The organism is Leisingera methylohalidivorans DSM 14336, assembly GCF_000511355.1.
Lineage (GTDB): Bacteria > Pseudomonadota > Alphaproteobacteria > Rhodobacterales > Rhodobacteraceae > Leisingera > Leisingera methylohalidivorans.
This window is the reverse complement of sequence record NC_023135.1, coordinates 2,643,887-2,698,513: the sequence shown is the minus strand read 5'-3', so window position 1 is coordinate 2,698,513 and position 54,627 is coordinate 2,643,887. Positions and strand designations below refer to the sequence as shown.

60 protein-coding genes (2 of these 60 only partly in view) are annotated in these 54,627 nt (G+C 63.8%); 31 read left to right on the top strand and 29 right to left on the bottom strand.

All coding sequences use genetic code 11. The annotated features are described in order from the left end of the window. From METH_RS13400 to METH_RS13390, 3 genes are all read left to right on the top strand, one after another. Positions 1–686, top strand: partial view of a hypothetical protein gene (locus tag METH_RS13400; protein WP_024091017.1) — the 3' portion only. 79 nt of this gene lie to the left of the window's left edge; the window shows 686 of its 765 coding nt (coding positions 80–765); its start codon lies beyond the left edge, outside the window; the stop codon is at positions 684–686. 146 nt (positions 687–832) lie between these two features. After that, positions 833–1,912, top strand: coding sequence for a type 2 periplasmic-binding domain-containing protein (locus METH_RS13395; protein ID WP_024091016.1), 1,080 nt, complete (start codon positions 833–835; stop codon positions 1,910–1,912). 11 nt (positions 1,913–1,923) lie between these two features. Next, a complete protein-coding gene (locus METH_RS13390) occupies positions 1,924–2,961 on the top strand; it encodes a transporter substrate-binding domain-containing protein (RefSeq protein WP_044008428.1) in 1,038 nt (345 codons plus the stop codon). 22 nt (positions 2,962–2,983) lie between these two features. On the opposite strand, the gene METH_RS13385 is transcribed toward METH_RS13390, so the two are convergent. Then, on the bottom strand, positions 2,984–3,367 hold the full coding sequence (locus METH_RS13385) for a hypothetical protein (RefSeq protein ID WP_044008427.1): 384 nt from the start codon (positions 3,365–3,367) through the stop codon (positions 2,984–2,986). A gap of 200 nt (positions 3,368–3,567) precedes the next feature. Between METH_RS13385 and METH_RS13380 the strand changes: the two genes are divergently transcribed. Then, a complete protein-coding gene (locus METH_RS13380; protein WP_024091013.1) occupies positions 3,568–4,020 on the top strand; it encodes a methylated-DNA--[protein]-cysteine S-methyltransferase in 453 nt (150 codons plus the stop codon). A 111-nt stretch (positions 4,021–4,131) separates the two neighbouring features. Here the strand turns inward: METH_RS13380 and METH_RS13375 are convergent, their stop codons facing one another. The 6 genes from METH_RS13375 to fsa all read right to left on the bottom strand — a co-directional run bounded on the left by METH_RS13375 (position 4,132) and on the right by fsa (position 8,059). Continuing rightward, a complete protein-coding gene (locus tag METH_RS13375) occupies positions 4,132–4,842 on the bottom strand; it encodes a CDP-alcohol phosphatidyltransferase family protein (RefSeq protein WP_024091012.1) in 711 nt (236 codons plus the stop codon). Positions 4,843–4,881: 39 nt separating this feature from the next. Further along, positions 4,882–5,094 (bottom strand): hypothetical protein, encoded by a 213-nt coding sequence (locus METH_RS13370; RefSeq protein ID WP_024091011.1) that lies wholly within the window; start codon positions 5,092–5,094, stop codon positions 4,882–4,884. A gap of 113 nt (positions 5,095–5,207) precedes the next feature. Beyond that, on the bottom strand, positions 5,208–5,435 hold the full coding sequence (locus tag METH_RS24820) for a GDCCVxC domain-containing (seleno)protein (protein ID WP_084013792.1): 228 nt from the start codon (positions 5,433–5,435) through the stop codon (positions 5,208–5,210). 51 nt (positions 5,436–5,486) lie between these two features. Next, positions 5,487–6,407 carry a tyrosine recombinase XerC gene (locus METH_RS13365; protein WP_024091010.1) on the bottom strand — a complete coding sequence of 307 codons (921 nt, stop codon included), beginning with the start codon at positions 6,405–6,407 and terminating at the stop codon, positions 5,487–5,489. Further along, on the bottom strand, positions 6,404–7,111 hold the full coding sequence (locus METH_RS13360; protein WP_024091009.1) for a DUF484 family protein: 708 nt from the start codon (positions 7,109–7,111) through the stop codon (positions 6,404–6,406). Before METH_RS13360 ends, METH_RS13365 begins: the two co-directional genes overlap by 4 nt. 294 nt (positions 7,112–7,405) lie before the next feature. Beyond that, positions 7,406–8,059, bottom strand: coding sequence for a fructose-6-phosphate aldolase (fsa, locus tag METH_RS13355; RefSeq protein ID WP_024091008.1), 654 nt, complete (start codon positions 8,057–8,059; stop codon positions 7,406–7,408). Positions 8,060–8,140: 81 nt separating this feature from the next. On the opposite strand from fsa, the gene METH_RS13350 reads away from it, so the two are divergent. From METH_RS13350 to METH_RS13335, 4 genes are all read left to right on the top strand, one after another. Then, a complete protein-coding gene (locus METH_RS13350; protein WP_024091007.1) occupies positions 8,141–10,336 on the top strand; it encodes a primosomal protein N' in 2,196 nt (731 codons plus the stop codon). 239 nt (positions 10,337–10,575) lie between these two features. Next, entirely contained in the window at positions 10,576–11,811 is a 1,236-nt protein-coding gene (locus METH_RS13345; RefSeq protein ID WP_024091006.1) for an MFS transporter, read from the top strand. Between the two features lie 146 nt (positions 11,812–11,957). Beyond that, positions 11,958–12,830: a 50S ribosomal protein L11 methyltransferase gene (locus tag METH_RS13340; protein ID WP_024091005.1), complete on the top strand. Its 873-nt coding sequence runs from the start codon at positions 11,958–11,960 to the stop codon at positions 12,828–12,830. Between the two features lie 103 nt (positions 12,831–12,933). Next, entirely contained in the window at positions 12,934–13,278 is a 345-nt protein-coding gene (locus METH_RS13335) for a hypothetical protein (RefSeq protein WP_024091004.1), read from the top strand. 166 nt (positions 13,279–13,444) lie between these two features. On the opposite strand, the gene METH_RS13330 is transcribed toward METH_RS13335, so the two are convergent. Continuing rightward, positions 13,445–13,663, bottom strand: coding sequence for a DUF1127 domain-containing protein (locus METH_RS13330; RefSeq protein ID WP_024091003.1), 219 nt, complete (start codon positions 13,661–13,663; stop codon positions 13,445–13,447). Between the two features lie 326 nt (positions 13,664–13,989). On the opposite strand from METH_RS13330, the gene ruvC reads away from it, so the two are divergent. The 18 genes from ruvC (at position 13,990) to folD (ending at position 30,827) form a co-directional block, all read left to right on the top strand. After that, positions 13,990–14,487, top strand: coding sequence for a crossover junction endodeoxyribonuclease RuvC (gene ruvC, locus METH_RS13325; RefSeq protein ID WP_024091002.1), 498 nt, complete (start codon positions 13,990–13,992; stop codon positions 14,485–14,487). Between the two features lie 13 nt (positions 14,488–14,500). After that, the gene (ruvA, locus tag METH_RS13320) at positions 14,501–15,190 is read left to right on the top strand and encodes a Holliday junction branch migration protein RuvA (protein ID WP_024091001.1); all 690 of its coding nucleotides are present in this window, start codon (positions 14,501–14,503) and stop codon (positions 15,188–15,190) included. Positions 15,191–15,327: 137 nt separating this feature from the next. Then, positions 15,328–16,359: a Holliday junction branch migration DNA helicase RuvB gene (ruvB, locus tag METH_RS13315; RefSeq protein ID WP_024091000.1), complete on the top strand. Its 1,032-nt coding sequence runs from the start codon at positions 15,328–15,330 to the stop codon at positions 16,357–16,359. 351 nt (positions 16,360–16,710) lie between these two features. Continuing rightward, complete coding sequence (locus METH_RS13310) at positions 16,711–17,379, top strand: hypothetical protein (protein WP_044008668.1); 669 nt, start codon at positions 16,711–16,713, stop codon at positions 17,377–17,379. Beyond that, complete coding sequence (gene thpR, locus METH_RS13305; protein WP_024090998.1) at positions 17,379–17,921, top strand: RNA 2',3'-cyclic phosphodiesterase; 543 nt, start codon at positions 17,379–17,381, stop codon at positions 17,919–17,921. Before METH_RS13310 ends, thpR begins: the two co-directional genes overlap by 1 nt. A gap of 61 nt (positions 17,922–17,982) precedes the next feature. Continuing rightward, positions 17,983–18,366 carry a tol-pal system-associated acyl-CoA thioesterase gene (gene ybgC / locus METH_RS13300; RefSeq protein WP_024090997.1) on the top strand — a complete coding sequence of 128 codons (384 nt, stop codon included), beginning with the start codon at positions 17,983–17,985 and terminating at the stop codon, positions 18,364–18,366. Positions 18,367–18,471: 105 nt separating this feature from the next. After that, positions 18,472–19,167, top strand: coding sequence for a protein TolQ (gene tolQ / locus METH_RS13295; RefSeq protein ID WP_024090996.1), 696 nt, complete (start codon positions 18,472–18,474; stop codon positions 19,165–19,167). Between the two features lie 3 nt (positions 19,168–19,170). Then, a complete protein-coding gene (gene tolR / locus METH_RS13290) occupies positions 19,171–19,662 on the top strand; it encodes a protein TolR (protein WP_024090995.1) in 492 nt (163 codons plus the stop codon). 15 nt (positions 19,663–19,677) lie between these two features. Beyond that, entirely contained in the window at positions 19,678–20,829 is a 1,152-nt protein-coding gene (locus METH_RS13285) for a hypothetical protein (RefSeq protein WP_024090994.1), read from the top strand. Next, on the top strand, positions 20,826–22,151 hold the full coding sequence (tolB, locus tag METH_RS13280; protein WP_024090993.1) for a Tol-Pal system beta propeller repeat protein TolB: 1,326 nt from the start codon (positions 20,826–20,828) through the stop codon (positions 22,149–22,151). The genes METH_RS13285 and tolB overlap by 4 nt, the downstream gene beginning before the upstream one ends. 91 nt (positions 22,152–22,242) lie before the next feature. After that, the gene (gene pal / locus METH_RS13275; protein ID WP_024090992.1) at positions 22,243–22,749 is read left to right on the top strand and encodes a peptidoglycan-associated lipoprotein Pal; all 507 of its coding nucleotides are present in this window, start codon (positions 22,243–22,245) and stop codon (positions 22,747–22,749) included. A 4-nt stretch (positions 22,750–22,753) separates the two neighbouring features. Beyond that, positions 22,754–23,581 (top strand): tol-pal system protein YbgF, encoded by an 828-nt coding sequence (gene ybgF, locus METH_RS13270; RefSeq protein WP_024090991.1) that lies wholly within the window; start codon positions 22,754–22,756, stop codon positions 23,579–23,581. Then, entirely contained in the window at positions 23,578–24,831 is a 1,254-nt protein-coding gene (gene tilS / locus METH_RS13265) for a tRNA lysidine(34) synthetase TilS (protein WP_024090990.1), read from the top strand. Before ybgF ends, tilS begins: the two co-directional genes overlap by 4 nt. A 78-nt stretch (positions 24,832–24,909) precedes the next feature. Continuing rightward, on the top strand, positions 24,910–26,823 hold the full coding sequence (gene ftsH / locus METH_RS13260) for an ATP-dependent zinc metalloprotease FtsH (protein ID WP_024090989.1): 1,914 nt from the start codon (positions 24,910–24,912) through the stop codon (positions 26,821–26,823). A gap of 270 nt (positions 26,824–27,093) precedes the next feature. Continuing rightward, entirely contained in the window at positions 27,094–27,669 is a 576-nt protein-coding gene (locus METH_RS13255) for an MOSC domain-containing protein (protein ID WP_024090988.1), read from the top strand. A gap of 188 nt (positions 27,670–27,857) precedes the next feature. Then, a complete protein-coding gene (locus METH_RS13250) occupies positions 27,858–29,534 on the top strand; it encodes a formate--tetrahydrofolate ligase (RefSeq protein WP_024090987.1) in 1,677 nt (558 codons plus the stop codon). Between the two features lie 59 nt (positions 29,535–29,593). After that, entirely contained in the window at positions 29,594–29,899 is a 306-nt protein-coding gene (locus METH_RS13245; RefSeq protein ID WP_024090986.1) for a chorismate mutase, read from the top strand. Positions 29,900–29,936: 37 nt separating this feature from the next. Continuing rightward, positions 29,937–30,827 (top strand): bifunctional methylenetetrahydrofolate dehydrogenase/methenyltetrahydrofolate cyclohydrolase FolD, encoded by an 891-nt coding sequence (gene folD / locus METH_RS13240; RefSeq protein ID WP_024090985.1) that lies wholly within the window; start codon positions 29,937–29,939, stop codon positions 30,825–30,827. Between the two features lie 91 nt (positions 30,828–30,918). Here folD and METH_RS13235 read toward each other — a convergent pair whose 3' ends face one another. The 16 genes from METH_RS13235 to METH_RS13165 form a co-directional block, all read right to left on the bottom strand. Further along, entirely contained in the window at positions 30,919–31,326 is a 408-nt protein-coding gene (locus METH_RS13235) for a PaaI family thioesterase (protein ID WP_024090984.1), read from the bottom strand. 74 nt (positions 31,327–31,400) lie between these two features. Continuing rightward, complete coding sequence (gene pdeM, locus METH_RS13230; RefSeq protein ID WP_024090983.1) at positions 31,401–32,051, bottom strand: ligase-associated DNA damage response endonuclease PdeM; 651 nt, start codon at positions 32,049–32,051, stop codon at positions 31,401–31,403. Positions 32,052–32,088: 37 nt separating this feature from the next. Next, positions 32,089–34,506 carry a ligase-associated DNA damage response DEXH box helicase gene (locus METH_RS13225; RefSeq protein WP_024090982.1) on the bottom strand — a complete coding sequence of 806 codons (2,418 nt, stop codon included), beginning with the start codon at positions 34,504–34,506 and terminating at the stop codon, positions 32,089–32,091. A 90-nt stretch (positions 34,507–34,596) separates the two neighbouring features. Beyond that, the gene (locus METH_RS13220) at positions 34,597–35,904 is read right to left on the bottom strand and encodes an ATPase (protein ID WP_024090981.1); all 1,308 of its coding nucleotides are present in this window, start codon (positions 35,902–35,904) and stop codon (positions 34,597–34,599) included. Between the two features lie 152 nt (positions 35,905–36,056). Beyond that, entirely contained in the window at positions 36,057–36,554 is a 498-nt protein-coding gene (locus tag METH_RS13215; protein ID WP_024090980.1) for a prepilin peptidase, read from the bottom strand. A 3-nt stretch (positions 36,555–36,557) separates the two neighbouring features. After that, on the bottom strand, positions 36,558–37,406 hold the full coding sequence (locus tag METH_RS13210) for a tetratricopeptide repeat protein (protein WP_024090979.1): 849 nt from the start codon (positions 37,404–37,406) through the stop codon (positions 36,558–36,560). A gap of 30 nt (positions 37,407–37,436) precedes the next feature. Continuing rightward, positions 37,437–38,027, bottom strand: coding sequence for a tetratricopeptide repeat protein (locus METH_RS13205; protein ID WP_024090978.1), 591 nt, complete (start codon positions 38,025–38,027; stop codon positions 37,437–37,439). Between the two features lie 11 nt (positions 38,028–38,038). Beyond that, positions 38,039–39,010, bottom strand: coding sequence for a type II secretion system F family protein (locus METH_RS13200; RefSeq protein ID WP_024090977.1), 972 nt, complete (start codon positions 39,008–39,010; stop codon positions 38,039–38,041). Positions 39,011–39,020: 10 nt separating this feature from the next. Next, entirely contained in the window at positions 39,021–39,989 is a 969-nt protein-coding gene (locus METH_RS13195) for a type II secretion system F family protein (RefSeq protein WP_024090976.1), read from the bottom strand. After that, entirely contained in the window at positions 39,989–41,422 is a 1,434-nt protein-coding gene (locus METH_RS13190) for a TadA family conjugal transfer-associated ATPase (RefSeq protein WP_024090975.1), read from the bottom strand. The genes METH_RS13195 and METH_RS13190 overlap by 1 nt, the downstream gene beginning before the upstream one ends. Positions 41,423–41,445: 23 nt before the next feature. Beyond that, a complete protein-coding gene (locus tag METH_RS13185; RefSeq protein ID WP_024090974.1) occupies positions 41,446–42,675 on the bottom strand; it encodes a CpaE/TadZ family protein in 1,230 nt (409 codons plus the stop codon). A 154-nt stretch (positions 42,676–42,829) separates the two neighbouring features. After that, a complete protein-coding gene (locus METH_RS13180) occupies positions 42,830–43,459 on the bottom strand; it encodes an OmpA family protein (protein ID WP_024090973.1) in 630 nt (209 codons plus the stop codon). 15 nt (positions 43,460–43,474) lie between these two features. Next, a complete protein-coding gene (locus tag METH_RS13175) occupies positions 43,475–44,881 on the bottom strand; it encodes a type II and III secretion system protein family protein (protein WP_024090972.1) in 1,407 nt (468 codons plus the stop codon). A gap of 214 nt (positions 44,882–45,095) precedes the next feature. After that, positions 45,096–45,953, bottom strand: coding sequence for a Flp pilus assembly protein CpaB (cpaB, locus tag METH_RS13170; RefSeq protein ID WP_024090971.1), 858 nt, complete (start codon positions 45,951–45,953; stop codon positions 45,096–45,098). A 97-nt stretch (positions 45,954–46,050) separates the two neighbouring features. Beyond that, positions 46,051–46,227 carry a hypothetical protein gene (locus METH_RS24335; RefSeq protein ID WP_024090970.1) on the bottom strand — a complete coding sequence of 59 codons (177 nt, stop codon included), beginning with the start codon at positions 46,225–46,227 and terminating at the stop codon, positions 46,051–46,053. Positions 46,228–46,309: 82 nt separating this feature from the next. After that, on the bottom strand, positions 46,310–46,489 hold the full coding sequence (locus METH_RS13165; RefSeq protein ID WP_024090969.1) for a hypothetical protein: 180 nt from the start codon (positions 46,487–46,489) through the stop codon (positions 46,310–46,312). Positions 46,490–46,516: 27 nt separating this feature from the next. Between METH_RS13165 and METH_RS23955 the strand changes: the two genes are divergently transcribed. Further along, positions 46,517–46,687 carry a hypothetical protein gene (locus METH_RS23955; RefSeq protein ID WP_156927488.1) on the top strand — a complete coding sequence of 57 codons (171 nt, stop codon included), beginning with the start codon at positions 46,517–46,519 and terminating at the stop codon, positions 46,685–46,687. 198 nt (positions 46,688–46,885) lie between these two features. Here the strand turns inward: METH_RS23955 and METH_RS13160 are convergent, their stop codons facing one another. Then, entirely contained in the window at positions 46,886–47,065 is a 180-nt protein-coding gene (locus tag METH_RS13160; RefSeq protein WP_024090968.1) for a hypothetical protein, read from the bottom strand. A gap of 355 nt (positions 47,066–47,420) precedes the next feature. Here METH_RS13160 and METH_RS13155 point away from each other — a divergent pair, with 355 nt between their 5' ends. Next, positions 47,421–48,227 (top strand): lytic transglycosylase domain-containing protein, encoded by an 807-nt coding sequence (locus METH_RS13155; protein ID WP_024090967.1) that lies wholly within the window; start codon positions 47,421–47,423, stop codon positions 48,225–48,227. 7 nt (positions 48,228–48,234) lie between these two features. On the opposite strand, the gene METH_RS13150 is transcribed toward METH_RS13155, so the two are convergent. Beyond that, entirely contained in the window at positions 48,235–48,804 is a 570-nt protein-coding gene (locus tag METH_RS13150; protein ID WP_024090966.1) for a TetR/AcrR family transcriptional regulator, read from the bottom strand. 417 nt (positions 48,805–49,221) lie between these two features. Here METH_RS13150 and METH_RS25170 point away from each other — a divergent pair, with 417 nt between their 5' ends. From METH_RS25170 to METH_RS13140, 3 genes are all read left to right on the top strand, one after another. Beyond that, positions 49,222–49,350 carry a hypothetical protein gene (locus METH_RS25170; protein WP_024090965.1) on the top strand — a complete coding sequence of 43 codons (129 nt, stop codon included), beginning with the start codon at positions 49,222–49,224 and terminating at the stop codon, positions 49,348–49,350. A gap of 176 nt (positions 49,351–49,526) precedes the next feature. After that, positions 49,527–50,003 (top strand): hypothetical protein, encoded by a 477-nt coding sequence (locus METH_RS13145; RefSeq protein WP_024090964.1) that lies wholly within the window; start codon positions 49,527–49,529, stop codon positions 50,001–50,003. Between the two features lie 334 nt (positions 50,004–50,337). Then, on the top strand, positions 50,338–50,643 hold the full coding sequence (locus METH_RS13140; protein WP_024090963.1) for a hypothetical protein: 306 nt from the start codon (positions 50,338–50,340) through the stop codon (positions 50,641–50,643). 453 nt (positions 50,644–51,096) lie between these two features. Here METH_RS13140 and METH_RS13135 read toward each other — a convergent pair whose 3' ends face one another. From METH_RS13135 to topA, 3 genes are all read right to left on the bottom strand, one after another. Beyond that, positions 51,097–51,726, bottom strand: coding sequence for a 3-oxoacid CoA-transferase subunit B (locus METH_RS13135; protein WP_024090962.1), 630 nt, complete (start codon positions 51,724–51,726; stop codon positions 51,097–51,099). Continuing rightward, on the bottom strand, positions 51,726–52,448 hold the full coding sequence (locus tag METH_RS13130) for a CoA transferase subunit A (RefSeq protein ID WP_024090961.1): 723 nt from the start codon (positions 52,446–52,448) through the stop codon (positions 51,726–51,728). The genes METH_RS13135 and METH_RS13130 overlap by 1 nt, the downstream gene beginning before the upstream one ends. A 435-nt stretch (positions 52,449–52,883) precedes the next feature. Next, positions 52,884–54,627, bottom strand: partial view of a type I DNA topoisomerase gene (gene topA, locus METH_RS13120; protein ID WP_024090959.1) — the 3' portion only. The gene runs 884 nt beyond the window's last position; the window shows 1,744 of its 2,628 coding nt (coding positions 885–2,628); the start codon falls outside the window, past its right edge; it ends in the stop codon at positions 52,884–52,886.

Sequence of the window (54,627 nt, the reverse complement as noted above, 5' to 3'; positions counted from 1 at the left end):
TATCGGCACCAAAGAATATGAAAATCGGGCTGGTTGCAGGCGGCTCCAGGCCAGCGCCGCAGCCCGCTGTTGAGGCGGCAATGCCTGCCGCTGCGAATCCCGCAGCCGTGAAGGCGGCGAAACCCGCCGGTTCCGCGGCGGATGAACAAAACGCTGTACCGGAACCGCAGCCCTTTGCGCCGGTGCCGGCGGAGGGCGGCAGCGCGCTGCCTAAGCTGGGCCTGGCAGCAGCGGGCCTGGCGGTGGCCGCGGCGATGCTTTTGTATTTCCAGTTCAGCGGCGGACCCCCGGCTGCAACAGCTGAGCAGCCTGGCCTGCAAAGGCCGGCAGCGGCCGGCGCCGTGCAGCCTGCCGGTGCCGCTGCGGCGGCCGGCCTGCGCGAGGACGGCGCCGGCGGCGAAGACGCCATGGTCGCCCGCATCACTGCCGGAACCCTGGCCGCGCTGCGCAGCAAGCAGGCAAATCCTGAAAGCCTGACCCAGGCGGCAGCTGCCGCTCCGGCCGAAGGCACAGCGCTCTACAAGATGGTGCTGACCGCCGCGGCCCAGGGCCAGTCCGGCGCCTATATCGACCAGCTGGTGAACGGCGCTTATGAGCGCAAGGAAATCACCGTGCCCGCCAGCCTGATCGGGGCTGACGGGCGGGTTGATACGGCAACGCTGCTGGTCCTGTTCCTCGGCAGCTGATCTTTGCTCCGGCGGCTGCGCCGGGGCTGTTCCCGTTTGCCCTTCGGGCACGTGCCGGTGCAGGCCGGGGACCATTCGCAACAACCAGAACGACGGGTGCTGCAGACCGGAACCGGTTGCAGTGCAGACTATTTCCCGGGGGGATTATGAAGAAATACATTGCAGCCGCTGCCATGGGCCTGCTTGCCTTTGCAGCCACTTCCGCTGCGGCCGAGACCTGCGGCGGGGTCTATGCCGTGCAGCCGGGCGACAGCCTGTCGGTGATCGCGGACAAGCTGTACAAGGACGCGGGCAAATGGAGCGCGATCCACAGCCGCAACATTGATACCATCGGCCCCAAGCCAAGTGGCTTGCGTGCCGGCATGGCTCTGTCGCTGGCCTGTCTTGAGGGCCTGCCTCTGGGCCTGGACGGCGGCAAGGAAATCTCAGCCAGCGTGCCGGTCGAGGCCAAACCGGTGCAGATCGCCTTTGGCAGCGCCGAGGTGCGCCACCGCATCAACCTGCTGACCGCGGATGACTTTGCCCCCTTCACCGGCAAGGACCTGCACAACGGCGGCATGATGACCGACGTGCTGAATGCCGCAATGCGCCATGCCGATCCGGAGCAGGGCTACGCCGTGCATTGGGTCGACCTGTGGACGGCGCATGAAGAGCCGCTGCTGTCGAACGCGCTGCTGGACGCGGGCTTCCCCTGGTACAAGCCGGACTGCGAAAACAGCCCCGAAGAACCGCGCTGCGAGAATTTCCTGTTCTCGGATCCGATGTTCGAAGTGCTGGTGCTGATGTTCACCGACAAGGCGCGGCCCCTGGCCTTCACCAAGGACGAAGACCTGTTCGGCAAGACCTTCTGCCGTCCGCAGGGCTATGAGACGTATCTGTTCGAACAGCAGGGCCGCCACTGGCTGCGCGACGGCAAGGTCGAGGTGGTGCAGCCGCTGACCACCGCCGAATGCTACGCGATGGTGCTGGACGGCAAGGCGGATGCGGTTGTGATGAACGAATTCACCGGCCGTGCGCAGATCAAGGAGCTGGGCCTGTCGGACCGTTTTGATGCGGTGCCGGAGCCGATTTCGATCCAGGCGCTGCATGTGATTGTCCACAAGTCTCACCCCAAGGCCCAGCAGCTGATGGAGATGGTCAACGCGTCGCTGCGCGGCATCCGCCAGAACGGCACCTATCAGGCGATCATCGAAGATCACATGGCCAGGGTCTGGGCCGGATATTGAAAGGGAAAAGCATGCTGAACAGCTTCTGCCGCCGCGTGCCGGGCTATGTCTTGGGCCTCGGGCTGCTGCTGGGGCTGCTGCCCTCGGTAGCCCTGGCGATCTGCGATGTGGAATATGTCGCGCAGCCGGGGGACAACCTGTTTTCGATCGCAGAAACCCATTATGGCGACCGCGAGCGCTGGACCATGATTTACTACCGAAACCAGGATGTTCTGGCCGGTTCGTCGGTGGTGCCGGGCCGCAAGCTGCAGATCCCCTGCGTCAAGCAGGCGAGCGAACCGGACGCCACCCCGCTGCGCAGGCGGGGGGCGGAGATGACGCTGCTGACCGGCGGCGGCTATGCTCCCTTCACCGACCGCGGGCTGCCGGGCCAGGGCATGGTGACCGAGCTGGTCAATGCGGCGCTGGAACTGGCGCCTTCGCCGGTATCTTACGCGATCAACTGGGAGGATGATTGGTCCAAGCATCTGTTCCCGATGCTGGACCAAAAGGAATTCGATATGGGCTTTCCCTGGCTTAAACCGGATTGCGCGGCGGAGCCGGACAATGAGCGCTGCGCGAATTTCCACTTCTCGGACCCGGTGATGGCGCTGCCGATCATGCTGTTTGTGCGGCAGGACAATCAGTTCGCCTTTGCGGAAGACAGCGACATCGAGGGCAAAACCCTGTGCCGCCCCAAGGGCTATTTCACGCATGATTTGAACCGCGCCGGCCGCGGCTGGCTGGACGACGGCAAGATCACCCTGGTGCAGCCGCAATCACCGGCCGACTGTTTCCGCATGGTGTCCGAGCGCCAGGTGGATGCGGTGGCGGTGAACCTGTTTCTGGGCGCCAGCTCCATCGTCCGGGAAGGTCTGCGGGACACGGTGCTGCCGCTGGAAAAACCGCTCTCCGAGGAAGGTTTGCACGTGGTGATTTCCAAACGCCACTGGCGCGGCACCTCGCATCTTTACCGGATCAACGCGGGATTGAAAAAACTGCGCCACAGCGGCCGGTTTGAAGACATCATGTCGCGCCACCTGGAGCTGTTCTGGGCTCAGCTGCAGTGATGCAATTACCGGGCCTGCAGGATCAGAATGCCTTGCGGGCCTCCAGATACCGGGCCTCGGCCGCCATGGCGGAGGCCGTTTTCGGGCCTGCCTGAAAGCCGCTCGCCAGGTCCTGGTAATAGGCCGCCATGTCGAAGCCGTTCAATTGGTTCAGCCCCAGCGCCGCAGTCCGGGCGGCGGCACGGGCAGGGCCGATGTGCTGGGGGGTCAAGGCAGCCGGGCGTTCGCCGTTCAACACCTGTTCGCGGGTAATGCTGCGGGCCAGGCCCTGGGTGCTGCCATCGACCAGCGGTGCATCCACCTGCTGGCCGCCTGCTTCGGCGATTGCCGGCTGCCGCTGGTAGGCGGCCTGCATCTGTTTCATGGTGTTGTACAGGCTGGCGGTGCTGGAAACTGCAGTGATCATAAAACTCATCCTTGATACCGTTCTTGAAACTTACTTTATGATAATTTGAAATAATGTGGCAGGGATTCCTCAGCACTGGTTAACAAAGCGTTAACGCCTTCGGCCGGGCACCGGGCGGAAAACAGCAAGGCCCAAGGTCGTGCCGTCGGCACCTGTCCTGCCGGGGATGCAGGCGATCCAGGGGGCGAAAAAGGAAAATCATGGTTTCAGACAGTCTTGAAACACCCGTCGGGGCGCTCAGCGTGACGGAACGCGACGGCGCCATCGTGCGGCTCGCCTGGTCCGCGCAGTCAACCGGCCGATCGGCGCTGCTGGACAGCGCCCTGGCGCAGCTGCGCGCGTATTTTGCCGGCGAGCTGACAGAGTTCGACCTGCCATTGCTGGTGGAGGGATCGGACTTTCAGCGAATGGTTTGCGATGCGATGCTGGCAATCCCCCTGGGGGAAACCCGTACTTATGGCGATATTGCCCGGGAGCTGAGCGCGCCGCCGCAGCCGGTTGGCAATGCCTGCGGCAGCAACCCGATTCCGGTGATCATCCCCTGCCACCGGGTGCTGAGTGCAACGGGCCTGGGCGGATTTTCCGGGTCGGGCGGGGTCGAAACCAAAGTCGCGCTTCTGAAACACGAGGGCGCCGCCAGCCTGCTGATCTGACCGCCCAGATTATCCTCGCAGCCGCGCCCGGCTTCTTTCCGGTCTGAAATACTCCGGGGTGAATGCGCCTAGAAACGGCGCAGAGGGGCAGCGCCCCTCTGCGCTGCAGGCTCAAGGATGAGACGCCGAGCGGCGCTGTTCAGGAATGATTTGCTGGGCAATGCCGACAAACAGCAGGTAGACCGATGTCACCACCAGCCCCCAATGCGCCCAGCTGGCGGGGTGGAAATCAACCCAGGCGGCCCAGCCGGCAAAGAAGGTCCAGGCCAGCGCCATCGGCAATGACACCTTGCGCCAGCGCATGGTGCGCACCGGATGAATGAATTTCAGCGGCAGGAACATCGCCACGGACAGCAGCGTCACCAGGATCAGGCTGGTCCAATGGCTCGGCTCCAGGGCAAAGATCACCAGCACCAGCATATTCCAGCAGCCGGGAAAGCCGGCAAAGGAATTGTCCTTGGTCTTCATCCTGGTGTCGGCGAAATACATCGCGCTGCCAAAGGTGATCACGATGATGGCAAACCAGCCGGTCCAGCCCGCCATCAGCCCCGATTGGAACAGCGCAAAGGCGGGAATGAAGACATAGGTCAGGTAGTCGATGATCAGGTCCAGCAGCACCCCGTCGAATTCCGGCGAGTAGCGTTTGACGTGATAATGCCGCGCCAGCGGGCCATCCACGCCGTCAACGGCAAAGGCAACCACAAGCCAGACAAACATCAGGCTCCAGTTGCCATCCGCCGCCGCCAGCATCGCCAGCATGGCGAACACGGCACCGGTTGCAGTCAGCAGATGAACGGAAAGGGCGCGGATCTGAGGTGTCATGCGCCCGTGATGGCGAATTTGCCCCGATCCCGCAAGCGTTCAATGCAGCTTCGGGCGGATTTCCGTACCCTTGAAGAACTGGATACGGGCCATCCGCTGGCCAAAGGGAACGGGGTCGGTGATATCAGGCGGGGAGAAGGGTGCTTTGGAGGGCCGGTTGCGTGTCCGCTCCCGGGGTTGCGTCCCGGGCGGCGGGGCAGGGGCGGCAGGGGCGCCATCGGCAAACATGGCTGAATAGCCGGAACTGGTCATGGCAGAATCCTTTCTGGATCGATTTCTGCCATCAAGCCCGCAGCGCCTTAACAGCAGCTTTCCCGCCGCCATGAAAATAGAACGCATTTTAACAATACAGAGGCGCCGCAGCGCTAGCCGCAGCAGGTGCCGCCGGTCTGAACCGGCGGGCAGGGGACACTGCCGTATGAGCAGAAAACGCAGCAATCACCGGGTTTTGGTCGCAGCAAGGCGCGGCAGGCCGGGCATTCATGAAACCACTGACAGCTGTCCTGCGGCATTTCTTCAGCGGTCTCATGCCCGCAAGCTGGACAGCTGAGAACGCTGATCAGGACCGGGTAATCGGGTTCGGTTGCAGGCATGCGGCAGGCCTCCCTGATGTCAGCAAAGGCCAGTCAGCCGTTGGGGGCAAGTCATGCCTTGGGATGCGCCCGCATGTAGACCTCCATCAGATGGGTGGTGTCCACCGCCGTATAGGCCTGGGTGGTCGATAGCGAGGCGTGCCCCAGTAATTCCTGAATGGCCCTCAAATCGCCGCCGGCCTCCAGCAGATGGGTGGCAAAGCTGTGGCGCAGGGCGTGCGGCGTTGCGGTCGCGGGCAGGCCCAGCTGGGCGCGGGTGCGGGCCATCACCCCCTGGATCTGGCGCGGGTTCAGCGCGCCGCCCCGCACCCCGCGGAACAGCGGTGCGCCCGCCTCCTGCGGATGCGGGCACAGTGAAAGGTAGCGATCCACTGCATCGCGCGCGGCGGGCAGCACCGGCACCACGCGTTCTTTCCTGCCCTTGCCCAGGATGCGCAGCACCGGCGGCAGCGGCGCGTCGGCGCCAGTCAGTCCCAGCGCCTCGGAGATCCGCAGCCCGCAGCCGTAAAGCAGCGTCACCACCGCCGCATCCCGCGCCGCGACCCAGCCGGTTTGCGATTGCAGCTCTACCGTTTCCAGCACCGCCTTGGCGGCATCCGGCGCCAGCGGGCGGGGCAGTTTCCTCTGGAATTTCGGCGCCCGGGCGGACAGCACCGCCGCAGGCTCAAACCCTTCGCGCTCCGCCAGCCAGCGGTAAAAGGTCTTCACTGCGGACAGTTTGCGCGCCAGCGAGCGGGCCCCCGTGCCGGAGCCGCGCTCCGACGCCATCCAGGCGCGCATATCAGCAGTGGTGATCCGGGCCAGCGCACCCAGGCCCTGGGGGCCGCCGGAATGCGCTGTCATAAAGGCCAGAAAAGCGCTGACATCGCTGCGATAGGCGGTCAGCGTGTTGGCAGAGGCATCCTCCAGCCCGCCCAAACGCTCCAGCCAAAGCTGCAGGGCGTCGCGGCAAGCCGGGGAGATCAGTGTCATGACAGCCAGCAGCGCATCGCGCGTTCAAAGACGCCGGCGAAAAACGCCAGCAGATCGGTGCCCTGCATCGGCGAGAACTGATGCGGGTCTTCCGAGCCCATCACCAGCATGCCGGGCAGGCGGCCCTCGCCCAGGTCCAGCATCAGGCAGGCCTCGGAGCGGATCCACTCCGCTTTCTGGCCGTAGACACGCGGGCTGCCGCCCTGGGTCTGGCGCAGGGTCACAATGCGCTGGCTGCCGGGCTGGCCGGCATAGCTTTCGGTAAAGCCGGGGCCTGACAGCTTCAGGGCGCCGGACTTGCGTTCAATCTCGGCGCCGCCGGGCTGGGCGGTTTCCAGCACCAGCGCCAGCGACTGCACCCGCAGGATCTCCGGCATTTCCTGTTCCAGGCAGGCCAGAAAGGCGGCGAAGTCCTCCGGCTCCAGCAGCCGCAGCACGGCGCGGTGAATGAGGTTGGTGCCGGCCAGATTGTCATAGGCGGCGGCAATGACCGAGCGGTGGGTGTCTTCCAGCCGGGTGAGCCGCGCCGCCATCCGCTCCATCGCGATGCCGCGCAGGTCGACAACGTTGGAGCCCATCGCCCGCTCATTGGCGGCAACCAGGGCATTCATTAGATGCTGATCTTGCAGCACCGCATCGGGTTTGGCGAGAATCGCCTCGCGCAACTGGTCTTCCAGGCTGGCTGAATTGCTTGAACTGCTCATGATTGAAACTCTTGCGGCTCCGGACCTCTGACGGGTTTGGATCCGTATATAACATGGGAACCGGGCTTTGCTGCGGAAAAATGCAGGGGCAGCGGAATTTGCCCCGGCTGCGTGAAGCGCCGCTGCAGCATGCCGCAGGCGCCCAAGCCTTCGCACGGTGCGGTGTCAGCCGGGAAATGCGGGCGCGCGGGCGCGCTCAGCGGCTGACAGAAACATTTAGAACAGAAAGCGGCGAACAAAAAAGGCGCCCGGAAACCGGGGCGCCTTTGACTGTCCTGCGTCCACGAGGCAGAATCAGAGGATTTTGATCTCAGCCGCTTTGATGTCGGCCAGAAAGGCGTCCAGGCCTTTGTCGGTCAGCGGGTGGTTCACCATCGATTTAATCACGGCGGGCGGCGCGGTGATCACATCGGCGCCGATACGGGCCGAGTCCAGCACGTGGTTCACCGAGCGGATCGAGGCCGCCAGGATCTGGGTTTCAAACCCGTAGTTGTCATAGATGGTGCGGATGTCTTCGATCACCTCCATCCCGTCCAGGTTGATATCATCCAGACGTCCGATGAAGGGGGAGATGAAGGTCGCGCCCGCCTTGGCCGCCAGCAGCGCCTGGTTGGCGGAGAAGCACAGGGTGACATTCACCATGTGGCCATCATCGCTGAGGGTTTTGCAGGCTTTCAGACCGTCCCAGGTCAGCGGCACCTTGACGGCGATGTTCTCGGCGATCTCGACCAGCTTGCGGCCTTCGGCGATCATGGTTTCGGCGTCGGTTGCGGTCACCTCGGCAGAGACCGGCCCATCGACCAGATCGCAGATCTCTTTGGTCACTTCGATGATGTCGCGGCCGGATTTCTTGATCAGCGAGGGGTTGGTGGTGACACCGTCCACCATGCCCAGATCGTTCAGCTCGGCAATCGCGTCGATCTCGGCGGTATCTACGAAGAATTTCATGGGGCAGTCCTTTGGATGGGTTGGCCTCGGTCGCCACAGCCTTTACCTCATGGATATACGGGCGGCAACATGGGCGGCAGGATGAGCGGGCAGGAGTTCTTTCAGGCAGGCGAGCGGGTCGGGGTTCTGACCACGCAACCCCTTGACCGGCTTCTGGATTACCGTGCCCCGGAGGGCGGCTGTTTCTTAGGCGCCTATGTCGAGGTGCCGCTGGGGCCGCGCAAGGTTCTGGGTGTGGTCTGGGGGCCCGGGGCTGGCGATTTCGATTCGGCCAAGCTGCGCGCGGTGATCCGGGTTCTGGATGTGGCGCCGATGCGGGGTGAGATGCGTCAGTTCCTGGGCAAGGCGGCTGATTACACCCTGACCCCGATGCCCGCAATGCTGCGGCTGGCCACCCGTGCGCCGGGGCTCAGCGATCCGCCCTCAATGCGCAAGATCCTGCGCCGCGGCGACGGCGTGCCGGACCGGATGACCGAGGCGCGCAGCCGTGTGCTGGAGGTGATGGAGCAATACGGCGGCCTTGCCTTCACTCCGCGCGAACTGGCCGATATGGCAGATGTGACGCCCTCGGTGGTGAAGGGGCTGGTGAAGCAGGGCGCCCTGCGGGAAGAGGAAGCCCCGCGCGATCTGCCTTATCCGCAGCTGGACCCGGACCTGCCCGGCAAGGCCTTGACCGAGGATCAGGCCGCTGCCGCCGCCGCCTTGGCCGAGGGCGTGCAGAGCGGGCGCTATGGCACCACCCTGCTGAAAGGCGTTACCGGGTCGGGCAAGACGGAGGTCTATCTTGAGGCGGTCGCGGCCTGTTTGCGCGCCGGGCGGCAAGGGCTGGTGCTGCTGCCGGAGATTGCGCTGACGGCGGAATTCCTGACCCGGGTGGAGGCGCGGTTCGGCGCCAAACCCGCCGAGTGGCACTCGGGCGCCACCATGACCGAGCGCCGCCGGGTCTGGAAAATGGTCGGGCAAGGGGCCGCCGGCCTTGTGATCGGTGCACGCTCGGCGCTGTTCCTGCCGTTCCGCGACCTTGGCCTGATTATCGTCGATGAGGAGCACGACACCTCGTACAAGCAGGAAGACGGCGTTCTTTACAACGCCCGTGACATGGCGGTGCTGCGGGCAGCGATGTGCTCGGCCCAGGTGGTGCTGGCTTCGGCCACGCCCAGCCTGGAAAGCTGGGCCAATGCCGAGGCGGGCAAATACAAGCGCCTGGATCTGACTGCGCGCTTTGGCGCCGCGGTGCTGCCGCAGATGCGCAGCGTCGATATGCGGTCGGAGGATCTGCTGCCCTCCACCTGGATCTCGCCGGCCCTGAAGCATGCAATGAAGCTCAGGATGGAGCGCGGCGAGCAGTCGCTTTTGTTCCTGAACCGCCGCGGCTTTGCCCCGGTCACCATCTGCCGCGCCTGCGGCGCCCAGGTGGCTTGCGACCATTGCGACGCCCGGATGGTGGAGCACCGCTTCATGAAGCGGCTGATGTGCCACCAGTGCGGCGAGACCAAGCCGGTGCCCGAGGCCTGCCCGTCCTGCGAGGTAGAGGGTAAGATGGCGCCGGTCGGCCCCGGCATCGAGCGGCTGGCCGAGGAAGCCACCGGCCTGTTCCCGGAGGCCCGGATCGCGGTGCTGAGTTCCGACCTGTTCGGCTCCGCCCGCGCCCTGAAAAGCCGGATCGAGGAGATCGCCAGGGGCGAGGCCGACATTATCCTTGGCACTCAGCTGGTCGCCAAGGGGCACAATTTCCCGCTGCTGACACTGGTCGGGGTGATCGACGCTGACCTCGGCCTGCAGGGCTCGGACCTGCGCGCGGCAGAGCGCACTTTCCAGCTGATGCGCCAGGTGGCGGGCCGAGCGGGCCGCGCCGAACGGCCCGGCGAAGCGCTGATGCAGACGTTCCAGCCAGAACATCCGGTGATCCGGGCGATCCTGTCTGGGGATGAGGAAAGCTTCTGGAAGGCCGAGGCCGCCGAGCGCCAGGCGGCGGGGGTGCCGCCCTATGGCCGGATGGCGGGGATCATCCTGTCGGGGCCGGATCTGGCGGCGGTGTTTGACCTGGGCAATGCGATGGCCCGCAATGACGGCCCCCTGCGCCAGATCGGTGCGCAGGTGTTTGGACCCGCGCCCGCGCCGATTGCCCGCGTCCGCGGCCGCCACCGGGTGCGGCTGCTGGTCAAGGCCGCCAAGGGCGTGCCGCTGCAGGAGGCGATTGCCCGCTGGACCGCGCCCCTGCGCCTCAAAGGGGATCTGCGGCTGAGCATCGATATTGATCCGCAGAGTTTCTTTTAACGCTGCGGGCGGGACCGGGGGCTTTGCTCCCGCCGTCCTGACGGCCGGCTCCCCCCAGAGTATCGGGGACCATAAAAAAGCGGTTTTCCTCTTGCCTCAAAAAAACCGGAGCGCGAGGCGAGAGCCTCACATTTCCTGCTGCCACTGACCGCTTGCGGCTTTGCGCGCTGATGCGGAGCTTGATGTGCAGGCGCGCTTTCCCTCTCGCCAGGCGGCGCGAAGCGGCGTAAACCCGGGCCATGTTCAGACCCATGCCCCTCTCCGACGCCCAAGGCCTGCCGTTCTGGCGCCGTCCGGTGACGCTGTTGTTCCTGATGGCGCTGGCGATGCCAATCGCCTTCAACGCCTGGAGCGCGCTGCTCAACAATTTTGTGATCGAGGCGGCGCAATTCGACGGCGCCGATATCGGCCTGTTGCATACGGTGCGCGAGATCCCGGGCTTTCTGGCCGTTGGTGTCATCGCGGTCATTCTGTTTGTGCGCGAGCAGGTGCTGGGGCTGATCTCGCTTGCCTTGCTGGGGGCGGCCACAGCTGTCACCGCCTGGTTCCCCTCGCTGGGCGGGCTGCTGATGGTGACGCTGCTCAGCTCCATCGGCTTTCATTATTACGAGACGGTGAACCAGTCGCTGCAGCTGCAATGGCTGTCCAAGGAGAAGGCACCTCAGACATTGGGCTGGCTGGTCGCGGCAGGCTCAGCGGCGACGCTGGTGGTCTACGGGCTGATCGTGCTGACCTGGGACAGGTTCGATCTGGCCTATAACACTGTTTTTCTGGCCGCAGGCGGGGCAACGGTGCTGATCGCGCTGTTTGCGCTCTTTGCCTATCCGCAGTTCGACGCGCCGCATCCGCAGACCAAGAAGCTGATCCTGCGAAAACGCTATTGGCTGTATTATGCGCTGCAGTTCATGGCGGGGGCACGGCGGCAGATCTTTGTGGTTTTTGCCGGCTTCATGATGGTCGAGAAATTCGGCTTTGATGTGCATGAGCTGACCGGGCTTTATCTGATCAACCTGGTGATCAACATGGTTGCAGCGCCGATGCTGGGCAAGGCGGTGGCGATGTTCGGCGAGCGCCGCACGCTGATCCTGGAATACAGCGGGCTGGCAATTGTCTTTGCGTCCTATGGCGGGATCTATTGGTTCGGCTGGGGGGTGGCGGTTGCGGCGGTGCTGTACGTGATCGACCATGTGCTGTTTGCCCTGGCGCTGGCGCTGAAGACCTATTTCCAGAAAATCGCCGATCCTGGCGACATCGCACCCACCGCTGCGGTGGCCTTTACCATCAATCATATCGCGGCGGTGTTCCTGCCGGTGCTGCTGGGGCTTTTGTGGGTGTTTTCGCCGGGGATGGTCTTTGTCCTGGCGGCAGCTATGGCGCTGGTGTCGCTGTCCCTGTCGCTGCTGATCCCGCGCCATCCTGAACCTGGCAACGAGACCATCTTCAGCAAATACGCAAGCCCGGCGCCGGCTGAGTAGCCCGGCAGCCCCGTGGCGCCAGCCGCGGGGCGAGCGCCCGCGCACACAGTGAGCGCGGGCGCTGCCTGGCCTGCGGCCAGGCGGGGGTGCTTGACGCGGGCGGCGCGGCGGCCTAGGCGCTTGCCAACAGTTTCAGGAGAGACGCCATGCCCACATTCACCGCCCTCACCACGCTCACCGGAAAAGCCCAGGCCGAAGCGCTGGGCGAGGCTATGGAGCGTCTGACCCCGGAACCCAGCGGCGTGGGCGTGTTCGAAATGGAGGACGGCTCCGGCCTGTGGGAAGTCGGCGGCTATTTCACGGACGCCCCGGATGCATCCGGCCTTGCCCTGCTGGCCGCGATGCACGAAGCCAAGCCCTTTGTGGTCTCGGAGCTGCCGGAAACCGACTGGGTCGCCCATGTGCGCCGCGAACTGGCGCCGGTCGAAGCGGGCCGTTTCTTTGTCTATGGCTCGCATGACGCCGACAAGCTGCCCGCGGACCGGATCCCGCTGCTGATCGAGGCGGCGATGGCCTTCGGCACCGGCCACCACGGCACCACTCTGGGCTGCCTCAAGGCCCTGGACCATCTGCTGGATCAGGGCTTTAGCGGCGAAAAAGTGGCCGACATCGGCTGCGGCACCGCGGTGCTGGCAATGGCCGCAGCCCGGGTCTGGGACGGCACCATTCTGGCCAGCGACATCGACCAGGTTGCCGTTGAAGTCGCCGAAGCAAATCTTAAGGCCAATGGCATGGAAGGACAGGTTGCCTGTGTGGAAGCCGCTGGTTTTGATCACCCGGATCTGCAGGCGCAGGCGCCGTTCGACCTAATCTTCGCCAATATTCTGAAGGGTCCTCTGGTGGCCTTGGCCCCGGATGTCGCTGCGAATCTGCGCCCCGGCGGCTTTGCGATTCTCTCCGGAATCCTGAACGAGCAGGCCGAGGACGTGGTTAACGTTTATGCACAGAACGGCATCAATCCCGAGCGCCGGGATGAAATTGGTGAATGGACAACGCTGCTTTTGCGTAAGGCAGGCTGATTAACTTAACTTTGCGGCGAATTTGAAGGATTTGCCGCAATTTCGTCTTATTTCAAGCCAAAGATGGGCCATCCGCTGGTGGGGGCCAGTTCGGAGGCTCGTAATGGGCGAACATCGTGATCAGTTCCAGGCGCGTTTGAAGCAGATCAACCGCAAACATAAAGCTCTGTCCGCAGGCTATTCCGCGAAGCTGCGGCCGGACGGGCTGCTGGTGGTAAAGCCGCACAGGCTGCAGTCCCCGGTCTCGGGGCGTTCCATCCTTCTCTTTGTTGCGGCATTCCTGCTGTTCAAAAGCTTCCTGATGGCCGTGCATGGCTTTGACAGCTATGATGAGCGGGTGCAGACCCTGGCCGCCGGCAGCGGCGTGGAGCACGCGGGCGCCTTTCTGATGCAGGCCGATCCGGTGTCGGTCTTCTTTGCCCGCAAAATCGGACCGGTTCTGCGCTGACAGGAATGGAAGCGCGGGCAAAAAAGGCCGCCGGCAGGGGAAGCCGGCGGCCTTTTTGCTGCGGTGTTGCAAGGCAGTCCAGCAACAAAAAACGCCGCGGCCCTGTGAAGGTCCGCGGCGTTTCCCTAGTCGCCCCGAGGGAGGAGGCAGGGCGTTAAAAGGGGTCTCAGATAACTGTTTCGCCGGTCGCAACGGATTCGATGTCGCAGCGCGACAGGCCGATGTCGGCCAGCTCGCGGTCGGACAGGCCCGACAGGGCGTTGCGGGTCGCGCGGGCATCGTTCCAGGCTGCAAACATGCCGATTGCGGAGGCAACCAGTGCGTCGAAGCGGCCAAACAGGCCGGTGGAACCATAGGTGGTGCGGGTGGTGTCAAATGCGGCCATATCCGTGTCCTCTGATCTGGTGTTGGCTTTCGTCGCGTTGTTGCGATGGCGGGCATTTAGTGGCGAAAATTCAGCCCGGCAAGACCTGAAATTGCATGCGTCATATGCGCCGGGCGCATAGCTTTGCGCCATAATAATAAGGGCTGTTGGCCTGCGCGCTGCTTCTGCCGGAAAATGTCGCTCCGCCTATTGCAGAGGGTCGGTTTCAGGACAGGATTTGCGCCCTTGGCAGTACGCGGGCGCAGGGAAAGCAATTGGACATGTTCGCGGTTTGTGCTAACCGTTGGAAAAATATTTGCAATAGGCAGGCGGGGACCGGGCACATCATGCGGATTCTGGGAATTGATCCGGGGCTGCGCACCCTTGGATGGGGGGTCATCGAATCAAATGGCCCGCGCCTGAGCCATGTGGCCAACGGGCATTGCTGTTCGGATGGCGATGATCTGGGGGAGCGGCTGCTGTCGCTGCACAATCAGGTCACCGAGATCATTGAAGCCTATGCCCCGGATCAGGCCGCGATCGAACAGACCTTTGTGAACAAGGACGGCGCCGGCACCCTGAAACTGGGTCAGGCGCGCGGGGTGGCGCTGCTGACGCTTGCCAAGGCGGGATTGCCGGTGGGCGAATATGCCCCCAACCGGGTCAAAAAGACCGTGGTCGGCGTCGGGCACGCTGAAAAGGAACAGGTCATGCATATGGTCAAACTGCAGCTGCCCGGCTGTGCGCCAAAAGGCGCCGATGCGGCCGATGCACTGGCGATTGCCATCTGCCATGCCTACTACGGGGCCGCTGCGCAGCGGCAGTTGAAGGAGAAACGCGCATGACCGGCAAACTGGCATGATTGGCAAACTGACGGGGCGTCTCGATTACCGGGCGCAGGATCATGTGCTGATCGACGTGCGCGGGGTCGGCTATATCGTCTATTGCTCCGACCGGACCATGGCGGCCCTGCCGGGCACGGGCGAGGCGGTCGCGCTGTATACCGAGATGGTGGTGCGCGAAGACCTGATGCAGCTTTATGGCTTCACCTCGCTGGTCGAAAAGGAATGGCACCGGCTGCTGACCTCGGTGCAGGGGGTCGGGGCCAAGGTCTCGCTGGCCATCCTCGGCGCCCTGGGGCCGGACGGGGTCAGCCGGGCGATCGCGCTTGGCGACTGGGCGTCGGTCAAGGCGGCCAGGGGCGTCGGCCCCAAGACCGCGCAGCGTATTGTGCTGGACCTCAAGGACAAGGCGCCGGGTGTGATGGCGATGGGCGGCACCGTGGCGGACGCGATGGACGGCCCGGGGCTGGAGGTGGTTGAGAATGCCGGGCCTGCACCGGCTGCCAAACCGGCCCGCAAGGCGCCGCCCAAGAAACCTTCGGGCGCCGCTGCTGCCTCTGCCGGGGCGCTGTCGGCTCTGGGCAATCTGGGCTATGGTCCGTCGGATGCCGCAGCGGCAGTGGCCGAGGCCGCCGCCACCTGGCCGGACGCGGATGAGCCGGAGCTGATCCGCGCAGCGCTGCGCCTGCTGGCACCGAAGGGGTGATCGGAAAATGGTATTGAAACACAAAGGGCAGTGCCCGGCCGCGGGTGGAAAGCGAAGCGCCCGCCCAGGGGGGCGGACGGGCGCTGCCCGGCCTGGCGGCCAGGCGGTACAGCTGAAAACTGACAGGCGCAGGCCCAATGATTGACGCCGACCCCGCCCTGCGCCCCGAACCGCTGCCCGAGGATACTGCGCCTGACGGGGACCGCGCCCTGCGCCCGCAGGGGCTTGGCGAATTCATCGGCCAGGCCGAAGCCCGCGCCAATCTGAAGGTCTTCATCGAATCCGCCCGCCGCCGCGGCGAGGCGATGGACCACACGCTGTTTCACGGCCCTCCTGGCCTTGGCAAGACCACGCTGGCGCAGATCATCGCCCGTGAACTGGGGGTGAATTTCCGGATGACCTCCGGCCCGGTGCTGGCCAAAGCCGGCGATCTGGCGGCGATCCTCACCAATCTCGAAGCCAGCGACGTGCTGTTCATCGACGAAATCCACCGGCTGAACCCGGCGGTGGAGGAAGTGCTCTATCCGGCGATGGAGGATTTTGAGCTGGATCTGGTGATTGGCGAAGGCCCTGCAGCGCGCACCGTGCGGATCGAACTGCAGCCCTTTACCCTGGTCGGGGCCACCACCCGTATGGGTCTGCTGACCACACCGCTGCGCGACCGCTTCGGTATCCCGACCCGGCTGCAGTTCTATACCATTGACGAGCTGTTCGAGATTGTCCGCCGCAATGCCCGCAAACTGGGGGCCCCTGCGGATGATGCAGGCGCCCGCGAGATCGCGCGGCGCGCCCGCGGCACCCCCAGGATCGCCGGGCGGCTCTTGCGCCGCGTTGTGGACTTCGCGGTTGTGGAGGGCGATGGCACGATCACCCGCGAACTGGCCGATGGCGCGCTGACCCGGCTGGGGGTGGATCAGCTGGGGCTTGACGGCGCCGACCGGCGGTATCTGACCCTGCTGGCCGAGAATTACGGCGGCGGACCGGTGGGGATCGAGACGATTTCGGCCGCCTTGTCCGAGAGCCGCGACGCGCTGGAAGAGGTGATTGAACCTTACTTGCTGCAGCAGGGGCTGATCCAGCGCACCCCGCGCGGGCGGATGCTGGCGCAAAAGGCCTGGACCCACCTGGGAATGGCGCCGCCGCGCTCCCGCAACGATCTGTTCGGGTAGGCAGCGGGGAAACCACTATAAGTTGTGTCAGCCTTGCTGCCCAAATGTTTCGCGCGCGAAACATTTGGGCAGGAGTTATGACCTATTCCGCTGCTGCCGGGCGGGCCGGAAAGATGCGCCGCTGCAATGGCCGGGCGGGGCGCCGCGCGGCGGCGCGGGGAGCCTCCGGCGGGAGTATTTCCGGCCGGAGAAAAGCCGGGCCGCATCCGCCCGCCGCGCCGCGTCAGCGGCGCCCGGCCCAAGGCTGTTGCCGGAGGTCTGGCGCAGCCAGGACGCCGGGCAGGCGCGGGAGCCCCCCTTGCCGGCGGGTCGCGCAAACGGCATAGACGGGGCAGGATCAAGGAGACCCATATGACTGCCCAGCTGCCAGACCTGACGCCGGAACAGATCGAAACCCTGTTCACCCGCCAAGACGGCTCCTACGCCTGCGCCCGCTGGGGCCGTCCGGTGGCGCCGATTGTCTTCGGCGTGGAAGACGGCACGCTGAAAACCGTCAAGGGCGCGCTGGAGGCGGTGATGACGCTGGCAGGCCACCAGATGGCCGAGACCGACCCTGAGCTGGGCTCGAACCTGATGTTCTTTTTCTTCCGGGACTGGGATGAGCTGCTGGAGGTGCCGGACCTCGACCGGCTGATCCCCGGGCTTGCGCCGCTGGTAGCCCGGTTGAAGGCCGCAGGCGCGAGCCAGTACCGGGCGTTCCGGTTTGACGGTCAGGGCGGCATCAAGGCGGCGTTTGTGTTCCTGCGGATGCAAGGCGCCATGGCAGAGATGCCGGCCGAGACGCTGGCGCTGACCCAGGCAGTGCAGGTGGCGCTGATGTGGGGCGATGCGGCTTTTGCAGAAACCTCGCCGCTGGCGGTGCTGCCGGAGACCGGCGCCACAATCCTGCGCCCGGAAATTGCCGGGATCATTGCGGCAGCCTATGACCGGATGATGCCGGTGGCCGCAGACGACAAGTCCCACGCCCTGCGCCTGTTCGCGCGGCTGCAAGCGCCGGCGGCGGGGCAGCCGCAGTCCTGATGCGCGCGTTTGCGGGCTTGCCGCTGCCTGATGCAGCCCTGATTGCGCTGGAGCGTGTGCAGGAAGAGCTGACCGCCGGGCGGCCGGTGCCGGCAGAGAACATGCATCTGACGCTGGCATTTCTGGATGACCAGCCGGAACAGATGCTGCAAGCCCTGCATCAGGAACTTGCCGGGATCCGCGCGCCGGTTCTGAGCCTCCGCTTTCAGGAACTGGAGGTGTTCGGCGGCAGACAGCCGCGGGTACTGGCTGCGGCGGTGCAAAAGACACCGGAGCTGAGCCGCCTGCGGGACCGTGTGCGCAGTGCCTGCCAGGCCGCCGGGATCGGTCTTGCGCGGGAGCGGTTCCGCCCGCATGTGACACTGGTCCGGTTCCCGCGGCATCTGCAGCCGGGGCAGCTGGAGAAGATCGCCGGTTTCCTGCAAGCGGCGGCGGGGTTCCGGCTGCAGGCCGAGGCAGGCTGCTTTGCGCTGTACCAGTCCACGCTGGCCCCCGAAGGCGCACGCTATGATGTCCTGGCAGAATACCCGCTGGAGGGCTGAAGCGCTTGCGGCGGGCCGGCGCCGGCCATAGGGTGCCCGCCAAGCCACAGGAGCGCAGAGCATGATCCACGAATTCCCCGTGCGGGTCTACTACGAGGACACCGACATGGGCGGGATCGTCTATCACGCCAACTACTTGCGCTTCATCGAGCGAGCCCGCAGCGACTGGGTGCGCGGCATCGGCGTTGATCAGAACGCCATGCGCGAGGCCGGGCTGATCTATGCGGTGCGCCGGATCGAGGCGGATTATCTGGCGCCAGCCAAATTCGACGAGGAACTGCTCGTCACCACGTCAATGCACAATGTGACTCCGGCCCGGATGACCCTGAGTCAAGAGGTCACGCGCGGCGGCCAGCCGCTGTTCCGGGCGCAGGTCACCATTGTCTGCATCACCACCGGCGGCAAGCCCGCGCGGCTTCCGGCAGAGATTCGCGCATTGCGGTAACATTTGGCGCGCGCCCGCCTGTTTTGATGGCCTTTGCCATTGAACTGGGCTAGCCTTTTGCCAAATAACGCCGGAGAAACGGCCGGGAAATCTTAGAGCAGGCGAATGGAAGCAGAAACTCTGGCGCTGGCACAGGAGATTGATTTCTCCATGTGGGGCCTTTTCGCGCGGGCCACCGTAACCGTGAAACTGGTGATGCTGATGCTGGTCGGGGCCTCGATCTGGTCCTGGGGCATCATCATTCAGAAGATGATCAACTACCGTCTGGCCCGCAGGGAAGCCGATGCCTTTGACCGTGCCTTCTGGTCGGGCAATCCGCTGGATGCGCTGTTCGACCAGATCGGCGCCGAGCCGCCCGGACAGGCGGCGCGGATCTTTTCCGCGGGCATGACGGAATGGCGGCGCAGCCACCGCAGCGACGGCGGGCTGATCCCCGGTGCGCAGGCGCGCATCGACCGGTCGATGGATGTGGCCATCTCCAAGGAGACCGAGGGGCTGCAAAGCGGTCTGTCGGTGCTGGCCACCGTCGGTTCCACCGCGCCCTTTGTCGGCCTGTTCGGCACTGTCTGGGGCATCATGACCGCCTTTATCGAGATTGCTGAGCAGCAGAACACCAACCTTGCCGTGGTGGCGCCCGGTATTGCCGAGGCGCTGATGGCCACCGGGCTGGGGCTGCTGGCCGCGATCCCGGCGGTGATCTTCTACAACAAGCTGAGCGCGGACAGCGACCGCATCATCGGCGGCTACGAGGCCTTTGCCGATGAGTTCGCCACCATTCTCAGCCGCCAGCTGGATTCCTGAGGGATGGGCGCCGCTGTCCAGCAGCCGCAGGGAGGCGGCAACCGCCGCCGGGGCCGCCGCCGCGGACGCGGGCGGGTGATGTCGGAAATCAATGTCACGCCTTTTGTCGATGTGATGCTGGTGCTGCTGATCATCTTCATGGTGGCCGCACCGCTGATGACGGTCGGCGTGCCGGTGGAGCTGCCCAAGACCGCTGCGGGTGCGTTGCCCGGTGACGAGGAAGAGCCGCTGACCGTGACCATGACCGCGGCAGGCGGGGTGGAAATCCAGACCACGCCGGTGGCGCGTGACGAGCTGGTGCCCAAGCTGCGGGCGATTGCGGCCGAGCGCAGCTCGGACCGGGTGTTTCTGCGTGCCGACGGGCGGATTGCCTATGCGGATGTGATGCAGGTGATGGGCGCGCTGAACGCAGGCGGGTTTTCCAATGTCGGGCTGGTGACGGACACCGGCGGCCCGGCCCTGGACGGGCAGCCGTCTGAGGGCGCAGGGCAATAAGCGGGGACGCGGGCGGTGCAGACCGGAACCAGGATCTCTCTTGCCGGACACGGGCTTTTGATGGGATGGGTTGTCTTTGGCGCCTGGTTCCCGTCCGAACCCTTGCCGTCCCGGGTGCAGCAGGTGGCGCTGATTTCGGCGGAGCAGTTTGAAAAGCTCAGCCAGCAGCGCCAGGCGCCGCAGGTCGCCCCCGAACCGGCACCGTTGAATGAGCCGGCCGAAGTGCAGCCGGCACCGGAGCCCGCACCGCAGCCGGACCCGGAGCCGGACACCGTCCAGCCCGAACCGGTCGCGCCGGCGGCGCCGGATCCGCAGGTGACCGAGATCCCCGAGCCGCAGCCCGAACCGGATGTGCCGGACAGCCCGCCGGCCGCGGCTGAGGAGCCGGAGATCGCTGCGCTGGTGCCGCAGCTGCGCCCTGAAACTGCGCCGCGCCCGGTGGACCGGGTGGCGCCCGAGCCTGTTGCGCCGCCGGAGCCCGACACCAGGGTGGACGACATCGCCCAGCCGGAAGTGGCGCCGGAGGAGGGCGCCGAGACAGAGCAGGACGTGCAGGAGGCCACCGCGCCCGAGGCCGCCAGCGACCGGATCGTGACCGAAGAGAACGAAGGCGAGGACAGTGCCGCCTCTGCCGCGCCGGAAGTGTCTGTGCGCCCCAGGACACGGCCAACCCGGCCGCAGCCGCAGCCGGCGGAGGTGGTGGAAGCGGCCCAGCCGGCCGAACAGGAGCAGCCGGCCGGGCAGGATCAGCCGGCGGCGGCGGATACGCCCTCTGCGGTGGAGGATGCCTTAGCGGAAGCGCTGGCAGGCGGTGCCGATGTTGAGGCGCCGGAACCGTCGGGCCCGCCGCTGACGCTGGGTGAGAAGGATGCCTTGCGCGTTGCGGTTTCGCAGTGCTGGAATGTGGGGTCGCTGTCGACAGATGCGTTGAACACCACGGTGGTGGTGTCGGTGTCGCTGGCGCAGGACGGCAAGCCGGACAGCGGCAGCATCCGGATGCTGTCGAGCACCGGCGGCTCGGCATCGGCGGCGCAGCAGGCCTTCGGGGCAGCCCGGCGGGCAATAATCCGCTGCGGGGCCAAGGGGTTTAATCTTCCCCCTGAGAAATATTCGCAATGGCGTGATATTGAGATGACATTCAATCCTGAAAGGATGCGGATCAAATGAGGAAAATTCTGGCAGCTCTGCTGATCGGGGCTTCGGCATTGGCCGGGGCAGGCACCGCTGCGGCGCAGACCGGCCCGCTCCGCATCGAGATCGATCAGGGTGTGATTGAGCCATTGCCCTTTGCGGTTCCGGATTTCGTGCCCGAGACCCCTGCGGCTGCGGAACATGCGGCGCAGATCGCGCGGGTGGTGGCGGCGGATCTCAGCGGCACCGGACTGTTCCGGGAAGTGCCCGCCAGCGCCCATATCTCCAAGGTGACCGGTTTCGACAATCAGGTGAAATTCGCTGACTGGAAAGCGGTGAACGCCCAGGCGCTGATCACTGGCGCTGTCAGCGTCACCGGCAACCGGCTGACGGTGCGGTTCCGCGGCTATGACGTGTTTGCGGAAAAGGAGCTGGAAAGCGCGCTGCAGTTCACCGGCACCACCGGCGGCTGGCGGCGGATGGCGCATAAAGTGGCCGATGCCATCTACAGCGAAATCACCGGCGAGAGCGGTTATTTCGACAGCCGGGTGGTTTATGTCTCTGAAAGCGGCCCCAAGAACGAGCGCCGCAAGCGGCTGGCGATCATGGATTACGACGGCGCCAATGTGCAGTATCTGACCAACAGCGCTGCTCTGGTGCTGGCGCCGCGGTTTTCGCCCACCGGCGACCGGGTGCTTTACACCAGCTATGAAAGCGGTTTCCCGCAGATCCATGTGCTGGATGTGGGCCAGGTGCAGCGCAAGATCCTGTCCAGCGGCGACGGCATCATGAGCTTTGCGCCACGGTTTGCCCCGGACGGGCGCACGGTGGTCTATTCGCAGACCCAGGGCGGCAACACCGATCTGTTTGCGATGGATATCGGGACCGGGGCCAAGACCCGGCTGACTTCGGCCCCCTCGATCGAGACGGCACCGTCGTTTTCGCCGGACGGGTCGCAGGTCGTTTTTGAAAGCGACCGTTCCGGCAGCCAGCAGCTTTATGTGATGCCCGCAGGCGGCGGCGAGGCGCGGCGGATCAGCTTTGGCCAGGGGCGCTATGGCACCCCGGTGTGGTCGCCGCGCGGCGACATGATTGCCTTTACCAAGCAGAACAAGGGCCGGTTCCATATCGGCGTGATGCGCACCGACGGCAGCGAGGAACGGCTGCTGACCGCCTCTTTCCTGGACGAGGGGCCGACCTGGGCGCCGAATGGCCGGGTGATCATGTTCACCCGCGAAAGCCAGGGCAGCACCGGCCGCGCAATGCTGTATTCGGTCGATATCACCGGCCGCAATCTGAAACCGGTGAGGACGCCGGACGGGGCCTCGGACCCGGCCTGGTCGCCGTTGCAGCGGTAAAAGGAGCGTCAGGGCGGGGATACCCGCATAGAACCACCCCCGGGCTTATGCTAGTTTCGGGTCAAGAAACGCAAAGGGATAGGCAGACGATATGAGCGGTTTGAAATTGGCAATGGCGGCAGTGGCCGTGCTGGGGCTGACAGCCTGCAGCAGCAACCCATGGAACGACGATCTGAACGGCAGCGCCGGGGCAGGCGGTGCAGGCGCCGCCGCAGGCGCGCTGGATCCGGCCAGCCCGGCCTACTTCCGGCAGACTGTCGGCGACCGGGTGCTGTTCGCGAACGACCAGTCCAGCCTGTCGCCGCAGGCGCAGACGACGCTGCAGGGCCAGGCGCGCTGGCTGGCCCGGAACGCCGATTACGTGGTCACCATCGAAGGCCATGCGGACGAGAAGGGCACCCGCGAATACAACCTTGGCCTGGGTGCGAAACGCGCCAATGCGGCCCGCGAATACCTGATGTCCCAAGGTGTCGCCGGCAGCCGCATCAAGGTGGTCAGCTTCGGCAAGGAACGGCCGCTGGAAATCTGCTCGGACGAGGTCTGCTATTCCAAGAACCGCCGTGCGGTGACGGTGCTGGCCGGCGGGTTGACGGGGTAACGCGATGAAAGCTTTGCGCACCGCGCTTTTGGCCTCTGTGCTGCTGCTGCCGCTGCCGCTGGCGGCCCAGGATCAGCAGACCCTCGCCGATATCCGCCAGGAACTGACCGTGCTGCATGTCGAGATCCAGCGGCTGAAGCGGGAGCTGTCGACCACTGGCGCGCCATCGGCGGATCTGTCCGGCAATACCGTTCTGGACCGGGTCGGTGCGATCGAAAGCGAGCTGCAGCGGCTGACCCTGCAGACCGAAGAGCTGGGCCACCGGATCGGCCGGATTGTCGCCGATGGCACCAACCGGATCGGCGACCTGGAATTCCGGCTGGTCGAACTGGAAGGCGGCGATATCGGCGCCTTGGGCGAAACAACGACGCTGGGCGGCGGTGAACCGCCGGCCGCAGGTGCCGGGGCGGTGCCGGCGGATGAGGAGGCGGCCGCGGGCGGTGAGCTGGCAATCGGCGAACAAGCGGATTTCGATGCCGCCGGAAAGCTGCTGTCCGAGGGGCTTTTCCAGGATGCGGCGGAGAGGTTCGCAGCATTCAATCAGGCCTATCCGGGCAGCCCGCTGGCGCCGGCCGCCGAATTCAGCCGCGGCAAGGCACTGGATGGTCTTGGCGACACCCGCGAAGCTGCGCGGGCCTATCTGGCGGCCTTTACCGGCAACCCGGCCGGACCGGTGGCGCCAAAAGCGCTGTTTGAACTGGGCGCGGCGCTGGGGCGGCTGGGGCAGTCCGACCAGGCCTGCGTGACGCTGTCCGAAGTCGGCGTGCGCTTTCCGGGCGCGGCAGAAGAGGCAGAGGCCGCGGCGGAAATGGCCAAGCTGGGCTGTTCTTGACGGGCGTGCGGCGCGATATCCGGTCTCTGGTGCGGAGCCAGTTCCGCTCCGCCCTGCCTGACCGGCTGGGGATCGCTGTCTCGGGCGGCGGCGATTCGATGGCGCTTTTGCATCTGCTGCACGATTGTTTCGCCAGCGGCGGGGTGGAGCTGTTTGCCGCCACTGTGGATCACGGGCTGCGCCCCGAGGCGGCGGCCGAGGCAGAGGCCGCGGGGGCGGCAGCGGCCCGGCTTTGCATCAGCCATGAGGTGCTGCGCTGGGAAGACGGGCCGCAGGAGGGCAATCTGCAGAATCAGGCCCGCCAGGCGCGGTATGACCTGCTGACCGGCTGGGCGCGGCGCCACGGCATCCCGGTGCTGGCCCTGGGCCACACCGCCGATGATCAGGCCGAAACGGTGCTGATGCGGATGGCGCGCGCCTCTGGCGTGACCGGGCTGTCGGGCATGGCAGAGCGCCGCACGCATAACGGCGTGACGCTGCTGCGGCCGCTGCTGGATGTAACCCGCCGCGAATTGCGCGAATATCTGGAAAGCCATGGCATCGCATGGTTTGAAGACCCGAGCAACGAGGATAGCAGATTCGAACGGGTCCGGGTGCGCCGGGCGCTGGAGGAACTGGCGCCGCTGGGGTTGACCCCTGCGGTCTTTGCCAGGATTGCCCGCAACATGGCCAAAGCCCGCGAAGCGCTGGACTGGTACGTGTTCCTTGCCGCCCGCGACCTGGCGCATGTGCAGGCGGGGGCCGTTGTCCTGTGCCAGCGCAAGTTCCGCACCTTGCCCAGTGAAATCAGCCACCGGCTGCTGGTGCGCGCCTTTCAGTGGATTTCCGGCGCCGCCTACCCGCCGCGCCGGGTGCCGATGGAAAAAGCCGTTCTGGCGGCCCGCAATGGCGGATCGGCCACCCTGGCGGGCTGCCGCCTGGTCACCACCAGCAAACAGATCTGGATCTGCCGCGAGTTTAACTCCGTGCGCGGCGAGGTGTCCCTGCCGGGGCAGGCCTGGGACGGAAAATGGAAGATTTATGGCGGCGACGTAAAGGGTTGCGAGGTCCGGGCGCTGGGTCAGAATGGTCTGCAGCTCTGCCCCGACTGGCGGGCCGCGGGGGTGCCGGGCGCTGTGCTGCAGGCCACCCCGGCGCTGTGGCGGGGCGGTGAATTGGCGGCTGCACCAGCGGCCGGATTGGCCAATGGCTGGTCGGCGGAAACCGCCGGATCCGAAGAAGAGTTCTTTGCATCCCTTTTATCGCATTGAACCTGCCCGAATGATCCTTATTTTAAGCACAACGCAGGCGGCCCGTGTGGTACGCCTATCTGATAGGGAGAACTTTCCTTGGGCAACGCTCGCAATATCGCCTTCTGGGTTGTTCTGTTTCTGCTGATTCTGGCGCTGTTCAATTTGTTCAGCGGTTCCGGCAGCACGATGCAGAGCCGTGAACGCACTTTTTCGGACTTCGTCAGCTCGGTTGAGACCGGCAAGGTCAGCACCGTCACACTGGACGGGGAACAGGTGCGCTACACCACGACCGATGGGCAGAACTATGTCACCATCAAACCGGCCGATGCCGAAGTCACAGCGCTTCTGATCGACAAGAACATCCCGGTGCGCGCTGAAAAGCAGCAGCAGTCGGGCTTTCAGTCCTTTCTGGTCACGCTGCTGCCCTTCCTGCTGCTGATCGGTGTCTGGATCTATTTCATGAACCGGATGCAGGGCGGCGGCAAAGGCGGCGCCATGGGATTCGGCAAGTCCAAGGCAAAAATGCTGACCGAAAAGCACGGCCGCGTGACATTCGACGATGTGGCCGGCATCGACGAGGCCAAGGAAGAGCTGGAAGAGATCGTCGAATTCCTGCGCAACCCGCAGAAATTCTCGCGTCTGGGCGGCAAGATCCCCAAGGGTGCGCTGCTGGTCGGTCCTCCGGGCACCGGTAAGACGCTTCTGGCCCGCGCCATCGCAGGCGAGGCCGGTGTGCCTTTCTTCACCATTTCCGGGTCCGACTTTGTGGAAATGTTTGTCGGCGTCGGCGCGTCCCGCGTCCGCGACATGTTCGAGCAGGCCAAGAAAAACGCGCCCTGCATTGTCTTCATCGACGAGATCGACGCCGTTGGCCGCCACCGCGGCGCCGGCTATGGCGGCGGCAATGACGAACGCGAGCAGACGCTGAACCAGCTGCTGGTCGAGATGGACGGTTTCGAGGCCAATGAAGGCGTGATCATTCTGGCGGCAACCAACCGCAAGGATGTTCTGGACCCGGCCCTGCTGCGTCCTGGCCGTTTTGACCGCAACGTGACCGTCGGCAACCCCGATATCAAAGGCCGTGAGAAGATTCTGGGTGTGCATGCGCGCAAGACGCCGCTGGGTCCTGACGTGGATCTGCGCATCATCGCCCGCGGCACCCCCGGTTTCTCGGGGGCGGATCTGGCCAACCTGGTCAACGAGGCGGCGCTGATGGCGGCACGTGTCGGCCGCCGTTTTGTCACCATGGAAGATTTCGAATCGGCCAAGGACAAGGTGATGATGGGGGCCGAGCGCCGCTCGATGGTGCTGACCCAGGACCAGAAGGAAAAGACCGCCTACCACGAGGCCGGCCATGCTGTTGTCGGCCTGAAGCTGCCGGAATGCGACCCGGTCTATAAGGCCACGATCATCCCGCGCGGCGGTGCGCTGGGGATGGTGGTGTCGCTGCCGGAAATGGACCGGCTGAACTGGCACAAGAGCGAGTGCGAGCAGAAGCTGGCGATGACCATGGCGGGCAAGGCGGCCGAAATCATCAAATATGGCGATGACCATGTCTCCAACGGCCCGGCCGGGGATATCCAGCAGGCCAGCCAGCTGGCCCGCGCTATGGTGATGCGCTGGGGCATGTCCGACAAGGTCGGCAATATCGACTATGCCGAGGCGCATGAAGGCTACTCGGGCAACACCGCCGGCTTCTCGGTCTCTGCCCATACCAAGGAGATGATCGAGGAGGAGGTGAAGCGCTTCATCAAGGAAGGCTATGACCGCGCATTCCAGATCCTCAGCGGCCATAAAGAGGAATGGGAACGCCTGGCGGAGGGGCTGCTGGAGTACGAGACGCTGACCGGTGAGGAGATCAAGCGCGTCATGAACGGCGAGCCGCCGCAGGCGGGCGATGACGAGGACGGCGGAGAGGACGAGGGCAATGCCTCGGTCACCGCAATTCCCAAGGCCAAGCCGAAAAAAACGCCGCCGGAAGGCGGCATGGAGCCCGAGCCGACGGCGTAAGGATCCGAAATTGAGATTGAAACGTCCCGGAAACCAGCAGCGGTTTCCGGGACGTTTTATTTTGGCAGGGCGGCGGGGGCCGCGCAGCCAGCTTTGCTGCCTGCGCGGCCCCCGCCCGGATCGGATCGCATTGGCGCTCCGGTCCTTTTGCGCGCTGCGCCGGTCCCGTCCCCCGAAACCCGGGGTCTGCCGACGATTTCCCGCTGGCAGCCGCTGGCCAAGCGTGTAGCGTCCGCGGGGATTGATCATCTTCAGCAGGAGAAACAGGCAATGCCGGTATTGCGGGACAGCGGCTTCAAAGGCGAAATCACCTGGCTGGGCATGGTGCCTGCGGGCCATGGTCTGCGGGCTGAACCGGCTGACCGGTTGCAGCTGGGGTTTTCCGGCATTGCCGGCGAACGCCACGAAGGGGAAACCCGCGCCTCCTGTGTGCGGGTCCGCAACTTGTATCCGGAAGGCACCGAAATCCGCAATGTCCGCCAGCTGACGGTCCTGTCCGAGGAGGAGCTGGCGCGGATCGCCGCGGATATGGGGATGCAGCGGGTCGACCCTGCCCATCTGGGCGCCACAATCGTCCTGCGCGGCATCCCGGACTTTACCTTCGTGCCGCCCGGGTCCCGGCTGCAAGGGCCGGGCGGGGCGACCCTGACCGTTGATATGGAAAACCGGCCCTGCGTGCTGCCGGGGCGGGAGATTGAAAAAGCTCACGGCGGATATGGCGCCCGTTTCAAGCCGGCAGCGCAGAACCGCCGGGGAATCACCGCCTGGGTGGAACGGCCGGGGAGCCTGGAACTGGGCAGTGAACTCACTCTCTTTGTGCCGGATCAGCGCGCCTGGGCGCCGTGAATTTCTTCTTTTAAGGGAAAGCGTTTCCTTTAAGGAACCGTGACCGGGGCTGCGAAAGACCCTACGCCGCTTCAAGGCAGGATAATGTCGGAAATCACGCGCGTGTTTTGCCGCATATTGGCTAAGTCTATCGCGAAACCGGCATTCTTGTGCCGGCGATTGTATACCAACTCAGCGGGAACCTTGCCATGAGCTACAAGAGTGACATCGAGATTGCGCGTGAAGCGCAGAAGAAACCGATCCAGGAGATTGGTGCGAAGATCGGGATTTCGGACAGCGATCTGCTGCCCTACGGCCACGACAAGGCAAAGGTGTCCCAGTCCTTCATCAACTCGGTGCAGGACCGCGAAGACGGCAAGCTGATCCTGGTGACCGCGATCAACCCGACCCCGGCGGGCGAAGGCAAGACCACCACCACCGTGGGCCTGGGCGACGGTCTGAACCGGATCGGCAAGAACGCGATGATCTGCATCCGCGAAGCCTCCCTCGGCCCGAACTTCGGCATGAAGGGCGGCGCTGCAGGCGGCGGCTATGCGCAAGTGGTGCCGATGGAGGAGATGAACCTCCACTTCACCGGCGACTTCCACGCCATCACCTCGGCGCATTCGCTGCTGTCGGCGATGATCGACAACCACATCTACTGGGGCAATGAGTGCGACATCGACACCCGCCGCGTCGCCTGGCGCCGGGTTGTGGACATGAACGACCGCGCCCTGCGGGTGATCACCGCGTCCCTGGGCGGCGTCTCCAACGGCTTCCCGCGCGAAGCCGGCTTTGACATCACCGTGGCCTCGGAAGTGATGGCGATTCTGTGCCTCGCCAACGATCTGAAAGACCTGGAAAAGCGCCTCGGCGACATCATCGTGGCCTACCGTCGCGACAAGACCCCGGTCTACTGCCGCGACATCAAGGCCGAAGGCGCGATGACCGTGCTGCTGAAAGACGCAATGCAGCCGAACCTGGTGCAGACCCTGGAAAACAACCCGGCGTTTGTGCACGGCGGCCCGTTCGCCAACATCGCCCACGGCTGCAACTCGGTGATCGCCACCAAGACCGCCCTGAAAGTCGCCGACTACGTGGTGACCGAGGCCGGTTTCGGCGCCGATCTGGGTGCTGAGAAGTTCATGAACATCAAATGCCGCAAGGCAGGCATCGCCCCCTCCGCGGTGGTGCTGGTGGCCACCGTGCGGGCGATGAAGATGAACGGCGGCGTTGCCAAGGCGGACCTGGGCGACGAGAACGTCGACGCGGTCAACGCGGGCTGCGCCAACCTCGGCCGCCACATCGAGAACATCAAATCCTTCGGTGTTCCTGTTGTGGTTGCGATCAACCACTTCGTCACCGACACCGATGCCGAAGTGGAGGCTGTCAAAGCCTATGCCGCCACCCATGGCGTCGAGGCGGTGCTGTCGCGCCACTGGGAACTGGGTTCGGAAGGCTCGGCGCCGCTGGCCGAGAAGGTTGTGGAAATCGTCGATGCGGGCCAGGCCAACTTTGCGCCGATCTACCCCGACGAGATGTCCCTGTTCGACAAGATCGACACCATCGCCAAGCGCATCTACCGCGCCGACGAGGTGCTGGCGGACAACAAGATCCGCAACCAGCTGAAGGAATGGGAAGAGGCTGGCTACGGCAATCTGCCGGTCTGCATGGCAAAGACCCAGTACTCCTTTTCGACCGACCCGTCGCTGCGCGGTGCGCCGGTGGGCCATTCGGTGCCGGTGCGCGAAGTGCGCCTCAGCGCCGGTGCCGGCTTCATCGTGGCGGTCTGCGGCGAGATCATGACGATGCCGGGCCTGCCGCGCAAACCGGCGTCGGAAACCATCCGCCTGAATGACGACGGCCAGATCGAAGGCTTGTTCTAAACGGCGATATGCGACATTCACGGCCCGGGTCCCATCCCGGGCCGTGAGAGTTTTAAGACATGAGCACACGCACCCCGCCAGATGCCTGCAGTGATATGGCAAGCCTCCGGCTTCAGATCGACCATCTCGACCGGGAGCTGATCGCGCTGCTGGCCGAGCGGGCCGGATACATCGACCGGGCGATTGCGCTGAAGCAGGCAAACGGCTGGCCGGCGCGGATCCCGGAACGGGTCGAGGAAGTGGTGCTGAATGCCCGCGCCGCGGCCGCGGAACAGGGGCTGGACCCCGATCTGGCCGGGCACCTGTGGCGGCAGCTGGTGGAGTGGTCGATTGCCCGCGAGGCGCGGGTGATCCGGGAAGAGTAGGCAGGTCTCAGGCCTGCGGCAAAGAGGAAGAGATCAAATGGCAGCAACATTGATTGACGGCAAGGCCTTTGCGGCCAAGGTGCGCGGCCAGGTGGCTGAGCATGTGGCGCGGCTGAAAGAGGAACACGGCATCACCCCCGGCCTGGCGGTGGTTCTGGTCGGCGAAGACCCGGCCTCCCAGGTCTATGTGCGCTCCAAGGGCAAGCAGACCGTCGAGGTCGGCATGAACTCGGTCGAGCACAAGCTGGATGCGGATACTTCCGAGGCGGATCTGCTGGCGGTGGTCGAGCAGCTGAACAACGATCCCTCGATCCACGGCATCCTGGTGCAGCTGCCGCTGCCGAAGCACATGAACGAGGATCTGGTGATCAATTCGATCGCGCCGGAGAAGGACGTGGACGGCTTCCACATCTCCAACGTCGGCCTGCTGGGCACCGGCCAGAAATCGATGGTGCCCTGCACGCCGCTGGGCTGCCTGATGATGCTGCGCGACCACCATGGTTCGCTGTCGGGCATGGACGCGGTTGTGATCGGCCGCTCCAACATCGTCGGCAAGCCGATGGCGCAGCTGCTCCTGGGCGACAGCTGCACCGTGACCATCGCGCATTCGCGCACCAAGGATCTGCCCGATGTGGTGCGCCGCGCCGACATCGTGGTGGCGGCCGTCGGCCGTCCGGAAATGGTGCCGGGCGACTGGATCAAGGAGGGTGCGACCGTGATCGACGTCGGCATCAACCGCATCGAGCGCGACGGCAAGACCAAGCTGGTCGGCGACGTTGATTTTGCCTCCGCTGCCGAGCGCGCGGGCGCCATCACCCCGGTGCCGGGCGGCGTCGGCCCGATGACCATCGCCTGCCTGCTTGCCAACACCGTCACCGCGGCCTGCCGCGCCCACGGCCTCAAGGAACCCGAAGGCCTGACCGCCTGACCCGGCGCAGACCGCTGAACGCCTGACAGATTTGCTCCCGCCGGACGCCTCCGGCGGGTGTATTTTTGGGAAAGAGGGGAGCTGGCAGACCTTAGGCCGTCACCGGCACCATCGTGCCTTGCAGGAGGGCGGTCAGCTTCTCCTCGTCTGCTGAAACGGCGTGGACCTCCGCCGTGACGATGACCAGACGGCGTCCTGGTTTGATGACCCTTCCGGTAGCGCGCAGGCGGTCTCCGGCACCGGGAGCCAGCAGGTTGATCTTCATCTCCGCCGTCATCACCTCGCAGTCCTCGGGCATCATAGTCAGCGCGGCATAGCCTGCGGCCGTGTCGCCGAGAGCAAAGCTCAGCGCCGCATGGGCCACGCCATGCTGCTGGCGGCTGCCGGGCAGGATCGGGGCGCTGATCACCACTTCGCCGGGCGAGATGCTGTCGATTTCGGCACCGAAGGTCTGCATCATGCTTTGCCGGGCGAAACTGCTGCGGATGCGGTCGGTCATTTCGAAGGTCCTTCTTTTGCTGCGGCCATGCATAGAACAGGCGGGGCCATCACAGGGCCATGACGCTGCGCCACTTAGCGGGGCATCGGTACCGGCAGGGCTCGCGGGCCGGTCAGAATGGCCAGGGCGTTCGGCGCCATCAGTGACGTGAGGGCCGGATCGGTGCTGCGCAGACCGCCGGTATAGGTGCCGAAGGCCGGCAGGATCAGACGGGAAGCGTCCAGCAGAAAGGCCGGGCGGGACTGGCTGCGGACCCGGGCTTTAGGATGGTAGTGGCCGGACACTTCGGCATCCGCTGACGGCGCGGCAATGTGGCGGAAGGTCAGCGGGCCCAGCGGGAGGGTTGCGTGATGCTCCCCCCCAAGCCCGGTAGGGGCGGGGTCGTGGTTTCCCTCGATCCAGATCCAGCGGCGGTGTCGCATCAGGTCCTGGAATTGGTTCCTGTCGGCTTCCGGCAATGCCGCCGCGGCGGCGTTATCGTCGAAGCTGTCGCCGAGGCAGACCACGGTTGCCGGATTGAGGTCTGCAACCAGTTTATCAAGGCGGGTGAGCGTATCGCGCCCTTCGTAAGGAGGCAGGGCACTGCCGCCGCGCCGCGCGTGGCGTTCGGATTTGCCCAGATGCAGGTCGGAGACGCAGAGCAGGCGGTGCTCCGCCCACCAGAGCGCGCCGGAGCCGAGCGCGGTGAGGCGGGCGCCGGCGAGGATGAAATCAAATCCGGTCATACTGCGGTCTTAGCCGTGCGGACGGAACAGGCAAGTGTTATTGACCCAGCCGGTCCAGCCCGGATTGCCGCATCAGCGCTTCGGCCTCGCGTTGCAGCAGCTTTTCCTCTGCTGCGCCTTTGACCGGAATCTTGCCAACCTCCAGCAACAGCGGCGCGGCGAGCGGAGAGATCCGTTGCAGCCGCCGCAGGGTGATCCGGCCTTTTATCCGCGCCAGCATCTCCTCAATGCGGCCAAAGTCCACCAGCCCGCGCAAGGCTTCCTCGCGGGTGATGCCGATCAGCAGATGGTCCGGATCGTACTTTCTGAGGGTGTCATAGAGGATGTCAGAGGAGAACGCCGCCTGGCGCCCGTTCTTGCGCTGCCCGGGTGTGTTGCGTTCGATCAGCCCGGCGATGGTTGCGGCGCCGCGGAAGGCGCGTTTCATCACCGCGTTGCCGGCCAGCCAGCCGTCCAGCCCCTCGCGCAGGGCAGTGACATCGAACAGCGGGGCCGGGTCGGTCAGGGGTTCCAGTCCCCAGATCAGGGTGGCGTAGTCGGTGGCGACAAAGCCAAGCGGATCGAGGCCAAGCTCCTCCATCCGCTTGGTCAGAAGCAGCCCCAGCGTCTGCTGCGCGTTGCGGCCTGCAAAGCCGTAAATGCAGGCTTGCTCGCGCCCGTCGCGGGGGAAGCTTTCGATCAGCAGAGACCCTGCGCGGGGGAGTTCGGAAACCGCGCGCTGCAGCTCCAGCCATTCGGCGGTGTGGCGGGGCAGGTTGGGCCAGCTGTCCTGTTTGAATATCTTCAGGATGCGCGCGCTGAGCTGGGTGGAGGTGGCGAATTTGGTGCCGGAGAACACCGCGATCTTCGGCTTTCTGCCGGGGGTGCGGGTGACCTCGACAGTCATTTCGCGCAGGCCCTCGTATCGCACGGTCTGGCCGCCGATCAGGAAGGTGTCGCCGGGGGTGAGGGTGGCGGCAAAGGCCTCCTCGATCTCGCCCAGCGGTTTGCCGCCGCGGCTGCGCTTGAGGCGGACCTTGACCAAGCCGGTGTCCTGGATGGTGCCCAGGTTCATGCGGATGCGGGCGGCGGCGCGCGGGTCGCGCAGCTGCCATTTGCCGTCCGGGCGCTGCAGCAAGCGCTGCCACTGATCGTAAGCCTTCAGCGCGTAGCCGCCGGTGGCACAGAAGTCCAGGCACGCATCGAACCCGGCGCGGGAGAGGGCGGCATAGGCACCGGCCCGGGTCATTTCGGCATAAAGCGCGCCGGCGTCGAAGGGGCCGGCACAGGCGGCGATCAGGATGTGCTGGCAGAGCACGTCGCGCGGGCCGGGGCCGCGGGGCCCGCCGTCCAGATCACCCGCGCGTACCGCTTCGAGCGCGGCGCGGCACTCAACCACCTCAAAACGGTTCGCAGGCACCAGCAACGCCTTGGACGGCGCGTTGTAGCGGTGGTTGGCGCGGCCGATGCGCTGCACCAGCCGTTTGACGTTTTTCGGCGCGCCGATCTGGATCACCAGATCCACATCGCCCCAGTCGATGCCGAGGTCCAGGGAGCCGGTGCAGACGATGGCACGCAGTTCGCCGCGGACCATGGCGGCCTCGACCCGTTCGCGCTGGACCCGGTCGAGCGAACCGTGGTGGATGCCGATCGGCAGGGCGCCGTCGTTGGCGAGCCAGAGGTTGTGAAAGAAGATCTCGGCCTGGGCGCGGGTGTTGTGGAAGATCAGTGTGGTTTTATGCGCCTTGATCTGCTCCATCACCGCCGGGATGGCGTAGGCCGCGCCGCCGCCGGCCCAGGGCGGCGCCTGTTCGGTGTCCAGCATGCGGATGTCGGGGGGCGGGCCGGGATCGGCCAGCACGATCCCGCAGGGGTCCGGGTGGCGGGCGAGATAGCCGGCAATGGCCTGCGGGTCGTCCACGGTGGCCGACAGGCCCACCCGGCGCAGATCAGGGCAGAGCGTTTGCAGCCGGGCCAGTGCCAGCATCAGCTGGTCGCCGCGTTTGCTTTCGGCCAGCGCGTGGATTTCGTCCACCACCACCCGCTTCAGGCCGTTGAAGTTGCGGGCTGCATCCTCGTAGGAGATCAGCAGAGCCAGGCTTTCCGGTGTGGTCAGCAGAATATGCGGCGGATCGGCGCGCTGGCGCCTTTTGCGGGAAGACGGCGTGTCGCCGGTGCGGTCGTCGATGCGGATGGGCAGGGCCATATCCTCGACCGGGGTGCGCAGGTTGCGCTTGATGTCCGCTGCAAGGGCCTTGAGCGGTGAGATATAGAGAGTGTGCAGCCCGTCGTGAGGGTTTTCCGCAAGATCGGCGAGCGTGGGCAGAAAGCCGGCCATGGTCTTGCCGCCGCCGGTGGGGGCGATCAGCAGGGTGCAAGATTCCGCCGCTCGCTCCAGCATGGTGTGCTGATGCGGGTGGATCGACCAGCCGCGGGCGGTAAACCAGTCTTGAATGACCTCGGGAAGTTTGCTCATCCCTTCCTTTTAGGGGAAGGCCCAACACTTTTCGAAAAGTTTTGGCAAGAGTTTTCGAAAACTCATGCTGCCGCCTGTTTCCCGGCGGAGTTACTTCACGATCTCCTCGTCCATGACGAACATGTTGGCCCAGGCGCGGTCGATCAGCTCGGGGGACATCTGATAGGGGATGCCCTCAAATTCGCAGATCGCAATGATCTGGTCGATCAGGAAAACCGGCTGGTAGTTCGCATAGACGTTGCCGATCGTCGGGTATTTCTTCTTCAGCAGATGCACCAGTGCGGTTTCGTCCAGCGGCATGCTTTTCTTGCGGGCCACCATGGCAAAGATCTTGAGGTAGTTTTCCTGGTCCGGGCCGTCGATCTTGATCTTGAAGAAGATCCGGCGCAGGGCGGCCTGGTCGAAAATCTCGTTCGGGTGGAAGTTGGTGGAGAAGATCACCAGCGTGTCAAAGGGCACTTCGAATTTCTCGCCCGACTGCAGGGCCAGGATGTCCTTGCTTTCCTCCAGCGGCACAATCCAGCGGTTGACCAGCGACTGCGGCGGTTCCGCCTGGCGGCCAAGGTCGTCGACGATGAAAATGCCGCCGGTAGATTTCAGCTGCAGCGGCGCCTGATAGGTGCGCGCCGTGGGGTTATAGACCAGATCCAGCATGTCCAGCGACAGTTCGCCCCCGGTGATCACGGTGGGGCGCTGGCACATGACGTAGCGTTCGTCGAACCGGCGGCGGCGGCGCAACGCGTTGGGGTCTTCCGGCTCCTGCGCGACTTCGGTGTGGACGATCGGGTCATAGACCGTGATCACCTGGCCCGAGTATTCAATGGCGCGCGGCACATAGACGTGGTCCCCCAGCGCATCGCGGATACCGTTGGAGATGGAAGACTTGCCGTTGCCCGGCGGGCCGTACATCAGGATCGAGCGGCCCGCGCTGACGGCCGGGCCAAGGTGGTCCAGCAGGCTGCTGGGCAGGATCAGATGCCCCATCGCATTGGTCAGCTGGTCGCGGGACACTTGGATGTTGCGGATCGACTGGCGTTTCACCTGCTCGCGGTAGACATCCAGCGGCACCGGCATGGCGCCGAAGTATTCCGATTGGCTGAGCGCATCCAGCGCCCGCGATTTTCCAGCATCTGTCAGCTGGTAGCCCATCTCGTTGCCGCTGTTGGCGTTGAGCGTGCCGGTGGCCTCCAGCAGCTTTTGCTCGCGGGCGATATCCACCAGTTCCTGGGTGACGGCGGCGGGCAGGCAGACTGCCTCGGCGATTTCCGTGACGGTCTCCACGTTCTTGCGGAAGATGGTCTTCAGCAGGATGTCCCGCATCATCACCAGCGGCAGCTGCATCTGCGCCAGCCCCTTGGGGGCGGGCGGGGCCATTACGGTGAGGTTCTGCATGTTCATGGCGATGCCTGTCCCTGAGATCGGATCCGTGCCCCGGCGGCGGGGGCGTTCAAGGAAACAGACTATTCAGGACTGTGGCAACAGCGGGGCAGAGCTGCAGCAATTCCGCGGAGGCGGCGGATTTCCAGTGCAGTTTTGCCCGGCGGAGGCCGTCAGCTGCCGAACAGCGCCGCCAGCACCAGGTAAAGGGCCAGGGTGCCGCCAAGGCACAGGCCCATCGGGAAGCTTTTGCCGGTGTCCCAGCTTTGCCATTGCGGCGCCAGCTGGCGCAGGGGGGTGTATTTGGCGATCCGGTGGGCGGTGAACCCCGCCAGCAGGGTGGCGGCAAAGATGATCATCAAAAGCCGCAGGTCGCCAAGCGCAAAGTAGGGGGCCGCGGCGCCCGCAAATTTGGCGTCGCCCGCGCCCACAGCACCGGCAGCGTAGAACAAGTAGCCCAGGCCGATGCCGACCGGCAGGTGCAGCAGGTGCCAGCCGTAATCCGCCCAGCTGGGCATGACAGCCGCGCCGACGGCTGCATAGGTCAGCGCCAGCACATCTACCGCCCAATTGGGAATGCGCATGCCACGCAGATCCGTCAGCGCCACTGTGTAGCACAGCGGCAGTACAAAAGGCAGGAACCACAGGGCAGCATGAGCCGGGAACTGCATGGATCAGCCGTTCTCCAGCGCCGACAGCGAGCGCGACGCTTCCTCGAAATGCTGCGGGTGGGTGTCAATTGCTTCGCGCAGCAGGTTCTCGCCAACCTTGACGTCGCCCTGCTTCACAGCCGACAGCGCCAGCGTGTGCAGCAGCAGTGCGCGTTCGGTCTGATCCATCGGGATCACCGGCAGGGTGTAATTGCGTTGCGCGCCGCGGGCCAGTACCAGGTTGTTTTTGGCCGTGAACAGGCCGTGATTCTGGCGGATCGCTTCGCCGAACAGCCGCTCGGCGCCGGCGAAATCGCCGCGGGTCAGCTTGGAGTAGCCCCAATTGTTCATGACCTTGGCGGGTTTGGTCGTCAGCCCGGTGGCAATTTCATAAAAGCTGTCGGCGCGCTTCCAGTCCTTGCCGGCATCGGCGACTACGGCCTCCAGCCGGTAGCGCTCGTAGGTTTCATGGGTGGGGGGGACCTGATCCAGTTCTGCTTTGGCCGCGTCCCATTCACCGCTGCGCACGAATGCGCCTGCCAGCTGCACATGGTCCGCGCTGGTGGCGCCTTTCATGGACACCACTTTCTTCCAGGCGGCGGTGCCTTCGGTGGTGCGCTTGGCACGGATCAGGGAGTGCGCCAGTCCTCGCTGCAGTTCAATCCGGTCCGGGCTGCCTTTCAAGGTCCGCTGGAAATGGGCAACCGCCTCGTTCGGGTCGGCCACGGTCAGCATCACATCGTTGAGATTGCTCTCATCGATGACATTCACTTCCTGAAACGCCCGTTCCACGGTTTCATCGGCTTTCTCCGCGCAGGCCGACAGGACAAGCGCCCCTGCCAGAGAAGCGGATAGAAAAATCTGCTGGCGCATTTGTGCGTCCTTTATACTGCTCTGCCTCTGTCATGGTGCTTGGCGAATCAGGTAGCTGCCGCCGCCCTGCCGCACCAATTTATAATCTTGTTTTTGAGAGTCAGTATGCGCGGGATTTTCAAGCTTTGCGAGAGCAAGGCGTAAATTATCGCGGATTGCGTCACTTTCGCCATTGTCAAGCGCATAAGCGCGCTGGAACACCTGCACCGCTTCGGCGGTTTTGCCGCGCTCCATCAGCGCAACACCCAGGTTGTTCATCGGTTCAGGCCAGGAGTCATCCGCTTCCACCGCCTGGCGCAGCAGCTCCTCCGCCTGGCCCAGCCGCCTGAGGCCCAGTTTGGCACTGCCCATGCCGGACATAACCTCGGCCGTCAGCCCGTGGTCCAGCGCGGCGCGGGTGAAGGCGTCCAGCGCCAGTTCATGCTCGCCGGCGGCCATCAGCCGGTGGCCGACCACCAGGCCGTCCTCAGCCTGCTGGCGGTGATTGCCGCCTGGCGCCCAAGGGCTGCCCTTATCCTGCTTCAGCCCGCCCGGCGCGCAAGCCGCCGCCAGCGCAACAACGCTGGCGGCGGCAAAAGCACGGCGGAGACGGCCCGGCCCGGCCCGTCCTGGTGAGTTCATGTTCGGTTGCCTCAGTTGCCCATGTTCATGATGCCCTGCACCGACGGGCCGACCAGAATGATCAGCAGCGGCGGGACTGTCAGGCCCATTGTGGCAAGGGTCATCTTCACGGGCAACTTGTTTGCGGCCTCTTCCGCGCGCATCACACGCTTGTCGCGCATTTCCCCGGCATAGACCCGCAGGGCGTCCGCAATCGAGGTGCCGAAGCTGGCGGACTGGATCATCACGGTCACAAAGGAGGAAATATCCTGCACCCCGCAGCGGGTGCCCATGTCCCGCAGGACCTTGTCCTTTTCCTTGCCCGCCTTCATTTCCTGGGCGACCACCTCGAATTCTCCGGCCAGGTCGGGGTAGGAGGCGTGCAGTTCCGAGGCGACGCGCACGATGGCCTGGTCCAGCGACTGGCCGGCCTCGACGCAGACCAGCATCATGTCCAGCGCGTCCGGGAACCCTTCGGTGATCTTCTGCTTGCGCTCTTCAATCCGGCGGGTGATCCAGTATTTCGGCAGCATGTAGCCGGCCGCACCGGGGCCGATGATGCGGAGCGCCATCTGCTGGCTGTCATAGTCGATATCGGCCTTCAGCACATAAACAAAAAACAGCCCGGCCAGCAGGCCCAGAATGCCGAAAGCGAACTGCAGGAAATGAAACAGGCGCACCGAGTCCTTGGAGTGATACCCGGCTTGGCGCAGCTTCAGTTCCATCGCAGACAGTTCGTCTTCGTTCTGCGGTTCCAGGAAACCTGCGAATTTCTGCAGCTGCTCGTTGCGGTCAGCCTGGCGCAGCCGCTGCTTTTGCGGTTTGTTCCGGGTTTCGGGCGCGATGTTCTTTTGCAGCTTCTTCAGCGGATCCTCGGGCTGGTTCAGCAGCAGCGGAACTGCCAGCAAGATCATGAACAGCCCGGCAATGCCAAGCGCCAGGAGCGGGCCGAACTCGCCGAATTGCGATGTCAGGTAATCGTTTATTCCGGTCAGAAATTCCACGGCCCCCTCCTTATACTTTGATGTTGGTTAAAACGCGCATGACGATCAGGTTGGCTGTCAGCATGGCACCCACCGCGAAACAGGCGGGGATGAACCAGGGATGGTCCAGCACGCCGTCATAGTAGTTGGGATCCTTGACCAGGATACCGATCAGGCAGAACAGCGGGAAACCCGACAGGAACTTACCCGACCACTGGGCCTCGGCGGTGATGGCCTTGACCCTGCGGAACAGGCGGAACCGGGCGCGGATCACCTTGGCCAGACCTGCCAGAACTTCGGCCAGGTTGCCGCCCGATTGCTGCTGGATGGTGACGGCAACGGCCAGAAAGCGCATATCCTGCATGTCCAGCCGTTCGGCCATTTCCTTGAGCGATTCACCCACATCGCGGCCATAGGCGCATTCATCGGAGATGATGCCGAACTCGGTCGCCAGCGGGTCCTCGACCTCATTGGCGACGATCTGCACGGCTGAGGTGAAGGGATGGCCGACGCGCAAGCTGCGCACCATCAGCTCCACCGCATCCGGCAGCTGCTCTTCGATCATGGCCATCCGCTTCGCAGCTTTCTTGTTGACCCAGAAGAACACCGCACCGACGCCGATGATGACGGACCCCAGGATCCGGACGGGCAGGGGGGCCGAAGTGCCGATGCTGAGGCCGGTAAAGGCAATGGCGGCCAAGGCGGCCATAATCAGGATCAGCTGCTTGGGTGAAAAGGCAATCGCCGCTTTCTGCGCACGTTCCGACAGCAGCGAATAGAGCGGGATCGATTGCGATTTGGCATGCTGGCCCAGCTCCTTGCGCAGCTGGTCCAGAACCTGTTCACGGTTGCCGCCCTTCTCCATCATCTCCAGCCGGCGGGTCACCTTGCTGTTGAGGCTGATCGATTTTCCGAAGGTTAAAAGATACAGACCTTCGACCAGGGCCAGAACCCCGAAGAAGATCAAGCCATAGATAAGCGGTTCGGCACTCAGTTGCATCAGCGTGCCTCCATCACGTTGGGTTCATAGATCGATGGCGGCAGATCGAACCCCCACAAGCGGAAGCGCTCAGAGTAGTGGCTGCGCACGCCGGTGGCGGTGAAATGGCCGATGATCTTGTTGTCCGGGGTCAGCCCGACCCGCTGGAAACGGAAGATTTCCTGCATCGAGATCACGTCGCCCTCCATCCCGGTGATCTCGGTGATCGAGGTCATCCGGCGCGAGCCGTCCTGCAGGCGCGAGGCCTGCACGATCAGGTTCACCGCCGAGGCGATCTGGCTGCGCACGGCCTTGATCGGCATTTCGATGCCGGCCATGGCGATCATGTTTTCCAGACGCGAAATCCCGTCACGGGCAGAGTTGGCGTGGATCGTGGTCATCGAGCCGTCGTGGCCGGTATTCATGGCCTGCAGCATGTCGATGACTTCCTCGCCGCGGGTCTCGCCGACGATAATGCGGTCGGGGCGCATCCGCAGGGCGTTTTTCAGACAGTCGCGGGGCGAGACCTCGCCCTTTCCCTCGACGTTGGGCGGGCGGCTTTCCATCCGGCCCACATGGGTCTGCTGCAGCTGCAGTTCCGCGGTATCTTCGATCGTCAGAATCCGTTCGGCATTGTCGATGAAGCTGGACAGCGCATTCAGCGTGGTGGTTTTACCCGAACCGGTACCGCCCGAGACGATAATATTCAGCCGGGTTGACACGGCGGCCTGCAGATAGGCGGCCATTTCTTCGGTGAAGGCGCCGAAATTCACCAGATCGTCGATCCCCAGCTTGTCCTTCTTGAACTTCCGGATCGATACCAGCGAGCCATCCACCGCAACCGGCGGGACCATGGCGTTGAAACGCGAGCCGTCGGCGAGGCGGGCGTCCACATATGGGTTGGATTCATCAACCCGGCGGCCCACAGCCGAGACGATCTTGTCGATGATCCGCATCAGATGCTTCTCATCCTTGAAGGTAATGTCGCTGATCTGCAGCTTGCCGTCGCGTTCGACAAAAATCTGCTGCGGCCCGTTGACCAGGATATCGCTGACCGTGTCGTCCTGCAGCAGCGCCTCGAGGGGGCCAAGGCCGGTGACCTCGTCATACAGCTCCTTGTTCAGCTGCTGGCGGTCTTCGCGGTTCAGGACGATGCTTTTTTCGGCCAGAATCTCGGTCGCGATGGTCGCGATCTCAGACCGCAGTTCCGCCTCGCCTGCGCGTTCCAGCGCGGCCAGGTTCAGGTTTTCCAGAAGCTCCCGGTGCAGCTGAATCTTGATTTCGCCCAAACGCTCCTTGCGCTTGCGCTCCTTGTCCATCGGCTGCGCTTCGGCTGCTTTGCGCTGGACCGGCCGCCGCAGACTGACAGCAGGCGCGGCAGTGGCTGCCGCCGCATCCGGCGCGGGCGCAGGCGCGGCAGGTTTGGCCGACTGCTTTTTGTACTTGGAAAACATCAACTCACCCCAGGTTCAGCCGCTCAGGCGGCTTCGGCTTCACTACGGCCCAATGCGTGCAGCGAGGCTGCAAGCTTGGCAATTTCTTTGCGCAAGGGATTCTTTGCTGCCGAAACGGCCAGCGGCAGCCCGTGGTCGCAGCTCTGCAGAACCTGCTTGCCGCCATCGGGCAGCTGCAGGTCGATGGAGATGCTTAGGGATTCGGCCATCCGTTTGACCCGGCTTTTACCGGCAAGATCGGTGAACTTCGGTGCCCGGTTCAATGCAAAGCGCAGTTTCTCGAACGGCAGATCCTCGGACTGCAGCGCCCGCTTCATGCGCAGCGCATTCTGGGCCGAGCGCATGTCCAGTTCGATCATCGCAAAGTAGACATGCGCCATGTGCAGCACGGTTTCGGACCATTGCACCAGCGTATGGGGCATGTCGACGACAACAAAGTCGAAGTGGCTGCGCGCCATCTCGATCACCCGTGTGATATCCTCGGGCGACAGCAGATCCAGCGGCACCAGCTCGGACGGTGCTGTCAGAACCTGCAGTTTTTCCTGGAACGGCAGCAGCGCCTGGCCGAACAGGTCTTCGTCCATGCTGTCGGTTTCGCCGAGCATTTCCATCACCACCTCGCGGCGGGGCAGGTCCAGATAGGTCGAGACCGAACCGTGCTGCAGATCCAGATCCAGCAGGCACACGGTGGGCTCGTCATGTTCGCTGAGCGCGGCAAGCTCCCAGGCCAGGTTGACAGCCATGGTGGTCGATCCGGTGCCGCCGGCCAATCCGTGGCAGACAATCACTGCGCCTTCGCGCTGGCTGCCGGACTGAAGCTGGTGCGGATTCTGCGCAACTTGCGGTTCCGGCGCCTGCAGCCGATCGATGGCAGCCTGCAATTCCTGTTCAGGCAGCGGGTAGGGAACAAATTCGTCCGCGCCCTGGCGCAGCAGCGTGTGCAATACTGCCGGGGTCACGTCCTCGGCGATCAGGATCACCTTGATGCCGCGCACTTTGGCCTGGCTGATGATTTCGCCCATCAGCGGCAGATCGCCCTCATCGGCGCTGTCGATCGCCAGCGCCACAAACTGCAGCGGCTCTGCCTCGGTCTGGCCGAAGAAAGCCAGCGCCTCGGTAAAGCCCAGATCGCCCCAGGCCTCTCCCAGGGCGGCTTCCATGTCTTCGATAAGGAGGTCGAAATTCTGCACGTCGCGGCTGATCGTGCAGGCAACAATCGCAGGTATCTCTGTTTGCGGCATTCCGCTGCTCATCGCCATCATCCTTGTTCACATGGGCAGACCGGGCTTTGGGCACAGTCCGCCTCTTGGAAACAATGTCGGTGGCAATCTAGGCGATATTGGGGCCAAAAATCCCCAAATCTGGGGAATTGTTACTACTTCGTAATCAACGGATCGCGGAATCTGGCTACTGCAGCGTGCGCTCCAGCGACTGCTGTGCGGTCAGGGTGGTGCCCGGAACCGCGCTTTCCAGATATTCGCGATAGATGATCTGGGCGTATTTCCCGTCCAGCACCGTCGGGTGGCGCTTGAGGAAACCGCTGACCTCGGTCACCGTCCGGCGGTTGCGGCGTTCGCGCTCCGGCGTCGGGATCAGCGGCTGGGTTTCACCATAGGAGACCACTGCTTCCAGCCGGCTGCGGCTGATGCCGCGGGACACCAGATAGGTCACAGCCGCGCGGGCCCGGCGCAGGCCAAGGGATTTGTTATAGGCATTGCTGCCGACCGCGTCGGTGTGGCCGAAGACGCGGAAGCGCACTTCGGGGAATTGCCGGATCCAGACTGCCTGGCGGTCCAGGACCGACCGTGCTGTCTGATCCAGCCGGGCGCTGTCAAAGTCGAAGTTGATGGTGGTGGGCACTTCCTTGGCGAACCGGCTGGCCAATTGAATGGCGAAACTGCGTTCGCCGCTCATCACCGCTGCATTGCTGAGGGTCGACTCGCCAAAGTCCCCCGCACGGTTCAACTCACGGCCGGCTTCCCGTTCACAGGCGGCCGCGGCCAGAAGAATGCCGAAAATTGCAGCGGTTCTGATCATTTGTGCCACTCCCTATCAGTCCAGCACGTAGCCGTAAGAGCCATTGAAATCCTGTTTGGCCACTTCGGCAGCCGGGCCGTTTTTGCTGCGGGAGGTGCGCCCGAACAGGAACAGGTCCTTTTCGCTCGGCGGCGCCACCCGGTCGGTCGGCAGGGTCAGCGCCTCGCCGCGGGTCGGGGTGACCAGATGGGCGCTGACGATAATCACCAGCTCGGTCTGTTCGCGCTGGTAGTCGGCGCTGCGGAACAGCGCCCCCAGCACCGGCACATCGCCCAGCCAGGGCAGCTGCGAGGAATTGTCGAGGAACTCGTCGCGGATCAGACCGGCAATGGCAAAGCTCTCGCCGTCGCGCATTTCCACAGTGGTGGAGGTCTCGCGCCGGGAGAAGGCGTCGATGGTCAGGCCGCTGAGTTCAAGCGAATTGGACGGGTCGATGGACGAGACCGCCGCGTTCAGTTCCAGATTGATGAGATCGCCGTCGATCACCCGGGGAATGAAGTTCAGTTCGATGCCGAATGGTTTGAAATCAACCGTGATGACACCGTCTTCCTGGGCAATCGGAACCGGGTACTCACCGCCGGCCAGGAATTTCGCCTCCTGCCCTGACAAAGCGGACAGGTTGGGTTCGGCGAGGGTGCGGACAACGCCCTTTTGCTCCAGCGCTTCCAGCAGCAGGCTGACCTGGACAGAGCCTGCGTTGAAGCCGAACAGGAAGGCGCCGGTGTTGGCGTTGGCAGCCGGGATGTTGCCAGCCAGAGAGTTGGCCAGCGCGCCGGATGTGTTGAGCGTGTTGACGCCGCCGGTGCGGCCGCTGCCGGTGCCGCCGTTGAAGCCCAGCGAAGCGCTCAGGGATTTGGAGACCGAGCGCTGCATTTCGGCAAAGCGGACTTTGAGCATCACCTGCTGCACGCCGCCGACCGACATCAGATTGCTGACCCGTTCCGGCGCATAGCGTTCAGCCAGGTCCAGCGCCCGCTGCAGCCGCACTGCGCTGGACACGGTGCCGGACAGCACGATGCCGTCATTGGCGGTGCGGACTTCGATTTTTTCATTGGGCAGGATCTGGCGCAGGCGTTCCTTGAATTCGGTCACATCCGCGGCCACCCGCACATCGACATTGGTGATCAGCCGGCCGGAGCCGTCCAGCAGCGTCAGCGTGGTCAGGCCGGGCGATTTGCCCAGCACATAGATCGTGCGGTCGGACAGGGAGGAGATGTCTGCAATGCTGGGGTTGGCAATGCTGAGCTCAGCAAAAGGGATTTCGCTTTCCACCACCACGGCGCGGTTCATCGGCACGTCCAGCCTGGATGCCGTGCCTTTTTTCACCACCCGCAATGATTGCGCTGATGCTCCGTCTGCCTGCGGCATACCAATCAGCGATAGACCCAGCAGGGCCGCCGCTACGAACCGTCCAATTGCCATGTGACCTGCCTTTCCGATCACGCCTCAAAATACGGGTCTTTTTGCCCGCTCTTTCGGGCACTGTGGTGCAGATCCCGAATTATTGCAAGAATCAATGGCTTCGGGGGTGTTCCTGACCGGAGGCCATTGTGGGGCCTGCGCAACAGGCAAAACAGCCGCCCTTTGCTGAAAAAGGACGGCTGAGCCTGTAAAGGTCGGCGCTAAAATGAAATTTCTAGTTGGTGCAGGGGATCGGAATCTCCACAACCTCTGCTCCGCGGCGGGTGCGGATGGTGCAGACTTTTTCCTTTTCCACTTCCTGCGGCGCTTCCAGGGCCCCCAGGCCCAGCAAGGAGCGCTGGTCCACTTCGACAACCGAGGCGATTGTGTCATCGCCGGCGCCGACCAGGGCCAGCGACAGCCGCCCGGTGGATTGCGCCTGTGCCAGCGCGGCGACCTGCTTGGGGTGGGCGGCAACGGTGACGGTGCGGGCAATGATGGCTTCGTTGATGTCGCCGCCGGCACTTTGGTCCACGGCCACCAGTTCCACATTGGTTTGGATCAGACGGGTGACTTCACCGCGGGCACCGGCCGAGCCGGGCATCATGCCGGTCCAGTAGACGTCCACCTTGTCGCCAGGCCGCAGGAAGCCCGAAACGCCGGATGAGACATCGACCTTGATTGCAAAGGCGCGCATGCCGCGCTGCAGCCGGGAGGTGATGCCGGCGTCTTTGCCCGGCGCGGTAACCTTGACGGCCATGATGGCTTCATCCGCTTCCATGGCGCGCAGAACCACCCTCAGCTGATCACCGGCATGCGGCGGAAACAGCGCCTCCAGGGTTGTAAAGGCGCCCTCGGGGATGGCGTTCTGCGGCCAGCGCACGGCACGCACGGCTTCTTGGGACAGCCGCTCGCCGTATTTCAAGGGTTTGGTGGCAACGAAAACATCCACCATCGGCACCGCCTCGGCACGGGCTGCGCGTTCGTTGGCCAGTTCATTCTGATAGGCCGAGATATAGTTTTTGGCCATCATGACGGCGCCGCCTGCGAGGGCCACCCCGACGATCAGCACAAGTCCGAAAACTGCACGCATTGCGATACCTCTCATACATTTCGACCGGCGCCCCGCGGGGCGGAGCCGGCTGCTGGATTGTTCAAACTGTGACTGGAGCTCTGGGCTTCTGCCGGATTCAGCTGAACGACCAGTTGGACATGTAGGCGGCAATTGCTTGCGCCGCGCCCAGGGCGCCATCTTCCATTGCCGCTGCAATCATTGCGGCCATCCCGACGATTGCAGCGCACAGGACAACCCAGTCGACGGTAACCGCGCCGTCGTCGCTTGCGATATAAAAACGTAGCTTTTTCACAGTCTGAACCTCGCTGCCAAAACGGTTCCGGGGTGGAGGCGGCGCCGGACTGCCCGTTGCCGCCTCTCAAGTCAGGCAGTGATCAGGTCGGAGCCTGGGTGCTCAGATAGGAGCCGGTTTTGCTGGTCAGGTCCGAAGCACCGTCTTCAATAGCGGTGTAGACCACGCCGCCCAGAGCGGCGACAGCTGCGGTCAGAACAACCCAGTCAACAGTCACGGCGCCGGAGTCGTCTTTGCGGAAGTTTTTGAAGAATTTGATCATGGTTTGGTCCCTCCAAAGGAAACTGAAATGCTGTATCTGACCCGCCGGGCGATCTGGTCAGCTCTCTCCTTCTGGCCTGCCCGCCGGTTGATGAGTCTATTAAGCTTTATGAATAGGGCGTTAATGGGGCGTAATACTGAGTTTTCTGCCCTATTGCCGGGAAACCGGACGGTTAAGCTGACCGCTGGAAATACCTGAGGAAGGCGGCGAGATTTGGAAGGGGTGCAACAGGAGGCTAACGCTTTTGCACCGAAATATGAAAGGCCTGAATTGGCTTGCTTCCTGCGTGGTTGATGCCAGTCCGCTTTTTGCGCGGCTAACGTCAGCCTGAAATAGAAACAGGCCGCCCGGGAACGGGCGGCCTGTAACGCGGTCAAGTCAGACCACTAAATGAGATCAGGTCGGAGCCTGGGTGCTCAGGTAGGAGCCGGTTTTGCTGGTCAGGTCCGAAGCACCGTCTTCGATAGCGGTGTAGACAACACCGCCCAGAGCGGCGACGGCTGCGGTCAGCACAACCCAGTCAACAGTCACGGCGCCGGAGTCGTCTTTGCGGAAGTTTTTGATGAATTTGATCATGGTTCGGTCCCTCCAAAGGATCTCTGAATGTGTCATCCCGCCATCTCGCCAGGGTCTGCTCTCTCACCTGCTCGACCACTGTCCGGCTTGGATGAATACATATAGCCAGTGCAGCGTGGCAGGATTTGGGCTGAAATCCGCATGGAGCCGCCCAATTTTTACTTTTCGGCAATAAGTTCCGCATCCATCTGATTTTGCGCGATTAATTTTTTGTTACCTTATCGTGTCCCGTGATATTTCAGCGCCAGTCCGGGGCAAATAAGGCGGTTGCGCCAGATTCTGGGGCAGGAATACTGGCCTTCGGGCGCCAATTTTCACAGGTTGGAACGGATTGAAACCACAGGCAGGCAGAGCAATGTCGATCCGGACCGCAGTATTGGCGCTGGCAGCCTGTGCCATGCCACTGGCTGCAGTGGCGCAGGAGGTGCAGCCCCGGCCTTTCCCTCAGTTCGAAGCCAAACGCATCAAGCCGCCGGCCCCGGGCACCGGCAAGCGCATTACCATACAGATTGAGCCGGAACCTGAGGCAGAGCTGCCGGCGCCTGCGGCAATTGCCGCAGACAGCGGTGCAAAACCGGCCGGCCGTTATGGCTGGTTCTGGGACAAGGTCGCCTTCGGGCTTGAGGGATCAGGGCCGGGGCGTCTGGATGACGCCCTGCAGGCCTTGAGCGGAGCCAAAGGCCTGGCAGCCCCGCGTTTGCAGCTGATGCAGGATATCGTGCAGGAACGCGGAGTGCAGATCCTGACCGAAAGCGTCGGCACCGAGGTGTCGCCGGCCCTGGTCCTGGCGGTGATCGCAGTTGAATCTGCCGGCAAGGCAGATGCGGTCAGCTCTGCCGGGGCGCAGGGGCTGATGCAGCTGATGCCCGATACCGCCAAACGCTTCGGGGTGAGCGATGCACTGGAGGCGCAGCAGAACATTGCCGGGGGTATTCAGTATCTCAACTGGCTGATGGGGGAATTCGGCGGCGATCCCATTTTGGTTCTGGCCGGCTACAACGCGGGGGAAGGGGCTGTGCGCTCGCATCAGGGGGTGCCGCCCTATGCCGAGACGCGCGATTACGTGCCCAAGGTCCTGGCTGCCTATCAGGTGGCGCGCGGCCTGTGCATGACGCCGCCGCAGTTTTTGTCCGACGGGTGTGTTTTCCGGCTGGGTAAATAAAGCGCGGTCAGCTGTTTTCCAGATAAGGCTGCAACAGCAACCGGGCGGTTTGCAGCGCGTCCTCTGCCGGATCGGGAGTGACCGACATGGCAGCCAGGACAATGGCGCCTTCCTTCAGCATCAATAGCCGCCGGGCCAGTGCCGCCGGATCAGGCGCCCCTGCCGATCTGGCCAGGGCGGTGAAATGGTCCAGCAGCATCTGCTTGTGTTCGCTGGCCTGCTTGTACACCGGATGCGCGTGGTCCTGAAATTCGGAGCTGGCCTTTACAAACATACAGCCGGCAAATTCGGGCTTGCCGAACCATTCCCCCAGGGCGGTGAAGATACCGATCAGTTGTCCCGCCGGTGTGTCCGACAGTTCCTCCATGCGGCCATACAGCCAGCTGCGGAAGTTCGCGTCCCGCAGCTGCAGGACAGCAATGATCAGGTCATCCTTGGTACGGAAATGCTTGTACATGGAGGTCTTGGATACGCCGGTTTCCTTGACCAGCGTGTCCATTCCCGTGGCGTGAAATCCGCTGCGGTAGAACACTTCCAGGGCTTTGCGAACCAATTCATCTCGTTTGTTCGGGCGCATGATTCGTCCTTATGTGTACCGGTCTGTACATACATTTGATCCCTTGAGGCGAAAACGCAAAAGTTTTTGTTTCGTAATTTCAATGGTGAGCGGTCTGGATACCCTGCTGCACACAGGCGGCGGCAAATTTTCCTTGAGTTAATTTACTGACCAGTACATACAAAATTCATGGGTTAACCGAATGGTACACCCTAACGATTGAGGAAACTGTTATGAAACGCCTGTTTAAGCCGATGACATCGCCGTTTGGGCCAATAGTACTAGCATCCTGCATAGCAGCGGCGCTGAGCGCCCCGGCGAAAGGCACGCAGCCCGGCAACCCGGGCCGCATATGCCTGGCCCCGGAATTTTCTGGCAGCCGCGCCTGAGCGGACGCGGAACGGCAGGATAACCAGCCCGAATTCAGGAGGGGATGCAATGAAACGCGATATCTTGATGGCCGCTTGTGCGGCGATTCTTGCAGGCGGTGCGCTGTTGCCGGTGACTCTGCCGCGGGCGCAGGGCGGCGCGTTAGGCGTGCAGGCGGCAGTGTCAGTCCGGCGTTGAGCGGCGTCTTTTCAAGGTCTTTGCAACATCGAAAACGGGGGCGGGCTGCCCAAGGTGCCGTCGGCTGAAAAAAATCTCAGAAGTTTGACGAAACCGGCAGGCGGCGGACATTTTTCTGCCCGAATGAATTGATTTCTGGACGGCATTTTCAAGCTATACGATATTGGAGGCAGGTTTTGAATTTTGGATTTGACCCGTCGGCGGATGCCGCGGGTTCGCAACAGCTGACCAGCAACGTTGTCCTGATCGGGATTATTGCATTTGCGGGTTTTTTCGGGCGGCTGGTTTTTGTGGCCTTTGCACCGGGCATTGCCAGGGCGGCCCCGTTCAGAAACTTCACAGCGCCCGGTTTCATCCTGCTGGCGGCGGCGCTGTTTGCCGGCGGGCTGTATCTGTCGGGCAAGATGGTCAAGGCGCAAGTGCTGGTCAGCCGCCACCTGGTAGATCCGGTCATCGTGACGCTGCTGGGGCGCGACAGCTGTGATCCGGCCGATGGCAGCTATTGTGTGGTGGTGTTCGAAGACGGCAAGGAGAAAATGGTCAACTGGTACGACAAGCGGGTCTATATGTGGGAAATCGTCAACCCGCCCGAGGGCGCCATCTGGCACACGCAGCGGCCGCGAGAACGGCCTGGGTCCGCAGCCGGGATTTGACTGTGAACCGGATCTCCACAGGAAAGACCCGCCGGAAACGGTGACGTACTCCGGGAAATGGCACGCAGCGAGGCCCTGGCGGAGATTTTCCGCCGGGGCTTGTTGATTGAGATGGCATTCAAAGGGCCCGGAGTTTCTCCACGGCGGTGTTCCTTGGATGGGCCATGGCCAGTGGAGCAGGCAAGCCAGGGTCCGGCGCTTTAGACTGGCTCGCGTTTGCGCCGGGCGCATGGCTGGTGTCTGCATTACGGCGGCGGTGGCACGGCGCTGCGGCATTTGCGGGTCTCGTCCGAATCCGGGACACGGGCCGTATAAGTTGCAACTGACGCGGCAGATGTTGAAGATTGCCACCGCGACAGCCGGATTGAATGAACTGCGCTTTGATCAAGCGATCCCGAGCTTCTTCTGGCGCTTTCCGTTCCCGGGGTTCTGCCTTCTCGAAGGCCAGGTGATGCAGCTGCAAATCCGGCTTATGCCGCATTTCTTCCCTGCATCCATGAGCGATGAAAGCCTGCACAGCATCATTGAAGCTGGCCGCATTGAGCAAGGCCCGCTGCAAGCGCAGATTGCCGTGCTGCTTTTTCCGATCCTGATGATTCAGCGGGGCAAATCATCACCCCGCCTGCTTCCCTGGCCTTGAGGTCCTGTTCATATTCGAAGACCTGCAGGATCCGTTCGTTCTGGCCGCCGCCACTGAGAGGGTAAGCTCCGGGACTCGTCGAAGGTGCCGGAACCTTGGTTGATGCGAGACTTGTGCGCTGCAGGGCACCAGACCGTTAGAATACGGGCACAGCGAGGGCGGCAGCGATGCCATAGCTGCCGCGACCGACACGGCCACACGTACTCTGGTTGATTTCCGGGGGCGGCCGGGAAGCCCTGCGCGCAAGGATTAGGTGCGGAATATTCCTGACCGTCGGACGACCTCGCTGTGGCAGTGGGACGGAGGCCCCGCATCGCCCAAATCATTTCACGCCAATGCAATTCGTAAAAAAAACCTGCCGAGAGGTTTCCCGGCAGGTGCTGTCTCAGTGTCCTGAATCCCGGAATGCGCCGAGGAAACCGGCGGACCCGGTTTGTCCCGTTTGATCCGGGATCAGTTTACCAGGGTGGCCTGGGTCGCGCTGCGCATCTCGTCTTCGCTGACGCCATCTGCGAGTTCGACAATCTTCAGACCGCCGTCCACGACGTCGAGAACGCCCAGGTTGGTAATGATCCGGTCCACCACACCCTTGCCGGTCAGCGGCAGGGTGCAGTCCTTCAGCACCTTACTGTCGCCGTGTTTGTTGGTGTGGTCCATCACCACCACCACGCGGCCGACACCTGCGACCAGATCCATGGCGCCGCCCATTCCCTTGACCAGCTTGCCGGGGATCATCCAGTTTGCCAGATCGCCGTTTTCGGCGACTTCCATCGCGCCCAGGATCGCCATGGCAATCTTGCCGCCGCGGATCATCGCGAACGACTGCGCAGAGTCGAAATAGGCGGTCTGCGGCAGCTCGGTGATGGTCTGCTTGCCGGCATTGATCAGGTCCGCGTCCTCTTCGCCTTCAATGGGGAAGGGGCCCATGCCCAGCATGCCGTTCTCCGACTGCAGGGTCACTTCCACGCCTTCCGGGATGTAGTTGGACACCAGCGTCGGGATACCGATGCCAAGGTTCACATACCAGCCGTCCTGCAGTTCCTGTGCGGCGCGTGCCGCCATCTGATTGCGGTCCCAAGGCATTATGCTTGCTCCTTCTGGCGGACAGTGCGCTGTTCAATGCGTTTCTCGTGCTGGCCTTGAATAATGCGGTGCACATAGATGCCGGGAAGGTGAATCGAATCCGGGTCCAAGGAGCCTGTCGGCACGATTTCTTCGACTTCGGCCACGCAGACTTTGCCGCAGGTGGCGGCAGGCGCATTGAAGTTGCGGGCGGTCTTGCGGAACACCAGGTTGCCGGTCTCATCGGCCTTCCAGGCCTTGACGATGGCGAGATCGGCAAAAATGCCTTCTTCCATGATGTAGTCTTCCATGGCGCCGTCCGGGCCGGTGGCGAACTGCTTTTCAAACTTGCCGTCAGCTATCACGGTGCCGACGCCGGTCTTGGTGAAAAAGCCTGGGATGCCAGCGCCGCCGGCCCGCATCCGCTCGGCCAGGGTGCCCTGCGGGTTGAATTCCAGTTCCAGTTCACCGCTCAGGTACTGGCGCATGAACTCGGCGTTCTCACCCACATAGGACGAGATCATCTTCTTCACCTGCCGGGTCTGCAGCAGGATGCCGATGCCGAAGTCATCGATGCCTGCGTTGTTGGAGGCAAAAGTCAGGTCCTTGGTGCCTGCGTCCTTGATCGCCTGCAGCAGAAGTTCGGGGATGCCGCAGAGGCCGAAGCCCCCGGCGGCGATGAACATGCCGTCGTGAAGCAGCCCGTCGAGCGCTTCAGCAGCGTTGGAATATACCTTCTTCATGGAGTTCTCCCAGTATGCCGGTTGCGGGATTTCTGGCTGCCGGCAGGAGCAGAGTCAATGAATACGGAGAGTGACACGTATTTCTACGGAGGGCAGAGAGGGGAATGCTCCCGCGCCTTCCTGAAGCCATTGCCTGCGGCAAAAACGCCCTGAGGCTTGGGTGTGGCGCCGCTGCGCGGCGCAAATCGGGGCTTGGCTGAGGCGCCTTGAAGGTTCAGGCCTGCCCTTAAAGGGCGTTTGCCGACCTGAACCTGTTCTGCACCATGTCAAGGGCGAGCCGCTGGCACGGCGGCTGCACCGCCCTTGCCCTCTTGCGCAACATGTCCGGCAGCCGCGGGCGCGCCGTGCCAGCGGCGCCGGGCCCAACGGTGAGGGCGCATGCCAATGCGCCTGGAACCGGCGGGAGCGCCCCGCCCAAGCCCATGCCGCCGGGTGTCAGTCTTTTGCCGCGGCCTTCTTCGGCGCGGCTTTTTTCTTGGCTGCGGGCTTTTTGGCTGCGGCTTTCTTCTTGCCGCCCTTTGCGGATTTTTCCGCAATAAGCTCCACCGCCATCTCTATGGTCACGTCCTTGGGTTCGACATCCTTGGGCAGGGTGGCGTTCACCTTCTCCCATTTGACGTAAGGCCCGTAGCGCCCGTCCATGATATTGATGGCACCGCCGCTGTCGGGGTGATCGCCCAATTCCTTCAGCGGCTTGGCGGCGGCGCGGCTGCCGCGGCGGCCCGGGTTGGCGCGTTTTTCTGCCAGCAGTTCCACCGCCCGGTTCATGCCGATTTCAAAGACATCATTGGGGTCCTTGAGGTTGGCGTAAACCGGTTTTTCCTCCTCTGGCATCTGATGCATCAGATAGGGGCCGAAGCGGCCGAAGTTGGAAGAAATCACGCCGCCTTCGGGGTGATCGCCGATCTGGCGCGGCAGGCTGAGCAGGGTCAGCGCCTTCTCCAGGTCCATATCGTCCTTGTTCCAGCCTTTGGGCAGGCTGGCGCGCGGCGGTTTTTTGTTCTCGGGCGTTGCTTCGCCGCGCTGCACATAAGGGCCAAAGCGGCCGGCCTTCAGATGGATTTCATCTTCGCCGTCCATGCCCAGCAGGCGTTCATCGCCATCAGCCCCTTCGCCGGCGATGGGACGGGTGTAGGTGCATTCCGGGTAATTGCCGCAACCGACAAAGCCGCCGGTGCGCGAGGTTTTCAAATGCAGCTGGCCCGCGCCGCATTTGGGGCAGATGCGCGGGTCGCTGCCGTCTTCGCGCGGCGGATAGAGCTGCGGCGCAAGTGCTGCGTCCAGCACGTCCAGCACCTCGGTGATGCGCAGATCGGAGGTTTCCGAAATGGCGGCGGAAAAATCGCGCCAGAACTTGCCCAGCAGGTCCTTGTAGTCGCGCTGTCCTGCGCTGACGTCATCCAGTTCTTCTTCCAGATTGGCGGTGAATTCATAGCCTACGTATTTGCGGAAGAAATTCAGCAGGAATATGGTGACGATCCGGCCTTTGTCTTCGGGGAACAGCCGGTTCTTGTCCTTGCGGACATACTCGCGGTCCTGGATCGTGGTGATGACGGAGGCATAGGTCGAGGGGCGGCCGATGCCCAGCTCTTCCATGCGCTTCACCAGTGTCGCTTCTGTATAGCGCGGCGGCGGCTGGGTGTGGTGCTGCAGCGCCAGCACGGCGCCGTCCTTAGAAAGCACGGATGCCTCTTTGCCGGCCTTGTCAGCCTGGGCCGCCAGCGAAGACGCAAATTTCAGCGCTTCGCCTTCCATGATCTGCGGCAGGCGCTTGTCGTCCTCGTCGGCCACATCATCGCGGCCTTCTTCATACACCCGCATGAAACCGTCAAACAGCATCACCTGTCCGGTGGCGCGCAGCACGACCTGTTTGTCATCCGAGCCGATTTCGACGGTGGTGCGTTCCAGACGGGCACCTTCCATCTGGCACGACAGAGTGCGCTTCCAGATCAGGTCATACAGCTTGCGCTGATCGTCATCCGTGACTTTCAGGCTGGCCGCGTCGCGGCTCATATCCGTCGGGCGGATACATTCGTGCGCTTCCTGGGCGTTCTTCGCCTTGTTCTTATAGATCCGCGGAGAGGACGGCACATATTCTGCGCCGTAACGCGTTTCGATCTCGGCCCGGGCGGCCTGCACCGCCTCTGGCGCCATGTCGATGCCATCGGTCCGCATATAG

What these genes read in the sequence shown, in the direction of transcription:
- METH_RS13395 (WP_024091016.1), top strand. Translation starts at nt 833, where the DNA reads ATGAAGAAATACATTGCAGCCGCTGCCATGGGCCTGCTTGCCTTTGCA.
- METH_RS13390 (WP_044008428.1), top strand. Translation starts at nt 1,924, where the DNA reads ATGCTGAACAGCTTCTGCCGCCGCGTGCCGGGCTATGTCTTGGGCCTC.
- METH_RS13385 (WP_044008427.1), bottom strand. Translation starts at nt 3,367, where the DNA reads ATGATCACTGCAGTTTCCAGCACCGCCAGCCTGTACAACACCATGAAA.
- METH_RS13380 (WP_024091013.1), top strand. Translation starts at nt 3,568, where the DNA reads ATGGTTTCAGACAGTCTTGAAACACCCGTCGGGGCGCTCAGCGTGACG.
- METH_RS13375 (WP_024091012.1), bottom strand. Translation starts at nt 4,842, where the DNA reads ATGACACCTCAGATCCGCGCCCTTTCCGTTCATCTGCTGACTGCAACC.
- METH_RS13370 (WP_024091011.1), bottom strand. Translation starts at nt 5,094, where the DNA reads ATGACCAGTTCCGGCTATTCAGCCATGTTTGCCGATGGCGCCCCTGCC.
- METH_RS24820 (WP_084013792.1), bottom strand. Translation starts at nt 5,435, where the DNA reads ATGCCTGCAACCGAACCCGATTACCCGGTCCTGATCAGCGTTCTCAGC.
- METH_RS13365 (WP_024091010.1), bottom strand. Translation starts at nt 6,407, where the DNA reads ATGACACTGATCTCCCCGGCTTGCCGCGACGCCCTGCAGCTTTGGCTG.
- METH_RS13360 (WP_024091009.1), bottom strand. Translation starts at nt 7,111, where the DNA reads ATGAGCAGTTCAAGCAATTCAGCCAGCCTGGAAGACCAGTTGCGCGAG.
- fsa (WP_024091008.1), bottom strand. Translation starts at nt 8,059, where the DNA reads ATGAAATTCTTCGTAGATACCGCCGAGATCGACGCGATTGCCGAGCTG.
- METH_RS13350 (WP_024091007.1), top strand. Translation starts at nt 8,141, where the DNA reads ATGAGCGGGCAGGAGTTCTTTCAGGCAGGCGAGCGGGTCGGGGTTCTG.
- METH_RS13345 (WP_024091006.1), top strand. Translation starts at nt 10,576, where the DNA reads ATGTTCAGACCCATGCCCCTCTCCGACGCCCAAGGCCTGCCGTTCTGG.
- METH_RS13340 (WP_024091005.1), top strand. Translation starts at nt 11,958, where the DNA reads ATGCCCACATTCACCGCCCTCACCACGCTCACCGGAAAAGCCCAGGCC.
- METH_RS13335 (WP_024091004.1), top strand. Translation starts at nt 12,934, where the DNA reads ATGGGCGAACATCGTGATCAGTTCCAGGCGCGTTTGAAGCAGATCAAC.
- METH_RS13330 (WP_024091003.1), bottom strand. Translation starts at nt 13,663, where the DNA reads ATGGCCGCATTTGACACCACCCGCACCACCTATGGTTCCACCGGCCTG.
- ruvC (WP_024091002.1), top strand. Translation starts at nt 13,990, where the DNA reads ATGCGGATTCTGGGAATTGATCCGGGGCTGCGCACCCTTGGATGGGGG.
- ruvA (WP_024091001.1), top strand. Translation starts at nt 14,501, where the DNA reads ATGATTGGCAAACTGACGGGGCGTCTCGATTACCGGGCGCAGGATCAT.
- ruvB (WP_024091000.1), top strand. Translation starts at nt 15,328, where the DNA reads ATGATTGACGCCGACCCCGCCCTGCGCCCCGAACCGCTGCCCGAGGAT.
- METH_RS13310 (WP_044008668.1), top strand. Translation starts at nt 16,711, where the DNA reads ATGACTGCCCAGCTGCCAGACCTGACGCCGGAACAGATCGAAACCCTG.
- thpR (WP_024090998.1), top strand. Translation starts at nt 17,379, where the DNA reads ATGCGCGCGTTTGCGGGCTTGCCGCTGCCTGATGCAGCCCTGATTGCG.
- ybgC (WP_024090997.1), top strand. Translation starts at nt 17,983, where the DNA reads ATGATCCACGAATTCCCCGTGCGGGTCTACTACGAGGACACCGACATG.
- tolQ (WP_024090996.1), top strand. Translation starts at nt 18,472, where the DNA reads ATGGAAGCAGAAACTCTGGCGCTGGCACAGGAGATTGATTTCTCCATG.
- tolR (WP_024090995.1), top strand. Translation starts at nt 19,171, where the DNA reads ATGGGCGCCGCTGTCCAGCAGCCGCAGGGAGGCGGCAACCGCCGCCGG.
- tolB (WP_024090993.1), top strand. Translation starts at nt 20,826, where the DNA reads ATGAGGAAAATTCTGGCAGCTCTGCTGATCGGGGCTTCGGCATTGGCC.
- pal (WP_024090992.1), top strand. Translation starts at nt 22,243, where the DNA reads ATGAGCGGTTTGAAATTGGCAATGGCGGCAGTGGCCGTGCTGGGGCTG.
- ybgF (WP_024090991.1), top strand. Translation starts at nt 22,754, where the DNA reads ATGAAAGCTTTGCGCACCGCGCTTTTGGCCTCTGTGCTGCTGCTGCCG.
- METH_RS13255 (WP_024090988.1), top strand. Translation starts at nt 27,094, where the DNA reads ATGCCGGTATTGCGGGACAGCGGCTTCAAAGGCGAAATCACCTGGCTG.
- METH_RS13250 (WP_024090987.1), top strand. Translation starts at nt 27,858, where the DNA reads ATGAGCTACAAGAGTGACATCGAGATTGCGCGTGAAGCGCAGAAGAAA.
- METH_RS13245 (WP_024090986.1), top strand. Translation starts at nt 29,594, where the DNA reads ATGAGCACACGCACCCCGCCAGATGCCTGCAGTGATATGGCAAGCCTC.
- folD (WP_024090985.1), top strand. Translation starts at nt 29,937, where the DNA reads ATGGCAGCAACATTGATTGACGGCAAGGCCTTTGCGGCCAAGGTGCGC.
- METH_RS13235 (WP_024090984.1), bottom strand. Translation starts at nt 31,326, where the DNA reads ATGACCGACCGCATCCGCAGCAGTTTCGCCCGGCAAAGCATGATGCAG.
- pdeM (WP_024090983.1), bottom strand. Translation starts at nt 32,051, where the DNA reads ATGACCGGATTTGATTTCATCCTCGCCGGCGCCCGCCTCACCGCGCTC.
- METH_RS13225 (WP_024090982.1), bottom strand. Translation starts at nt 34,506, where the DNA reads ATGAGCAAACTTCCCGAGGTCATTCAAGACTGGTTTACCGCCCGCGGC.
- METH_RS13220 (WP_024090981.1), bottom strand. Translation starts at nt 35,904, where the DNA reads ATGAACATGCAGAACCTCACCGTAATGGCCCCGCCCGCCCCCAAGGGG.
- METH_RS13215 (WP_024090980.1), bottom strand. Translation starts at nt 36,554, where the DNA reads ATGCAGTTCCCGGCTCATGCTGCCCTGTGGTTCCTGCCTTTTGTACTG.
- METH_RS13210 (WP_024090979.1), bottom strand. Translation starts at nt 37,406, where the DNA reads ATGCGCCAGCAGATTTTTCTATCCGCTTCTCTGGCAGGGGCGCTTGTC.
- METH_RS13205 (WP_024090978.1), bottom strand. Translation starts at nt 38,027, where the DNA reads ATGAACTCACCAGGACGGGCCGGGCCGGGCCGTCTCCGCCGTGCTTTT.
- METH_RS13195 (WP_024090976.1), bottom strand. Translation starts at nt 39,989, where the DNA reads ATGCAACTGAGTGCCGAACCGCTTATCTATGGCTTGATCTTCTTCGGG.
- METH_RS13190 (WP_024090975.1), bottom strand. Translation starts at nt 41,422, where the DNA reads ATGTTTTCCAAGTACAAAAAGCAGTCGGCCAAACCTGCCGCGCCTGCG.
- METH_RS13185 (WP_024090974.1), bottom strand. Translation starts at nt 42,675, where the DNA reads ATGAGCAGCGGAATGCCGCAAACAGAGATACCTGCGATTGTTGCCTGC.
- METH_RS13180 (WP_024090973.1), bottom strand. Translation starts at nt 43,459, where the DNA reads ATGATCAGAACCGCTGCAATTTTCGGCATTCTTCTGGCCGCGGCCGCC.
- METH_RS13175 (WP_024090972.1), bottom strand. Translation starts at nt 44,881, where the DNA reads ATGGCAATTGGACGGTTCGTAGCGGCGGCCCTGCTGGGTCTATCGCTG.
- cpaB (WP_024090971.1), bottom strand. Translation starts at nt 45,953, where the DNA reads ATGCGTGCAGTTTTCGGACTTGTGCTGATCGTCGGGGTGGCCCTCGCA.
- METH_RS13165 (WP_024090969.1), bottom strand. Translation starts at nt 46,489, where the DNA reads ATGATCAAATTCTTCAAAAACTTCCGCAAAGACGACTCCGGCGCCGTG.
- METH_RS23955 (WP_156927488.1), top strand. Translation starts at nt 46,517, where the DNA reads ATGCTGTATCTGACCCGCCGGGCGATCTGGTCAGCTCTCTCCTTCTGG.
- METH_RS13160 (WP_024090968.1), bottom strand. Translation starts at nt 47,065, where the DNA reads ATGATCAAATTCATCAAAAACTTCCGCAAAGACGACTCCGGCGCCGTG.
- METH_RS13155 (WP_024090967.1), top strand. Translation starts at nt 47,421, where the DNA reads ATGTCGATCCGGACCGCAGTATTGGCGCTGGCAGCCTGTGCCATGCCA.
- METH_RS13150 (WP_024090966.1), bottom strand. Translation starts at nt 48,804, where the DNA reads ATGCGCCCGAACAAACGAGATGAATTGGTTCGCAAAGCCCTGGAAGTG.
- METH_RS25170 (WP_024090965.1), top strand. Translation starts at nt 49,222, where the DNA reads ATGAAACGCGATATCTTGATGGCCGCTTGTGCGGCGATTCTTGCAGGC.
- METH_RS13140 (WP_024090963.1), top strand. Translation starts at nt 50,338, where the DNA reads ATGTTGAAGATTGCCACCGCGACAGCCGGATTGAATGAACTGCGCTTT.
- METH_RS13135 (WP_024090962.1), bottom strand. Translation starts at nt 51,726, where the DNA reads ATGCCTTGGGACCGCAATCAGATGGCGGCACGCGCCGCACAGGAACTG.
- METH_RS13130 (WP_024090961.1), bottom strand. Translation starts at nt 52,448, where the DNA reads ATGAAGAAGGTATATTCCAACGCTGCTGAAGCGCTCGACGGGCTGCTT.